The organism is Aeromicrobium sp. (genome assembly GCF_047606445.1).
Classification (GTDB): domain Bacteria; phylum Actinomycetota; class Actinomycetes; order Propionibacteriales; family Nocardioidaceae; genus Aeromicrobium.
This window is the reverse complement of record NZ_JASGEK010000006.1, coordinates 1-56,467: the sequence shown is the minus strand read 5'-3', so window position 1 is coordinate 56,467 and position 56,467 is coordinate 1. Positions and strand designations below refer to the sequence as shown.

General features: G+C 70.3%; 54 protein-coding genes (1 of these 54 cut by a window edge). 39 read left to right on the top strand and 15 right to left on the bottom strand.

Annotation, left to right across the window (positions count from 1 at the left end; genetic code table 11):
* The 6 genes from QM621_RS01755 to QM621_RS01730 all read left to right on the top strand — a co-directional run.
* Positions 1 to 139: the 3' end of a signal peptidase II gene (locus QM621_RS01755; RefSeq protein WP_414988631.1), read on the top strand. It extends 458 nt beyond the left edge of the window; 139 of the gene's 597 nt are visible here — the last part of the coding sequence; the start codon falls outside the window, past its left edge; it ends in the stop codon at positions 137 to 139.
* Positions 132 to 1,058, top strand: coding sequence for an RluA family pseudouridine synthase (locus tag QM621_RS01750; protein WP_414988630.1), 927 nt, complete (start codon positions 132 to 134; stop codon positions 1,056 to 1,058). Before QM621_RS01755 ends, QM621_RS01750 begins: the two co-directional genes overlap by 8 nt.
* Before the next feature lie 69 nt (positions 1,059 to 1,127).
* Positions 1,128 to 2,351, top strand: coding sequence for a pyridoxal phosphate-dependent aminotransferase (locus QM621_RS01745; protein ID WP_414988629.1), 1,224 nt, complete (start codon positions 1,128 to 1,130; stop codon positions 2,349 to 2,351).
* 306 nt (positions 2,352 to 2,657) lie between these two features.
* A complete protein-coding gene (locus QM621_RS01740; RefSeq protein ID WP_414988628.1) occupies positions 2,658 to 5,450 on the top strand; it encodes a hypothetical protein in 2,793 nt (930 codons plus the stop codon).
* 72 nt (positions 5,451 to 5,522) lie between these two features.
* Complete coding sequence (dnaE, locus tag QM621_RS01735) at positions 5,523 to 9,071, top strand: DNA polymerase III subunit alpha (RefSeq protein ID WP_414988627.1); 3,549 nt, start codon at positions 5,523 to 5,525, stop codon at positions 9,069 to 9,071.
* A complete protein-coding gene (locus tag QM621_RS01730; RefSeq protein ID WP_414988626.1) occupies positions 9,068 to 9,574 on the top strand; it encodes a hypothetical protein in 507 nt (168 codons plus the stop codon). Before dnaE ends, QM621_RS01730 begins: the two co-directional genes overlap by 4 nt.
* On the opposite strand, the gene ybaK is transcribed toward QM621_RS01730, so the two are convergent.
* Positions 9,564 to 10,046 (bottom strand): Cys-tRNA(Pro) deacylase, encoded by a 483-nt coding sequence (ybaK, locus tag QM621_RS01725; protein WP_414988625.1) that lies wholly within the window; start codon positions 10,044 to 10,046, stop codon positions 9,564 to 9,566. The genes QM621_RS01730 and ybaK overlap by 11 nt on opposite strands.
* Complete coding sequence (locus QM621_RS01720; RefSeq protein ID WP_414988624.1) at positions 10,030 to 11,232, bottom strand: benzoate/H(+) symporter BenE family transporter; 1,203 nt, start codon at positions 11,230 to 11,232, stop codon at positions 10,030 to 10,032. The genes ybaK and QM621_RS01720 overlap by 17 nt, the downstream gene beginning before the upstream one ends.
* 40 nt (positions 11,233 to 11,272) lie before the next feature.
* On the opposite strand from QM621_RS01720, the gene hisD reads away from it, so the two are divergent.
* From hisD to QM621_RS01695, 5 genes are read left to right on the top strand one after another with little or no spacing between them, the layout of a single operon-like run.
* Positions 11,273 to 12,586: a histidinol dehydrogenase gene (gene hisD, locus QM621_RS01715; protein ID WP_414988623.1), complete on the top strand. Its 1,314-nt coding sequence runs from the start codon at positions 11,273 to 11,275 to the stop codon at positions 12,584 to 12,586.
* A complete protein-coding gene (locus QM621_RS01710) occupies positions 12,583 to 13,668 on the top strand; it encodes a histidinol-phosphate transaminase (RefSeq protein WP_414988622.1) in 1,086 nt (361 codons plus the stop codon). The genes hisD and QM621_RS01710 overlap by 4 nt, the downstream gene beginning before the upstream one ends.
* Entirely contained in the window at positions 13,665 to 14,264 is a 600-nt protein-coding gene (hisB, locus tag QM621_RS01705) for an imidazoleglycerol-phosphate dehydratase HisB (protein ID WP_414988621.1), read from the top strand. The genes QM621_RS01710 and hisB overlap by 4 nt, the downstream gene beginning before the upstream one ends.
* Positions 14,261 to 14,896 carry an imidazole glycerol phosphate synthase subunit HisH gene (hisH, locus tag QM621_RS01700; RefSeq protein WP_414988620.1) on the top strand — a complete coding sequence of 212 codons (636 nt, stop codon included), beginning with the start codon at positions 14,261 to 14,263 and terminating at the stop codon, positions 14,894 to 14,896. The genes hisB and hisH overlap by 4 nt, the downstream gene beginning before the upstream one ends.
* Positions 14,897 to 14,913: 17 nt before the next feature.
* Positions 14,914 to 15,429, top strand: coding sequence for a GNAT family N-acetyltransferase (locus QM621_RS01695; protein WP_414988619.1), 516 nt, complete (start codon positions 14,914 to 14,916; stop codon positions 15,427 to 15,429).
* A 253-nt stretch (positions 15,430 to 15,682) separates the two neighbouring features.
* On the opposite strand, the gene QM621_RS01690 is transcribed toward QM621_RS01695, so the two are convergent.
* Complete coding sequence (locus tag QM621_RS01690) at positions 15,683 to 16,648, bottom strand: alpha/beta hydrolase (RefSeq protein WP_414988618.1); 966 nt, start codon at positions 16,646 to 16,648, stop codon at positions 15,683 to 15,685.
* A 60-nt stretch (positions 16,649 to 16,708) separates the two neighbouring features.
* On the opposite strand from QM621_RS01690, the gene priA reads away from it, so the two are divergent.
* From priA to galE, 17 genes are all read left to right on the top strand, one after another.
* Positions 16,709 to 17,452, top strand: a complete 744-nt coding sequence (priA, locus tag QM621_RS01685) for a bifunctional 1-(5-phosphoribosyl)-5-((5-phosphoribosylamino)methylideneamino)imidazole-4-carboxamide isomerase/phosphoribosylanthranilate isomerase PriA (RefSeq protein ID WP_414988617.1) — start codon at positions 16,709 to 16,711, stop codon at positions 17,450 to 17,452.
* On the top strand, positions 17,449 to 18,318 hold the full coding sequence (locus QM621_RS01680) for a DMT family transporter (protein ID WP_414988616.1): 870 nt from the start codon (positions 17,449 to 17,451) through the stop codon (positions 18,316 to 18,318). The genes priA and QM621_RS01680 overlap by 4 nt, the downstream gene beginning before the upstream one ends.
* A gap of 124 nt (positions 18,319 to 18,442) precedes the next feature.
* A complete protein-coding gene (locus tag QM621_RS01675) occupies positions 18,443 to 21,703 on the top strand; it encodes a hypothetical protein (protein WP_414988615.1) in 3,261 nt (1,086 codons plus the stop codon).
* A gap of 46 nt (positions 21,704 to 21,749) precedes the next feature.
* Positions 21,750 to 22,511, top strand: a complete 762-nt coding sequence (gene hisF / locus QM621_RS01670; RefSeq protein ID WP_414988614.1) for an imidazole glycerol phosphate synthase subunit HisF — start codon at positions 21,750 to 21,752, stop codon at positions 22,509 to 22,511.
* Positions 22,508 to 24,316 (top strand): ABC transporter ATP-binding protein, encoded by a 1,809-nt coding sequence (locus QM621_RS01665; RefSeq protein ID WP_414988613.1) that lies wholly within the window; start codon positions 22,508 to 22,510, stop codon positions 24,314 to 24,316. The genes hisF and QM621_RS01665 overlap by 4 nt, the downstream gene beginning before the upstream one ends.
* Positions 24,309 to 26,099 carry an ABC transporter ATP-binding protein gene (locus tag QM621_RS01660; RefSeq protein ID WP_414988612.1) on the top strand — a complete coding sequence of 597 codons (1,791 nt, stop codon included), beginning with the start codon at positions 24,309 to 24,311 and terminating at the stop codon, positions 26,097 to 26,099. The genes QM621_RS01665 and QM621_RS01660 overlap by 8 nt, the downstream gene beginning before the upstream one ends.
* 48 nt (positions 26,100 to 26,147) lie before the next feature.
* On the top strand, positions 26,148 to 26,738 hold the full coding sequence (locus tag QM621_RS01655; RefSeq protein WP_414988611.1) for a hypothetical protein: 591 nt from the start codon (positions 26,148 to 26,150) through the stop codon (positions 26,736 to 26,738).
* Positions 26,739 to 26,833: 95 nt separating this feature from the next.
* Positions 26,834 to 27,196 (top strand): phosphoribosyl-AMP cyclohydrolase, encoded by a 363-nt coding sequence (gene hisI / locus QM621_RS01650; protein WP_414988610.1) that lies wholly within the window; start codon positions 26,834 to 26,836, stop codon positions 27,194 to 27,196.
* The gene (locus tag QM621_RS01645) at positions 27,193 to 27,789 is read left to right on the top strand and encodes a Trp biosynthesis-associated membrane protein (protein WP_414988609.1); all 597 of its coding nucleotides are present in this window, start codon (positions 27,193 to 27,195) and stop codon (positions 27,787 to 27,789) included. Before hisI ends, QM621_RS01645 begins: the two co-directional genes overlap by 4 nt.
* Positions 27,790 to 27,837: 48 nt before the next feature.
* Complete coding sequence (locus tag QM621_RS01640; RefSeq protein WP_414988608.1) at positions 27,838 to 28,026, top strand: HGxxPAAW family protein; 189 nt, start codon at positions 27,838 to 27,840, stop codon at positions 28,024 to 28,026.
* A 7-nt stretch (positions 28,027 to 28,033) separates the two neighbouring features.
* Complete coding sequence (locus QM621_RS01635; RefSeq protein WP_414988607.1) at positions 28,034 to 28,486, top strand: DUF2752 domain-containing protein; 453 nt, start codon at positions 28,034 to 28,036, stop codon at positions 28,484 to 28,486.
* A 285-nt stretch (positions 28,487 to 28,771) separates the two neighbouring features.
* A complete protein-coding gene (gene trpC, locus QM621_RS01630; protein WP_414988606.1) occupies positions 28,772 to 29,578 on the top strand; it encodes an indole-3-glycerol phosphate synthase TrpC in 807 nt (268 codons plus the stop codon).
* Between the two features lie 7 nt (positions 29,579 to 29,585).
* On the top strand, positions 29,586 to 30,803 hold the full coding sequence (gene trpB, locus QM621_RS01625) for a tryptophan synthase subunit beta (RefSeq protein WP_414988605.1): 1,218 nt from the start codon (positions 29,586 to 29,588) through the stop codon (positions 30,801 to 30,803).
* Positions 30,800 to 31,597, top strand: a complete 798-nt coding sequence (gene trpA, locus QM621_RS01620) for a tryptophan synthase subunit alpha (RefSeq protein ID WP_414988604.1) — start codon at positions 30,800 to 30,802, stop codon at positions 31,595 to 31,597. The genes trpB and trpA overlap by 4 nt, the downstream gene beginning before the upstream one ends.
* A complete protein-coding gene (gene lgt, locus QM621_RS01615) occupies positions 31,594 to 32,574 on the top strand; it encodes a prolipoprotein diacylglyceryl transferase (protein ID WP_414988603.1) in 981 nt (326 codons plus the stop codon). Before trpA ends, lgt begins: the two co-directional genes overlap by 4 nt.
* Before the next feature lie 61 nt (positions 32,575 to 32,635).
* Positions 32,636 to 34,573: an ATP-dependent DNA helicase gene (locus QM621_RS01610; protein ID WP_414988602.1), complete on the top strand. Its 1,938-nt coding sequence runs from the start codon at positions 32,636 to 32,638 to the stop codon at positions 34,571 to 34,573.
* Between the two features lie 11 nt (positions 34,574 to 34,584).
* The gene (gene galE, locus QM621_RS01605; protein WP_414988601.1) at positions 34,585 to 35,547 is read left to right on the top strand and encodes a UDP-glucose 4-epimerase GalE; all 963 of its coding nucleotides are present in this window, start codon (positions 34,585 to 34,587) and stop codon (positions 35,545 to 35,547) included.
* A gap of 8 nt (positions 35,548 to 35,555) precedes the next feature.
* Here galE and lexA read toward each other — a convergent pair whose 3' ends face one another.
* Together lexA and QM621_RS01595 are read right to left on the bottom strand one after the other, a co-directional pair.
* Positions 35,556 to 36,293, bottom strand: a complete 738-nt coding sequence (gene lexA, locus QM621_RS01600; protein ID WP_414988600.1) for a transcriptional repressor LexA — start codon at positions 36,291 to 36,293, stop codon at positions 35,556 to 35,558.
* A 48-nt stretch (positions 36,294 to 36,341) separates the two neighbouring features.
* A complete protein-coding gene (locus tag QM621_RS01595) occupies positions 36,342 to 37,187 on the bottom strand; it encodes a YihY/virulence factor BrkB family protein (protein ID WP_414988599.1) in 846 nt (281 codons plus the stop codon).
* Between the two features lie 186 nt (positions 37,188 to 37,373).
* Between QM621_RS01595 and QM621_RS01590 the strand changes: the two genes are divergently transcribed.
* The 3 genes from QM621_RS01590 to QM621_RS01580 all read left to right on the top strand — a co-directional run bounded on the left by QM621_RS01590 (position 37,374) and on the right by QM621_RS01580 (position 41,331).
* Positions 37,374 to 37,724 carry a LysM peptidoglycan-binding domain-containing protein gene (locus QM621_RS01590; protein ID WP_414988598.1) on the top strand — a complete coding sequence of 117 codons (351 nt, stop codon included), beginning with the start codon at positions 37,374 to 37,376 and terminating at the stop codon, positions 37,722 to 37,724.
* Between the two features lie 236 nt (positions 37,725 to 37,960).
* A complete protein-coding gene (nrdR, locus tag QM621_RS01585; RefSeq protein WP_414988597.1) occupies positions 37,961 to 38,437 on the top strand; it encodes a transcriptional regulator NrdR in 477 nt (158 codons plus the stop codon).
* Positions 38,438 to 38,484: 47 nt separating this feature from the next.
* Entirely contained in the window at positions 38,485 to 41,331 is a 2,847-nt protein-coding gene (locus tag QM621_RS01580; protein ID WP_414988596.1) for a vitamin B12-dependent ribonucleotide reductase, read from the top strand.
* A 59-nt stretch (positions 41,332 to 41,390) separates the two neighbouring features.
* Here the strand turns inward: QM621_RS01580 and QM621_RS01575 are convergent, their stop codons facing one another.
* Complete coding sequence (locus QM621_RS01575; protein WP_414988595.1) at positions 41,391 to 42,119, bottom strand: hypothetical protein; 729 nt, start codon at positions 42,117 to 42,119, stop codon at positions 41,391 to 41,393.
* A gap of 241 nt (positions 42,120 to 42,360) precedes the next feature.
* Here QM621_RS01575 and QM621_RS01570 point away from each other — a divergent pair, with 241 nt between their 5' ends.
* The gene (locus QM621_RS01570) at positions 42,361 to 42,756 is read left to right on the top strand and encodes a tautomerase family protein (protein ID WP_414988594.1); all 396 of its coding nucleotides are present in this window, start codon (positions 42,361 to 42,363) and stop codon (positions 42,754 to 42,756) included.
* A 69-nt stretch (positions 42,757 to 42,825) separates the two neighbouring features.
* Here QM621_RS01570 and QM621_RS01565 read toward each other — a convergent pair whose 3' ends face one another.
* From QM621_RS01565 to QM621_RS01540, 6 genes are all read right to left on the bottom strand, one after another.
* On the bottom strand, positions 42,826 to 43,098 hold the full coding sequence (locus tag QM621_RS01565; protein WP_414988593.1) for a Txe/YoeB family addiction module toxin: 273 nt from the start codon (positions 43,096 to 43,098) through the stop codon (positions 42,826 to 42,828).
* Entirely contained in the window at positions 43,091 to 43,345 is a 255-nt protein-coding gene (locus QM621_RS01560; protein WP_414988592.1) for a type II toxin-antitoxin system Phd/YefM family antitoxin, read from the bottom strand. The genes QM621_RS01565 and QM621_RS01560 overlap by 8 nt, the downstream gene beginning before the upstream one ends.
* 40 nt (positions 43,346 to 43,385) lie before the next feature.
* Positions 43,386 to 44,189, bottom strand: coding sequence for an alpha/beta fold hydrolase (locus QM621_RS01555; protein WP_414988591.1), 804 nt, complete (start codon positions 44,187 to 44,189; stop codon positions 43,386 to 43,388).
* Positions 44,190 to 44,425: 236 nt separating this feature from the next.
* A complete protein-coding gene (locus QM621_RS01550) occupies positions 44,426 to 44,833 on the bottom strand; it encodes an RDD family protein (RefSeq protein WP_414988590.1) in 408 nt (135 codons plus the stop codon).
* Positions 44,830 to 45,459 carry a PIN domain-containing protein gene (locus QM621_RS01545; RefSeq protein ID WP_414988589.1) on the bottom strand — a complete coding sequence of 210 codons (630 nt, stop codon included), beginning with the start codon at positions 45,457 to 45,459 and terminating at the stop codon, positions 44,830 to 44,832. The genes QM621_RS01550 and QM621_RS01545 overlap by 4 nt, the downstream gene beginning before the upstream one ends.
* A gap of 29 nt (positions 45,460 to 45,488) precedes the next feature.
* The gene (locus QM621_RS01540) at positions 45,489 to 46,103 is read right to left on the bottom strand and encodes a TetR/AcrR family transcriptional regulator (protein WP_414988588.1); all 615 of its coding nucleotides are present in this window, start codon (positions 46,101 to 46,103) and stop codon (positions 45,489 to 45,491) included.
* A 44-nt stretch (positions 46,104 to 46,147) separates the two neighbouring features.
* On the opposite strand from QM621_RS01540, the gene QM621_RS01535 reads away from it, so the two are divergent.
* The 7 genes from QM621_RS01535 to QM621_RS01505 all read left to right on the top strand — a co-directional run bounded on the left by QM621_RS01535 (position 46,148) and on the right by QM621_RS01505 (position 53,061).
* Positions 46,148 to 47,365, top strand: a complete 1,218-nt coding sequence (locus QM621_RS01535; RefSeq protein WP_414988587.1) for an oxygenase MpaB family protein — start codon at positions 46,148 to 46,150, stop codon at positions 47,363 to 47,365.
* Positions 47,366 to 47,378: 13 nt separating this feature from the next.
* Positions 47,379 to 48,026: an MBL fold metallo-hydrolase gene (locus QM621_RS01530; RefSeq protein ID WP_414988586.1), complete on the top strand. Its 648-nt coding sequence runs from the start codon at positions 47,379 to 47,381 to the stop codon at positions 48,024 to 48,026.
* 23 nt (positions 48,027 to 48,049) lie between these two features.
* Positions 48,050 to 48,991, top strand: coding sequence for a DMT family transporter (locus QM621_RS01525; protein ID WP_414988585.1), 942 nt, complete (start codon positions 48,050 to 48,052; stop codon positions 48,989 to 48,991).
* A 29-nt stretch (positions 48,992 to 49,020) separates the two neighbouring features.
* Entirely contained in the window at positions 49,021 to 50,514 is a 1,494-nt protein-coding gene (locus tag QM621_RS01520) for a UDP-N-acetylglucosamine 1-carboxyvinyltransferase (RefSeq protein ID WP_414988649.1), read from the top strand.
* A 26-nt stretch (positions 50,515 to 50,540) separates the two neighbouring features.
* On the top strand, positions 50,541 to 51,275 hold the full coding sequence (locus QM621_RS01515; protein ID WP_414988584.1) for a glycerophosphodiester phosphodiesterase family protein: 735 nt from the start codon (positions 50,541 to 50,543) through the stop codon (positions 51,273 to 51,275).
* Positions 51,272 to 52,585, top strand: a complete 1,314-nt coding sequence (locus QM621_RS01510) for an MFS transporter (protein ID WP_414988583.1) — start codon at positions 51,272 to 51,274, stop codon at positions 52,583 to 52,585. Before QM621_RS01515 ends, QM621_RS01510 begins: the two co-directional genes overlap by 4 nt.
* Positions 52,586 to 52,671: 86 nt before the next feature.
* Positions 52,672 to 53,061 (top strand): RNA polymerase-binding protein RbpA, encoded by a 390-nt coding sequence (locus QM621_RS01505; protein WP_414988582.1) that lies wholly within the window; start codon positions 52,672 to 52,674, stop codon positions 53,059 to 53,061.
* Here QM621_RS01505 and QM621_RS01500 read toward each other — a convergent pair.
* The 3 genes from QM621_RS01500 to QM621_RS01490 are packed head-to-tail and all read right to left on the bottom strand — an operon-like array spanning position 53,058 to position 56,368.
* Complete coding sequence (locus QM621_RS01500; protein WP_414988581.1) at positions 53,058 to 53,795, bottom strand: polyprenol monophosphomannose synthase; 738 nt, start codon at positions 53,793 to 53,795, stop codon at positions 53,058 to 53,060. The genes QM621_RS01505 and QM621_RS01500 overlap by 4 nt on opposite strands.
* On the bottom strand, positions 53,792 to 55,282 hold the full coding sequence (gene lnt / locus QM621_RS01495) for an apolipoprotein N-acyltransferase (RefSeq protein ID WP_414988580.1): 1,491 nt from the start codon (positions 55,280 to 55,282) through the stop codon (positions 53,792 to 53,794). Before lnt ends, QM621_RS01500 begins: the two co-directional genes overlap by 4 nt.
* Before the next feature lie 3 nt (positions 55,283 to 55,285).
* Complete coding sequence (locus QM621_RS01490; protein WP_414988579.1) at positions 55,286 to 56,368, bottom strand: M24 family metallopeptidase; 1,083 nt, start codon at positions 56,366 to 56,368, stop codon at positions 55,286 to 55,288.
* Between the last annotated feature and the right edge of the window lie 99 nt (positions 56,369 to 56,467).

Sequence of the window (56,467 nt, the reverse complement as noted above, 5' to 3'; positions counted from 1 at the left end):
CGTGGTCGACTTCATCGACTACAACGGCTGGTTCGTCGGCAATGTCGCCGACGTCTATCTGACGGTCGCGGCGGGGCTGATCCTCTGGCGGTCCTGGCAGAACGTCGGACTCGACGGGAAGCGGGCGGGCGATGAGTGAGCAGCGCGTCATCACCGTGCCGGAGGGGCTGGAGGGCGAGCGCGTCGACGTCGCGCTGAGCCGCCTGCTGGGCCTGTCCCGCTCGCGGGCGGCCGAGCTGGTCGCCGAGGGGCACGTGCTGCTCGACGGCTCCGCGCCGGTCAAGTCCGAGCGGGTGATGGCCGGGGCGATGCTGGAGGCGGTGATCCCGAGCGTCGCGCCGGTGCGGGTCGAGTCGATCCCGGTCGACGACCTGACGATCGTCTTCGAGGACGACGACCTCGTGGTCGTCGACAAGCCGGTCGGCGTGGCCGCGCACCCGGGCGTCGGTTGGACCGGGCCGACGGTGCTCGGGGCGCTCGCCGCGCGCGGCATCCGCATCTCGACCTCCGGCGCCCCCGAGCGCCAGGGCATCGTGCACCGGCTCGACGTCGGCACGAGCGGCCTGATGGCGGTCGCGAAGTCCGAGCACGCCTACACGGTGGTCAAGCAGTACTTCCGCGACCGCGTGGTCGACAAGACCTACCACGCGCTCGTGCAGGGCCACCCCGACCCGCACACGGGCACGGTCGACGCGCCCATCGCCCGGCACCCCAAGCACGACTTCAAGTTCACCGTGCGCTCCGACGGCCGCCCGAGCGTCACGCACTACGACACGCTGGAGGCCCACCGGTACGCCTCGCTGCTGACGATCAAGCTGGAGACCGGGCGCACCCATCAGATCCGCGTCCACATGAGCGCGCTCAAGCACCCGTGCGTCGGCGACCCGCTCTACGGCGGCGACCCGACGCTGGCGCGCAAGGTCGGCCTCGACCGGCAGTGGCTGCACGCCGTCGGGCTGGCCTTCGACCACCCGCGCACCGGCGAGCTGGTCGAGTTCGCCTCGGAGTACCCCGCCGACCTGCAGCACGCGCTCGACACGATCCGCTCGCTCGACTGAGGCCGCTGATGCGCGATTGGCCTGGTCAGCGTGGTCGAGCGACCCCGGCGGGCCTGACACAATGGGCGCATGAGTGTGGTGCGCCAGTCCGAGAAGCTCCGTGACGTCCTCTACGACATCCGGGGGCCGGTCAGCGCCCGCGCCGCGCAGTTGGAGGCCGAGGGACACCGCATCCTCAAGCTCAACATCGGCAACCCCCAGCCCTTCGGCTTCGACGCGCCTGCGGAGATCCTGCAGGACGTCATCGCGGGCCTCGCGGGCTCGGCGGGCTACTCCGACTCCAAGGGCATCCTGCCGGCCCGCCGGGCGGTGGTGCACCACTACCAGCTGATCGAGGGCTTCCCCCACCTCGACATCGACCACGTCTGGATCGGCAACGGCGTCTCCGAGCTCATCCAGATCGCCCTCCAGGCGCTGCTCGACAACGGCGACGAGGTGCTCGTCCCGATGCCGGACTACCCGCTGTGGACTGCCGTCACCAACCTGGCGGGCGGGCGTCCGGTGCATTACCGCTGCGACGAGGCGAACGACTGGAACCCGGATCTGGAGGACCTGGAGTCCAAGATCACCGACCGCACCAAGGCGATCGTCGTGATCAACCCCAACAACCCGACCGGCGCGGTCTACTCCAAGGAGACGCTGGAGAAGATCGTCGAGCTGGCGCGGCGCCACAGCCTGATCCTCATGGCCGACGAGATCTACGACAAGATCCTCTACGGCGAGGCCAAGCACCACGCGCTCGCGGCGCTCGCGCCCGACGTCCTCACGCTCACCTTCAACGGCCTGTCCAAGGCGTACCGTGTCTGCGGCTACCGGGCGGGATGGCTGGCGGTCACCGGGCCCTTGGAGCGCGCCGGCGATTACTTGGAGGGCATCACCCTGCTCGCCTCGATGCGCCTGTGCCCGAACGTCCCGGCGCAGAACGCGATCCAGGTGGCGCTCGGCGGCTATCAGTCGGTCCGCGAGCTGATCCTGCCCGGCGGACGGCTCCTGGAGCAGCGCGACACCGCCGTGTCCGAGTTGCGCAAGATCCCCGGCGTGTCGGTCGTCGAGCCGCAGGGCGCGCTGTACGCCTTCCCGCGGCTCGACCCCGAGGTCTACCCGATCAAGGATGACCAGCAGTTCGCCCTCGACCTGTTGGAGTCCGAGCGCATCCTCATCACCCAGGGCACCGGATTCAACTGGCCCGACCCCGACCATCTGCGCATCGTCACGCTGCCGTGGTCGCGCGACCTGGCCGAGGCGATCAGCCGCATGGGTCACTTCCTGTCCACCTACGAGCAACAGGTGTGAGCCGCCCGATACGAACCCGCCGACACGCCGGGGGTGACCGGAAGGGTGACCAAACCGGTAGTGTGAGCTAGAAGGCAACGACGTGAACCGGACCCGACAGGACTGATTGTGAGTGATCCCCGCGACGGTAACGGGAGCATCTTTTCTTCCCGCGTGACCCCGACGCCGTCCCAGGACGGCCCCGCCGATGACGGCCGGGACCCTCTAACGTCGACGTGGTGGCCCTTCGGCGGCGGCCGCCGTGCGAAGGATTCGACCGATGAGGCCGCGAAACCCGACTCGGATGCCGGCCAACCAGCCAGCTCGGTGCCGCATTCGGTCCCCGAGTTGCTACGTCTGGTCGACGAGGCCGAACGTGAGCGCGATGAGCTGCGAGCGCGTCTGGCGGATATGTCCGAGGCGTTGTCGGTCAGCGACACGGAGCTTGACAAGGCACGTCGCCGAGTTCACGAGCTTGAGATGGAGGCCCAGCGGGTCGGGGGCGGTGACGACGAGAACTCGCGCCGTTGGTCGCCGGTGGGTGAGTTGGAGCGGGTGCGTCAGGAGCTCGCCGACGAGCAGAGCGCGAGCGCCGAGTTGCGGGTGCAACTCGAGCAGGCCGCCGCGGAGTTGGAGAGGCGTCGCCAGGAATTGGCCGACCGTGAGTTGCTCTTGGCCGAGCGCGACGCGGAGTTGGCAGGGCGGGGAACGGACGCCGGGCTGTTGGACGGGTCGTTAGGACTGGGTCTCGGCGCGCCGTCGCAGTCGCAACTCGACGACTTGCGTGCCATGGTGGGCGAGCGTGACGCCACGATCACGTCGTTGCGTGAGGCGCTTCGCACTGCCGAACACGAGTTGCCGTCGCCTGTCGGTCCGTCCTTCCATGAGATCGACCGCCTGCGCGGCACCGTCGCTGAGCGCGAGGTGGCGTTGGCCGAGGCACGCGAGACCATTGATCGACTGCGCACGGAGATCGAGGACTTGCGCTCGCAGTTGCAGGATCGTGCTACCACCGACCAGGTCGAGGAGTTGCGCCGTGCGCTCGCCGAGCGGGAGGCTCAGGCGGTCGAGATGGTGCCGGACCCTGCTGCCGAGGAGGAGGCCAACCGTCTGAGGGCCGAGTTGGCCGAGCGGGAGGCTGCTGCCGCGCGTGAGACCGACCGTCTGAGAGGCGAGTTGGCCGAGCGGGAGGCTGCGGTCGGGGCGTTGACCGCGCACGCCGACGAACTGCGTGAGGCGGTTCTCGCCGGTGAGGCCGATGTCGCTGTGTCGCGGGAGGAGGCTGAGCGGCTGCGTGCCGAGTTGGAGGATCTGCGGGCGGCTACGGAGGAGTTGCGTGCTGAGTCGGCGCAGTTCCAGGCGCTCGTCGAGCGGCATGGCGCCGGCTGGGAGCGGTTGCGTTCCGCGGTCGAGGCAGGTGGCGAGAGCCCGCTGGGAACGGACGACGTCGAGGCGTTGGTGGACCTCATGCAGGAGAAGCTGCGTGATTTTGACGAGTTGCGTGGTGTCGCTGAGCGCTATGGGGCCGAGTTGGAGGATCTGCGGGCGAGCGCCGACACACAGGAGCGTGAGCTCGCAGCGGCGGTTTCGCGGCTGGCTGCCCATGAGGCCGCCGCAGAAGAGAGCGCCGACCGCCTCGCTGAGAGCGAGCAGGCGCTCCGGGCACGCGAGCGCGAGCTGGTCGAGCGCTCAACCGAGTTGGACGCCCTGCGCTCGACCGTCGAGCGCACCGATGCGGAGTTGCAGAAGGTTCGTGCGGAGTTGGCCGAGCGGGAGTCGCTGGCTCAGGAGGAGTCCCGTCGTCTGGCGGAGCGGGAGCGGGAGCTCGCCGAGCGCGTCGCCGAGCTGGAGGACCTTCGCCGCTCCGACGAGCGCACCCGGGCGGAGTTGCAGAAGGTTCGTGCGGAGTTGGCCGAGCGGGAGTCGCAGGCTCAGGAGGAGTCCCGTCGTCTGGCGGAGCGGGAGCGGGAGCTCGCCGAGCGCGTCATCGAGCTGGAGGACACCCAGAAGGCTGTCGAACGGTTGCATGCCGAGGTTGAATACGCTCGCCAAAAGCTCGCCGAGCGTGACGACGACGTCATCGAGCGTGACGGCGTCATCCGTCGGCTACGGGCGGAGGTCGAACAGGAGCGTCACGACGGAGACCGTCAGGCCGTCGAGGTCAGCCGGGTCCGCCGTGAGTTGGAGGCGACACGGACCGAGCTGGCCGAGCGCGAGGCTGAGGCGCACGAACGTCAGGCCTCGGTACGGCTGCTACGCGCGGAGATCGACGAGGAGCGTCAGGCCTCCGAGCAGCGTCTCGCCGAACTCGACCAGCTGCGCCGCGCGTTGATCGACAGCGAGTCGCAGGCAGCCGATCACGCGGGTCAGCTCAGCGCCCGTGAGTCGGCGCTCCGCACTGCTCGGGCGGAGCTTGACGACGTTCGGCATCTGGCTGATCAGCGTCAGGCGCAACTCGACCAGGCACGGCGTGAATTGGAGATGGTGCGGACCGAGTTGGCCGAACGAGAGTCGGAGTCGGCCGAGAACCGAGCGTCGGTGCGGACGTTGCGCGGCGAACTCGACCAAGAGCGTCGTGAGCTGGGTGATCGGGTTGCGGAGGTCGAGCGTCTGCGTCGTGCGCTGGTCGACAGCCAGGCGCAACTGACCGCCAGCGAGGACGAGTTGATCGAGCGTGATTCGATCATCCGAACGCTGGAGGCGGAGCGCGACGAGAGTCGTGAGACCGTGGATCAGCGGGTGTCCGAGATCGGTCAGATGCGGACCGAGCTGGAGTCGTTGCGGCGCGAATTCACTGACCAGCAGAGCCGCCTCGCCGACCGCGAGAACGCCCTGCGGCAGGTGCGCGAGGAGTTGGAGACGGCCAAGCGCAACACCCATCCGAACTCGGTCGAGCTGGAGCGACTGCGCGGCGAGCTCGCCGCCCGCGAGATCGACGTGGACCGGCTGACCGGCGAGTTGAAGCACCAGCGGGAGATCGTCGAGGCCGCGATGGAGGGCGTGTCCAAGCGCGACCTCGAGCTGGAGCGGCTGCGCACGGAGCTGTTGGAGACGCAGGAGCGGTACGCCGACGAGGTCGCCGCCATCGTCACCTCGCTCAAGGAGGGGCGCGGCATCTGAGGACGACGTGTCCGAGGGCTCGTCTACTCTGGTCCTTCCCGTCACGATCTGCCTGAGGAGGCGTCTGCCGCGATGTCGAGCGACTCGAGCTTCGTGCATCTGCACGTTCACACCGAGTACTCCATGCTCGACGGGGCCTCCCTGCTCGACGGGCTGTTCACGCGCGTCGGCGAACTGGGCATGACCTCCGTCGCGATGACCGACCACGGCAACCTGCACGGCGCCTACGACTTCTGGTCCAAGGCCCGCGAGCACGGGGTCAAGCCGATCATCGGCATGGAGGCCTACCTCACACCGGGCACCCACCGCGGCGAGCGCAAGCGGGTCCGCTGGGGCAAGGGCGATATCGCCGAGGAGGGCGGCAACGACGTCGCCGGCGGCGGTGCGTACACCCACATGACGATGCTCGCCGAGACCACCGAGGGCATGCACAACCTCTTCCGGCTGTCCTCGCTGTCGAGCCTGGAGGGGTACTACTACAAGCCGCGCGCCGACCGCGAGCTGCTGAACCGCTACGGCAAGGGGCTCATCGCGACCACCGGCTGCCCCTCCGGCGAGATCCAGACCCGGTTGCGCCTCGGCCAGTACGAGGAGGCGCGGCAGGCGGCCGGCGAGTTCCAGGACGTCTTCGGCAGGGAGAACTTCTTCCTGGAGCTGATGGACCACGGCATCGGCATCGAGAAGGTGGTCCGCGACGACCTGCTGCGACTCGGCCGCGAGCTGGGCATCCCGCCGATCGCCACCAACGACTCCCACTACAACCTGCCCGAGGACGCCGAGGCGCACGACGCGCTCATCTGCGTGGCCTCGGGCAAGAAGATCAACGACGAGAAGCGGCTGCGCTTCGACGGCGGCGGCTACTACATCAAGTCCGCCGCCGAGATGCGCGATCTGTGGGAGGACCGCTTCGGGATGAAGGAGGCGTGCGACAACACGCTGCTCATCGCCGAGCGCTGCGAGGTCGAGTTCACCGAGTCCACCGGCGGCTACATGGCGCGCGCCGACGTGCCCGCGGGGGAGACCGAGGAGTCCTGGTTCGTCAAGGAGGTCTGGCGGGGGATCGAGTCGCGCTATCCGGGCGAGAGGCTGACCCAGGAGGTCCGCGACCGCGTCGACATGGAGCTCGACGTCATCAAGACCAAGGGCTACTGCGGTTACTACCTCGTGGTCGCCGACTTCATCGGCTGGGCCAAGGACAACGGCATCCGCGTCGGCCCCGGCCGCGGCTCCGGCGCGGGATCGATCGCCGCCTACGCCTTGCGCATCACCGACCTGTGCCCGCTCACCCACGGCCTGATCTTCGAGCGCTTCCTCAACCCCGAGCGCCCGTCCATGCCCGACTTCGACATCGACTTCGACGAACGTCGTCGCGCCGAGGTCATCCGGTACGTCAGCGACAAGTACGGCTCGGACCGGGTCGCGATGATCGCCACCTTCGGCCGGCTGAAGGCCAAGGCCGCCATCAAGGACGCCGGGCGCGTGCTCGACTACCCCTTCGCGATGGGCGAGAAGATCACCAAGGCGCTGCCGCCCGACGTCATGGGCAAGGGCGTCCCGCTGGGCGAGCTGTTCAACGAGGATCACGACCGCTACGGCGACGGCAAGGAGTTCCGCGAGCTCTACGAGTCCGACGCCGAGGTCCGCACGATCTACGACACCGCGCGCGGCCTGGAGGGCCAGATCCGCAACTGGGGCGTGCACGCGGCGGGCGTCATCATGAGCAGCGAGCCGCTGGTCGACATCGTCCCGATCATGAGGCGCGAGCAGGACGGCGCGATCATCACCCAGTTCGACTACCCGATGTGCGAGGCGCTCGGCCTGGTCAAAATGGACTTCCTCGGTCTGCGCAACCTCACCGTCCTCGACGACGCGGTCGCCAACATCAAGTCCAACCGGGGCGTCGACCTGGTGCTGGAGGATCTGACCTTCGACGACCCGGAGGCCTACGCGCTGCTGGGCCGCGGCGACACGCTCGGCGTGTTCCAGCTCGACGGCACGGCCATGCGCTCGCTGCTGCGGCTCATGCAGCCGGACAACTTCGAGGACATCTCGGCCGTCATCGCCCTGTACCGGCCCGGCCCGATGGGCGCCAACAGCCACACCAACTACGCGCTGCGCAAGACCGGCAAGCAGAAGATCGACTACATCGACGACGAGCTGACCGAGGCGTTGAAGCCGATCCTCGGCGGCACCTACGGCCTGATCATCTATCAGGAGCAGGTGATGAGCATCGCGCAGGAGCTGGCCGGGTTCACGCTCGGACAAGCCGACAACCTGCGCCGCGCGATGGGCAAGAAGAAGCGCGAGGTGCTGGAGAAGGAGTTCGTCGGCTTCGAGGCCGGCATGATGGAGCGCGGCTTCACCAAGCCCGCCATCAAGAAGCTCTGGGACATCCTCGTCCCCTTCGCCGACTACGCCTTCAACAAGGCCCACTCGGCCGCCTACGGCGTCATCAGCTATTGGACGGCCTACCTCAAGGCGCACTATCCGGCCGAGTACATGGCGGCGCTGCTGACCAGCGTGCGCGGCGACAAGGACAAGTCGGCGGTCTACCTGTCGGAGTGCCGCCGCCTCGGCATCCAGGTGCTGCCGCCCGACGTCAACGACTCCATCGGCACCTTCGCCTCGGTCGGCGACGACATCCGCTTCGGGTTGTCGGCGGTGCGCAACGTCGGCGACAGCGTCGTCCCCGGCATCATCTCGGCCCGCGAGGAGAAGGGCCGCTACGAGGACTTCGCCGACTTCCTCGACAAGGTGCCGATCACGGTCTGCAACAAGCGGGTGCTCGACTCGCTCATCAAGGCCGGCGCGTTCGACTCGATGGGGCACCGGCGCCGGGCGCTCGTGACGATCGCCGAGGAGGCGGTCGACCAGCACATCGACCTCAAGCGCAACGCGGCGATCGGCCAGGACTCGCTCTTCGACGGTCTCGACGACGACGGGGGGTCGGGCATCTCGGTCACGGTCCCGGACCTGCCCGAGTGGGACAAGACGCAGCTGCTGGCCTTCGAGCGCGACATGCTCGGCCTGTACGTGTCGGACCATCCGCTGCTCGGCCTGGAGCACGTGCTGCAGGCCAGCCGGGACTGCTCGGTCGGCGAGCTGGCCGCCGACGGCGAGCGCGAGGACGGCTCGGTGGTGAAGCTGTGCGGCCTCATCACCAGTGTGCAGCGCCGCCTGTCGAAGAAGGGCGACACCTGGGCCTCGATCACCCTGGAGGACTTGGAGGGCTCGGTCGAGGTCATGGTCTTCCCGGGCGCCTACGCGCTGGCCGCCGAGCTGCTGAGGGAGGACACGGTGGTGGCGGTCAAGGCGCGGGTGCGCCGCAAGGACGAGGGCATCGACCTGATGGCCACGGAAGTCACCCAGCCGGCCGTCTCGACGGTCGCGCGAGGGGGGCCGGTGGCCGTCACCATGCCGGTGGCACGCTGTACCCCGGAGATGATCACACGATTCAAGCAGGTCCTCGCCGCCCATCCCGGGGGCAACGAGGTGCATCTGCGGCTGGTGAGTTCGGGAGGGACCCGCGTCATGCGTCTTGATCAGAAGTTCCGAGTCACCCAGTCGTCGGCGCTCATCGCCGACCTCAAGGAGCTCCTCGGCCCGAGCTGCGTCGCATGAGGGCGGCCTGGGGACGGACGGCGGCGGTCGTGCTCGCGCCGGTCGTGGCCGGCGTCGTCGGCGCCTTCGCCTGGTCGCGGCTCGCCGAGCCGCCGGTGTGGACGGTCGCGGACGGACAGCTCGAGATGGGGGAGGCGGCCATGGCCGCAGAGTTCGGCGTGGCCGTCGACTTCGCGCTCGTGGGCGCGGTCGGCGGTCTGCTGCTCGGCCTCCTGCTCGCCGCCACCGCCCGGCGCGCCGCGTGGCCGCTCGTGCCGATGGCGTTGGCCGGCGGCGCGGCCGCCGCCCTGGTCGCCTGGCAGTTGGGCGTCGTCTGGGGTCCGGGCGACCCGTCGGAGGCGGCTGGGCTCGCCGTGGGCGACACGGTTCCCGACCGGTTGGCCGTGGGTGCTCCGGCGGCTTTCTTCGCGTGGCCCATCGCGACCGTGGCGGGGTTGCTGCCGGGCGTCATGGTGAATCCCCGCGCTCGGGAGCAGGCGCGTGAGGCGGCGCTCAGCGCGTGATCGGAGCCAGCGTCGCCTCAGTGACGGCGATCAGGTCGGCGGGCGACAACTCGACGTCGAGCCCGCGGCGACCGCCGGATACCAGCACGGTGTCCCAGAGTTCGGCCGTCTCGTCGACGACGGTCCGGTGGGTCGTGCGCTGGCCGATCGGCGAGATGCCGCCGACGACATAACCGGTGGCCCGCTCGGCGCGGGCCGGGTCGGCCATGGTCGCGCGTTTGCCGCCGACGGCCGCCGCGAGCGCTTTGAGGTCGAGCGAGCAGCTGACCGGCACGATCCCGACCACCAGCTCGCCGCCGACGTCGACCAGCAGCGTCTTGAACACCCGGTCGGCCTCGACGCCGAGCGCCTGCGCGGCCTCCCGCCCGAAGGAGGTGGCGCGGGGGTCGTGCTCGTAGGCGCGGACGGCGAACTCGACGCCCGCCCGTGCGAGCGTCTGAGTGGCCCGGGTCGACTCAGTCCGCTTCGCCACGGGTCTCTCCTCGCGTCGGTGATTCCAACAGAAGTCGTGTCGCCAGCCCGGCGACGAGCGCCCAGAAGGCCGCGCCCACCCCGGCCAGTCGCAGGCCGGAGGCGGCCACGACGAAGGCGACGACGGCGCTGGTGCGGTGGTCGGCGTCGCTGAGGGCGGCGAGGATCGCGGCGGCGAAGGTGGCGAGCAGGGCGAGTCCGGCGACGGTCTCGACGATGCCGGCGGGGGCCGCCTCGCTGAGCGTCACGAGCGCGCCGGAGGTCAGCGCGAGCAAGAGGTAGCCGCCGCCTGCCGTGACGGCCGCGATCCAGCGTCGGTCACGGGGTCCGGCCTCGTCGCCGGCGGCGAGCGCCGCCGACAGCGCGGCGAGGTTGATCGCATGGCCGCCGAACAGACCCGCCGCCGAGGTGCCCGCGCCGGTGGTCAGCATGGACGCCCGCCACGGGACGTCATAGCCGAAACCGCGCATGATCGCCACGCCGGGGATGTTCTGCGAGGCCAGCGTGACGATGGCGAGCGGGATCGCGATGCCGACGACCGCCGCGACGCTCAGCGTCGGTGAGGTGAAGGTCAGCTGCGGCACGAGCGAGGCGCGGTCGACGGTCGTGTCGGAGGTGGCGATCGAGACGCCGATGGAGACGAGCGCGGCGACGAGGGCCAGCGGCACCGCCCAGCGGGGGATCCAGCGGGTCGCCAGCAGCCACACGACGATCACCGGCAGCACCGACCACGGCGCGACGGCGACCGCCTCGACCGGCGCGAGGCAGAGTTCCAGCAGGATCCCGGCGAGCATGCCCTGCGCGATGGGCGCGGGGATGGCGCGCGCGGCCCGGCCGAGCCAACCGAGCGCCCCGGTCAGCGCCAGCAGCACGCCGATCAGGACGAACGCGCCGACGGCCGCGGGCCAGCCGCCGCCGACCGTCCCCGTGCTGACCAGTAGTGCCGCGCCCGGCGTCGACCACGCGAGGGTCACCGGCATGCGAGTCCACAGGGCGAGGCCGATCATAAGGAGCCCGAAGACGACCGTCAGCGCGAACAGCCCGCTCGCCGCCTGCTCCGGGGAGGCGCCGACCGCCCGCAGCCCCGACAGGACCACGGCGAAGGAGCTGGTGAACCCGACGAGCGCCGTGACGACTCCCGCCACGACCGGCCGCTGGAGCGATCGGTCGTCGGCGGGCTCGGGCATGGGCGTCATCGTAGGGGAGAGCGGCTCTAGACTGGCCCGCGTGATGCGACGAGTCGACGTACGGGACATGGTGGCCGAGGACGGCCTGAGCGAGGACGCCTACCGCGGGGCGGTCCCGCGCGCCGAGGTCGACGTCGAGCACGCCCTGGCCGCGGTGCGGCCGATCTGCGAGGACGTCCGCGAGCGTGGAGCCGAGGCGGTGTTGGAGTACGGCGAGAAGTTCGACGGCGTCCGCCCGGCCGGCCTGCGCGTGCCCGCGGAGGTCGTCGCCGCCGCGCGGGAGGCCCTCGACCCGGCTGTCGCCGAGGCGTTGGAGGCGTCCATCGCCCGCCTGCGCCAGACCTGCGAGGCCGAGCTGGAAGAGAGCGTCACCACGACCGTCGCCGACGGCGCCGTGGTCGAGCGCCGCATCGTGCCGATGCGGCGGGTGGGTCTGTATGTGCCCGGCGGCCTCGCGCCGCTGGTCAGCACCGTCGTCATGAACACGGTCCCGGCGCAGGTCGCCGGGGTGCCCGGCATCGCGCTGGCCAGCCCGCCGCAGGTCGACCACGACGGCTGGCCGCACCCGACGATCCTGGCCGCCTGCGCCATGCTCGGCGTCGACGAGGTCTACGCCGCCGGCGGCGCGCAGGCCCTCGCCATGCTCGCCTATGGCGCGGGGGAGTGCCGTCCGGTCGACCTCGTCACCGGTCCCGGCAACATCTTCGTGGCCGCTGCGAAGCGGTACCTGCAGGGCACGGTCGCGATCGACGCCGAGGCCGGGCCCACCGAGATCGCGATCATCGCCGACGCCACTGCCGACGCCGAGCTCGTGGCCGCCGACCTCGTCAGCCAGGCCGAGCACGACCCGCTGGCCGCGTCGGTGCTCATCACTGACAGCGAGGAGCTGGCCGCCCAGGTCGACACCGCCCTCGCCGCCCAGGTCCCGGCCGCCCGGCACAACGAGCGCATCACCACCGCGCTCACTGGAACGCAGTCGGCCACCGTGCTCGTGCGCGACGTCGACCAGGCCGTCGACGTCGCCAACGCCTACGCCGCCGAGCACCTGGAGATCCACACCGCCGACGCCTCGTCGGTGGCCGCGCGGATCGTCAACGCGGGCGCGGTCTTCGTCGGCTCGTTCACGCCGGTCTCGCTCGGCGACTACGCCGCCGGGTCGAACCATGTGCTGCCCACGGCCGGTTGCGCCTGCCACTCCTCGGGCCTGTCGGTGCGCGCCTTCTGCAAGAACATGCAGGTCATCACCTACTCGGAGGCGGCGCTGCGCGAGATCGGCCCGCGTGTCGTCACGCTCGCCGAGGCCGAGGACCTGCCCTCGCACGGTCGCGCCGTCTCGATCAGGTTGGAGCGATGACGGCCCCCGCCTGGCTGCCGGTGCGCGAGGAGTTGCGCGACGAGGAGCCCTACGGCGCCCCGCAGCTCGACGTGCCGGTGCAGCTGAACACCAACGAGAACCCGTACGGCCCGAGTGAGGCGGCCGCCGACGACATCGCCGCGTCGGTGCGCGCCGCCGCGTTCGGCCTCAACCGTTATCCCGACCGTGAGGCGACCGCCCTGCGGACCGCGCTCGCCGCCTACCTGTCGCGGGAGGTCGACGGCCTCGACGCCTCGCACGTGTGGGCGGCCAACGGGTCGAACGAGGTCATGCAGCAGATCTTGCAGGCCTTCGGCGGCCCCGGACGCACCGCGCTCAGCTTCGCGCCGACCTACTCGATGTACCCCGAGTACGCCCGCAACACCCACACCCGCTGGGTGGCCGGGCAGCGCCGCGAGGACTTCGGCATCGACACCGACGCGGCGGTCGCGCTGATCGAGGCCGAGCGGCCGGACGTCATATTCCTCACCTCGCCGAACAACCCCACCGGCACCGCCCTCGACCCCGCACACACCCGCGCGATCCTCTACGTGGCGCCCGGCATGGTCGTCGTCGACGAGGCCTACGCGGAGTTCCGCCGCGCGGGCACCCCGTCGGCGCTGGAGCTGCTGTCGGAGTTCCCGAGGCTCATCGTCACCCGCACGATGAGCAAGGCGTTCGCGCTGGCCGGAGGCCGTCTCGGCTACCTCGCCGCCGACCCCGCCGTGGTCGACGCGCTGCGGGTCGTGCGATTGCCTTACCACCTGTCGTCGGTGACGCAGGCCGCCGCCGAGGCCGCGCTGCGCCACGCCGACGAGTTGCTCGGCCAGGTCGACGCGCTGCGGGTCGAGCGCGACCGCACCGCCGAACGGCTGGCCGCCGCGGGCCACACCGTCGCCGCCTCCGACGCCAACTTCATCCTGTTCGGCGTCTTCGAGGACCGCCACGCGATCTGGCAGGGCCTGGTCGACCGGGGCGTCCTGATCCGTGAGACCGGGCCCCTAGGATGGCTGCGCGTCTCCATCGGCACACCCGACGAGATGGACGCCTTCCACCACGCCCTCCAGGAGGTCACCTCATGAGCCGCACCGCCCGCATCGAGCGGAAGACCTCGGAGTCGCACGTGCTGGTCGAGGTCGACCTCGACGGGACCGGCAAGCACGACATCGCCACCGGCGTCGGCTTCTACGACCATATGCTCACCGCGCTGGCGCGGCACTCGCTCATGGACCTGACGGTCAAGACCGCGGGCGACCTGCACATCGACGCCCACCACACCGTCGAGGACACCGCCATCTGCATCGGTGAGGCGATCCGCGAGGCGCTGGGCGACAAGTCCGGCATCACCCGCTACGGCACCGCGACGGTCCCGCTCGACGAGGCCATCGCCACCTGCACCGTCGACGTGTCCGGACGCCCGTACTTCGTGCACACCGGCGAGCCCGAGCGGCAGATCACCGTCGTCATCGGCGGCCAATACTCCGGCTCGCTCACCTCGCACGTCTTCGAGTCCATCGCGCACCACGCCGGTCTGACGATGCACATGACGTTGACCGCCGGCCGCGACCCGCACCACATCGCCGAGTGCCAGTTCAAGGCGCTCGCCCGGGCGCTGCGGACCGCCGTCGCGCTCGACCCCCGCGAGACGGGCGTGCCCTCCACCAAGGGGGCGTTGTGACGGCGCCGTCCGTCGTCGTCCTCGACTACGGATCGGGCAATGTCCGCTCGGCGGTGCGCGCCGTCGAGCGCGCGGGCGCCGAGGTCACGCTGAGCGCCGACCCTGCTGTCGCCTACGAGGCCGACGGACTGTTGGTGCCCGGCGTCGGCGCGTATGAGGCGTGCATGCGCGGGCTGGCCGAGGTCGACGGCGAGCGGTTGATCGAGCGTCGGCTGATCGCCGGCCGTCCGGTGCTCGGCATCTGCGTGGGTATGCAGATCCTCTTCGCCGAGGGCATCGAGCACGGCGTGACCACGCAGGGCTGCGGCGAGTGGCCGGGCACGGTCGAGCGACTCCAGGCGCCCATCGTCCCGCACATGGGCTGGAACACCGTCGAGTCGCCCGAGGGCAGTGTCATGTTCGCCGGGATCGAGGGCGAGCGGTTCTACTTCGTCCACTCCTACGGGGTGCGGTCGTGGGAGCTCGACGGCGACACTCCGCTCAAGAAGCCGCAGGTCACCTGGACCGGCTACGAGGGCGACCGCTTCGTGTCGGCCGTCGAGCACGGCCCGCTGTGGGCGACGCAGTTCCACCCCGAGAAGTCCGCCGACGCCGGCCGCCGCCTGCTGGAGAACTGGCTCGCCACGCTATGACCGGCGGACGGGTACGCATGCGGGCGGCGACGCCGGACGACGTGCCTGTCCTGCGTCAATGGGATCGCGAGCCGCATGTCATCGCCTGTTCCAGCGACCGACCCGGCCTGGAGGTTGCCTTCGACGGCATCGACTGGCCCGAGGAGATCGCGTCGATGTCGCCGGTGTCCTTCTGGGAGATCGCCGAGGTCGACGGGCGGCCCATCGGCGTGGTCCAGGTGTGCGACCCGCACCGTGAGCCGACGCACTACTGGGGCGACGTCGAGCCCGACCTGCGCGCCATCGACATCTGGATCGGCCCGCCCGACGCGCTGGGTCGCGGCTACGGGAGCCAGATGATGACGCTGACCCTCGACCGGATCTTCGCCGACCCGGCCGTGACGGCGGTCGTGATCGACCCGCTGAACTCCAACACCGCCGCCCACCGCTTCTACCAGCGGCTCGGCTTCGAGGTCGAGGGACGCCGCGTGTTCGACGGCGACGACTGCCTCGTCCACCGCCTCACCCGCGAGCGCTGGCAGGCGGCGCGCTGAGGAGTAGCTGTTCCGTCGATCCCTGAGGTGCGGCCCTTCGAGGCTCGTTCCTCGCACCTCAGGGACCGGGTGCCCCGCGCCCGCGGTAGGTCTGGAAAGGCTGGTCGCGGTGACCCGAAGGTCGCGGCAGGTTTCGCTCCCTGAGGTGCGGAGGGCGCCCCGCGCCCGGAGCCTCGAAGGGAGACAGGCCTGTGCTCACGTCCCCTCCCTTCGAGGCTCGTCGTTCCTCGCACCTCAGGGAGCGAAGGCCCGGTCACACCTCGAAGCGCTGCTTCAAGAAACTCACGATCTCCGTCAACCCTGCCGTCGCGGCGGGGACCGCGCCGGGCAGGGACATGAAGCCGTGGATGGCGTCGGGGTGCTCGCGCAGTTCGACCGGGACGCCGGTTGCGCGCAGCGCCTCGGCGTAGTGGGTGCCGTGGTCGCGGATCGGGTCGTGACCGGCGGTCAGGATCAGCGCGGGCGGCAGGTCGGCGTGAGAGGCGGCCTTCAACGGCGAGTGCCGCCAGTCCTGGTCGCCGTAGCCGTCGGCCAGGTAGAGATGGATGAAGGTGCTCATCAGTTCCGCGTTCAACAGCGGGGCGTCGGCGTTCTCGGCCTCCGACGGCCATTTCTCGTAGGCGTCGACCGCCGGATAGACCAACACTTGCGCGGCGACGGGCAGATCGCCAGCGTCCCGGGCCTGGAGCGCGGCGACGGCGGCCAGATTGCCGCCCGCGCTGTCGCCCATGACCGCGATCCGCTCCGGGTCGCCGCCGAACTCGGCCGCGTGCTCGTGGACCCAGCGCAGCACCGCCCAGGCGTCGTCGGGCGCCGCGGGGAAGGGATGCTCCGGGGCGAGCCGGTAGGTGGGGGAGACCACGACCGCTCCGACCCGCGCCGCGACCCGGCTGGTCGCCCACCGCGACTGCTCCGGCGAGCCGATGCACCAGCCGCCGCCGTGGTAGTTCACGACGACCGGCGCGAGACCGTCGAGGCCCGGCGGGATGTGCACGCGCAGTCGCGACGTCACGCCGCCGAGGTCGACGGTGATATCGCGGACCGACACGCCCGGCTCGTCCCGTCCGGTGACCACCGACCCGACGCGGCTCGTCAGGAGCCTCGCCCGCTTGTCGCGCAGCGCGATCATCTCGTCGCCGGTGGCGACGGGCCGTGCGATGACTTTCAGCGCCCGGGCGAAGATCCGCGTCCGCAGGGGCAGGGGAGCCGTGGTCGACATGGCCGCGAGCCTAGGCGACGTCGGGGTCCCGGCGAGGCGCGTTGGCGATAGCATCGCCGCGTGACTGACTACCTGCAACTGCTGCCCGCCGTCGACATCAAGGGCGGCCAGGCCGTCCAACTCGTGCAGGGCGTCGACGGGTCCGAGAAGACCTTCGGCGATCCCGTCGAGGCGGCGCTGCGCTGGCAGGACGCCGGCGCCGAGTGGCTGCATCTGGTCGACCTCGACGCCGCCTTCGGCAACGGACGCAACCGCGACCTGCAGGCCGAGATCGTCGGCCGTCTCGACATCGACGTCGAGATCTCCGGCGGCATCCGCGACGACGCCTCGCTGGAGGCCGCGATGGCGACCGGCTGCCGCCGCGTCAACATCGGCACCGCCGCGATGGAGAAGCCCGAGTGGTGCGCCCAGGCCATCGCGACCTGGGGCGACCGCGTCGCCGTCGCGCTCGACGTGCGCGGCACGACCCTCGCCGCGCGGGGCTGGACGAAGGAGGGCGGCGACCTCTACGAGACGCTCACCCGCCTCGACGCCGAGGGTTGCGCGCGCTATGTCGTCACCGACGTCAACAAGGACGGCATGCTGCAAGGTCCGAACCTCGATCTGCTGCGCGACGTCTGCGCGCGCACCGACCGTCCGGTCGTCGCCTCCGGCGGCGTCACCACGCTCGACGACATCGCCGCGCTCATGACCCTGGTCGAGGCGGGTGTCGAGGGGGCCATCGCGGGCACCGCGCTCTACACCGGCCAGTTCACGTTAGAGGAGGCGCTGGCGCTCACGAAGGGACCGACGAGCGCCTCATGACCCGTCGCGGCTGGCTGCTGTTCGCGGCCATGAGCGTCATCTGGGGCGTGCCCTATCTGATGATCAAGGTCGCCGTCGACGGCGGGATCTCAGTGCCGATGGTGGTCTTCGCGCGGACCGCGCTCGGCGCGCTGGTGCTGCTGCCGCTGGCGTTGCGCCACGGGCCGCCAGTCTGGCTGCGTGACCACTGGAAACCGCTGGTGGCGTTCAGCGCCTTCGAGATCCTGGGGCCGTGGGCGCTGTTGGCCCGCGCTGAGCAAGACCTGTCGAGTTCGATGACCGGCCTGTTGATCGCGGCAGTGCCGATCATCGGCGTGGTCGTCTCCCGGCTGATCGGTGACGACGAACGGCTCAGCCCGACCCGCTGGCTGGGCCTCGGCGTCGGTCTCGTCGGGGTGACGGTGCTCGCCCTGCCGGGCCTGGGCGGCGATTCCCCGCGCGCGATCGTCGAGGTGCTGGTGGTGGCGGTCTGCTACGCCATCGCCCCGCTCATCATGGCGCGCAAGCTGAACGACGTCCCGGCCTTGCCGATGACGGCGGTCTGCCTCAGCCTCGCGGCGGCGGTCTACGCGATCCCGGCGGCGCTCACCTGGCCGGACGAGGTTCCTAGCCTCGAGGTCACCGCCTCGCTGATCGGCCTCGGCCTGCTCTGCACGGCGCTCGCCTTCCTGTTCTTCTTCGCGCTGATCCGCGAGGTCGGCACCTCCCGCGCCATGGTCTTCACCTACGTCAACCCCGCCGTCGCCGTGGTCGCCGGCGTCCTACTCCTCGGCGAGACGCTCACCGCCTCGATGGCGGCCGCCTTCGGGCTGATCCTGTGCGGCTGTGTGCTCGCGACGAGTGGCCGTCGGTTGTCGGAGGCGTAAGTCGTGTGTCCCCGTTTTCGGGGACAGCGAAGAAGGGTCTTCTCGCCGTAGGATCCTCAGCATGGTCGGCTCTCAAGCTCTGTCTTCCTCTCGTCGCGGCACGTGGGCCCCGTGGGTGGCCGTCGTGCTGTCACTCGTCCTTCTTGTCACCGGTGTCATGTTCACCGTCGTGGCCTGGTCCACGCCCAGCGTCGAGACGGCGGATCAGACGGCGGCGCGTTCCGGAGAGTTGACGGTTCCGAGTGTCGACGCTCCGCCGGAGGTCCGATCACTGCCGTTACGCAGCGACGCCGATCCCATCGGTGAGGCGTTCCCACACGGCATTGACGATGGGGACGAGGCGGCCGATCTCCTGGTGGATCTTGCGACGCCGCTGGGTCTTGGCGACGACATCCTGTCGCTGGCGGGTCAGACATTCTCGCCGGGAGACTCCGCGGTGTTGGACGACGAGACATATCGTCCCGTCCATCCGTATATGTATCCCAGTATCGACCCGGTAGTGGAGAGCCGACTCGACCTGGAGTCCGCTGAGAAGGATCCGGAGGCGGTGCTCGACTTGACCGCCGCGTTGATCTTGCTCGCGGCGTTTCCTCCCGACGAGGAACAGCAGATGAGCTTTGACACAGGCGCGATGGTGGCGTACAGCATTCTGCGCCACGTCCAGACGGTGTCGGAGACGTGCGAGGCGCAACTTCAACTCGCCCACGTGATGAGTCTCGGCACGCCGAGCGACGAACATCTGTCGACCGAGGTGGAGAAGGCACGGTCCCTGTGCCCGAACGACCCGACGCCGTTGTGGATTAGCGCGCAGTCGAGGATTTCGCGCAGTGCCTTGGATGACGGCGCAGCCCACGACGACGATCCACGGGAGCTGTTAGTCGGCGCTGCCGAGGACTTCGAGGCTCTACGGACGGACTTCGAGGACTTGGCGATCGGCTACGCGGGGTGGGCCGATCTTCTGCTGGATCGTGCTGAGGAGTCAGAACGACGAGGCCTGCGACCCTTCCAGGTGAGGGCCTGGCGGCAAGAGAGCGTCTTGCTCTACGAGGAGGCGCGCTCGCGGTCCGCTGACCCGGGTCTTTTGATCGGACACGCGCGGGCCTTGATCGAACTCGACGAGATCACGCGGGCTGAGGTCGTTCTCGCGCAGACGCCGGAGAAGGTCCGCGACACGATGGGGTTCGTGGCCGTCGAGGTCCTGTTGCGGGAGCACTCCGGGGACGCGGCGGCGGTCAGCGAGTTGTTACGGGAGGCCGTTGTCGGGTTCCCCGTCGGGTTGGAGGCGACCCCGGATGAGTATCCGTTCCGTTTCCGCGGCGCCGCGCGGCTGACGACCTGGCCGACGAGGGTCACTGACGCGACCACTGAGTTCTACGGTGGCGGGATGGTCGAGGACGTCTCCTTCATACCCGCGTATCGAGGCCAGTGGGAGACGGACGGGGTCTGCTTGAACAACAGCGCGTTGATCGCTGCGGTGATGACCGGCGAGGACACCGTGAGCGACGAGGTCTGGGAGACGCTGACGCCACCGCCGAGGTTGACGGGCAACTCACCTGGGTGCCTTTCGCTTGGCGTCGACAGTGAGCAGGCGTATTACGAGAGCGTTCAGGACATGCACCGGTGGGCGGGCGACCTGGATCGGGCCCAGGAGCTGGTCGCCGAATGGCGTGAGAAGTATCCCGAGGACTTCGGCTCCCATCAACGAGCGGGCGAGGTCGCCTACTTACAGGGGGAGTACGAGACGGCTCAGGAGCACTTTGAAGAGGCGGCGCGGCGGTGGGAGGATTTCCAAGAGGTGCGAGAACGCCCATATTCCTCGGTGAAGACCGGGGTCGACTACAGCAACGACGCGGTCCTTCCAGGAACGACGATCGCCTTGCAGATCGCGGAAGCCCTCTCCGCACAGGGTGAGACGGACGAGGCTGACGATGTGCTCCAGGAGGCGCGGTCGGCGCTCGACGAGTCGTATGAGGCCGAGGAGTTCGAGATGGGCGAGTCGTACGAGGCCTCGGTGTTCTATCTGGAATCGCAGCGGGGTTACCTCGCGCTCGTCCAGGGCGACGACGGTGAGGCTGTCGAGCGCCTTCAGGAGGCGGTCGACATGGCCGCCGCGTTCGAGGAGCAACGGGCGGACTACACCCGGACGCGTGAGGGAGACGATCCGGAGGTCGTCCTGCTACGCGGGGCGCAAGAGAACAACCTCGCCCTCGCGCTCGCGCGCTCCGGTGACCATGAGGAGTCGACTCGCGTCGCGGAGGCGGCGCTCAGCCGGGACCCGGCGAACCCCGTCTTCTTAGACACGCTGGCCTTCGCGCATCATCTTGCGGGAGACACGACGGAGGCGGCCCAGGCGTATCAGCGAGTCCTCGACGAGGACGCGACCTCGTACGTCTCGGCCAACAACCTCGCCGTGCTGGTCGCGCAGGAGGGCGACCACGCGACGGCTCAAGAACTCCTGCGTTCGGCGGTCGCCGCCAACCCGGACTACGCGACAGGCTGGCACAACCTCGGTGTCGTGACCGCCCGACTCGACGGGTCGCGGGTGGCCGGGATCGAGAGCGCGCTGGCGGTGGCCGGACGACTCGACCGGAGTCAGCGTGGCGAGCCCCTCGACCTCGTCGTCGACGACACCGTCTACGAGTCGGGGCTCGACATCTCCAAACCGCTGGACCCCGGATGGAACTACGCGCAGACGGCCTCGGAGCCGCGCCACCAGTTCACCCTCACGATGGCCGTCCTGATCGCCCTGCAACTGCTGTGGGCGCTGCGCATCGACCGGGTCGTCGAGATCACCGCCTCCCGGTTCGGCGCGAGGACGCTGGGCGTCGAGGACAGACTGCCCTCGTGGTTGTGGGGGCGGCTTCCGGCTTTCGTCGGGCTGGCCGTGTCCGCCGGGGTCCTCGCGGCCCCGACGCTGTTCTGGGCGGACAGTTGGCTCGAGCGGGCGCTGCTGTTCGGCGTCGTCGGCGGGCTGGTCCTGATGCCCTGGGGCGTGCGACGGCTCGCCTTCCGCGACGCTCTGCCGGTGCAGTTCGGCTGGCCTCCGGCGATGCTCGTCAGCATGGCGGCGGCCCCACTCGGCGTGACCGTGGCGCCGTACCCCGGGGTCGACGACGACGACGTCGCGACCGCTCACCGCAGGCGGACTCTGTGGGCCGCCGCAGGGTCTGTGGCTGTGGTGACCGCCGTGTTCGTCGCGCTGGCGTTCTTCTCGGCGGTGCCGCTGGCGAGGTGGGCGGCGATGGCGGGGTTGGCTCTCCTGGGGTCGATGTTGCTGCCGTTCCGTCCCTTCGACGGGGCGCACGTGCGCGCTCGCAGCGCTTCGGCCCTCATTGCCGCGGTGCTGCTCCTCGGCACGATCTCCTTCGAACTGCGATGGGTCTGACCGGCGAGGTCGAGGACGGAGAGGCGGTGCCGATACCCTCGGGGACGTGAGTCTCGCCGTGCGTGTCATCCCGTGTCTGGACGTCGACGGCGGGCGCGTCGTCAAGGGCGTCAACTTCGTCGACCTGCGCGACGCGGGCGACCCGGTCGAGATGGCGCGGGTCTACGACGCCGAGGGAGCCGACGAGCTGACCTTCCTCGACATCACCGCCTCCAGCGGCGACCGCGCCACCACCTACGACATGGTCGGCCAGGCCGCCGAGCAGGTGTTCATCCCGCTCACCGTCGGCGGGGGCGTGCGGACCACCGACGACGTTGACCGGCTCTTGCGCGCCGGAGCCGACAAGGTCGGCATCAACACCGCCGCCATCGCTCGGCCCGAGGTGATCGCCGAGATCGCCGGACGTTTCGGCAACCAAGTGCTCGTGCTGAGCGTCGACGCGCGCCGTGCCGCCGATCAGCCCAGCGGCTTCGAGGTCACCACCCATGGCGGCCGCCGCAGCGCCGGGATCGACGCCGTCGCATGGGTGCGACAGGCCACCGAGCTCGGCGCGGGCGAGATCCTGCTCAACTCGATGGACGCCGACGGCACCCAGGCCGGATTCGACCTGGAAATGATTCGGGCGGTCCGTGGCGTTACACAGGTGCCACTGATCGCCAGTGGCGGCGCCGGGAAGCTGGAGCACTTCCCCCCTGCGGTGGAGGCCGGCGCCGACGCCGTGCTGGCCGCGAGTGTGTTCCACTTCGGCAGCCTGACCATCGGAGCGGTGAAAGACACCTTGCGCGCTGCCGGCCACACCGTCCGTTGACGGGCCTGGACTCCCTCGGCCAGACCGACACCTCCCGCCTCACCCGGCGGGGGGTCGTCGTGATGGGCCGGGGCATCGCCCGCGAGAAGCCGATGTTCGCCCTCGCCGTGCTCTTCTCGGTGCTCTTCGGGGCCACCACGGTCGCCGACGCCTGGGTGCTCGGCTGGGCCACCGACCACGTCATCCGGCCGTCCTTCGCCGACGGGGAGTTGCTGGTCGGCGCGTCGGTCGTCGGCGTGCTGCTGTTCCTGTCAGCGGCCCTGCTGCGCATGGTGAGCGTCGTCGGACGGCGGCTCATCGGCGGCATCGTCTTCTACCGGCTCGTGCGCGGCGACCGTCGCGCGGTCACCCGCCGCTACCTCGAACTGCCGATGCGCTGGCATCAGTCGCACCCCACCGGCCAACTCCTGTCGAACGCGAACGCCGACGTCGAGGCGACCTGGAGCGTCTTCCAGCCGTTGCCGATGGCTATCGGCGTCATCGCCATGCTCGTCGTGGCGATCGTGTCGATGTTCCTGGCCGACCCGGTGCTGGCGATGATCGGCCTGGTGGTCTTCCCGGCGCTCTTCGCGATCAACGTCGTCTACCAGCGCTGGCAGGGCCCGCTGATGACGCGGGTGCAGAGCCTGCGCGGCGACGTCTCGGCGGTCGCGCACGAGTCCTTCGACGGCGCGCTCGTGGTCAAGTCGCTGGGCCGCGAGGCCGACGAGACCCGACGTTTCGAGGCCGCCACGAACGAGTTGCGCGACGCCAGCGTCGCGGCCGGCCGCATCCGGGCGGTGTTCGACCCGGTCATGGAGTCGCTGCCGAGCGTCGGCGTGCTGCTGGTGCTGCTCATCGGGATCGGGCGCGTCGAGTCCGGCGCCATCGCGCCGGGCGATCTCGTGCAGGTGGCCTATCTGTTCACCGTCGTCGCGATGCCGGTGCGGGCGATCGGCTGGGTGCTCGGCGAGCTGCCGCGCGCGGTCGTCGGCTGGGACCGGGTGCGCGGCGTGCTCGACGAGCAGGACCGCATGGACTACGGGAGCGTGCGGGCGCCGGGCGAGGGTCCGGTGAGCGTCGACCTGGAGGGCGTCGAGTTCGCCCACACGCCCGGCGAGCCGGTGCTGCGCGGGGTCGATCTGAGCGTCGTTCCGGGCGGCGTCACGGCGGTGGTCGGCGCGACCGGCAGCGGCAAGAGCACGCTCGTCTCGCTCGTCACCCGTCTGGTCGACCCCGACGCCGGACAGGTCCGCGTCGGCGGCGTCGACCTGCCCCGCCTGTCGCACGCCGCGCTGGCCGAGGCGGTCGCGGTCGCCCCGCAGACGACCTTCCTCTTCGACGACACCGTCCGGCACAACATCACCCTCGGCGCCGACCTCGACGACGAGACGGTGTGGGAGGTGTTGCGGGTCGTGCAGGCTGAGCAGTTCGTGGCGGCGCTGCCCGACGGACTCGACACCCGGCTGGGCGAGCGCGGCACGTCGCTGTCGGGCGGGCAACGTCAGCGGATCGCCCTGGGCCGCGCGCTGATCCGCCGTCCCCGGCTGCTCGTCCTCGACGACGCCACCAGCGCCCTCGACCCCGACGTCGAGCGCCGCATCCTCGACGCGCTGGAGGACTGGACCCGTGCCAACGGCGGCCTGACCGTGCTGGTCGTCGCCTACCGCAAGGCCACCATCGCGCTCGCCGACCACGTCGTCCACCTGGCCGGCGGACGTGTCGTCGACCAGGGCACGCACGAGGAGTTGCGCGAGCGCTCCCAGGCCTACCGCGACCTGGTCGACGCCTACGACGAGGCCCGCGAGGAGTTGGACCATGAGTGAGGAACGCGAAGGCAGCCTGCGGGTCATCGCGCGCGGCCTGTCGCTCAGCCCGGCGATCATCCAGGGCTGGGGACTGACGGTCGTGCTGATCCTGTGCGGCACGGCGGGCTCGTCGCTGGTGCCGGTCGTGGTGCAGCGGGCCATCGACTCCGGCCTCGCCGACGGCGACGGCGTGGACGCCTCCTCCATCGTGACGGCGGTCGTCGTGGCGGCTCTGCTGCTGATCGTCAGCGGCGTCGCCTCGTACTACGCCAAACTGCGGCTGTTCCGCAGCAGTGAGACGGGCCTCGCGCAACTGCGGGTCACCGCCTTCCGGCACGTCCACGACCTGTCGATGCTGACGCAGAACACCCAGCGGCGCGGCTCGCTCGTCTCGCGGGTCACCTCCGACATCGACCAGATCTCCCAGTTCGTGCAGTTCACCGGCATGATCCTGGTGCTCAGCGTCGGCCAGATGATCGTCGCCACGGTCGTGATGGGCTTCCTGTCGTGGCAGTTGACGCTGGTGGTGCTGGCGACCTTCGTGCCGCTGGCGCTGGCCTTGAAGGGCTTCGCCGAGCGCATGTCCCGGGCCTACGACCGGGTCCGCGCCGCCGTCGGCGACCTGCTGTCGACCATCGCCGAGCCGGTCGTGGGGGCGTCGGTCGTCAAGACGTACGCCATCGAGGAGCAGACGCAGGACCGCATCGACACGGCCGTCGGCGCCGCCTACGACACGCAGGTACGGGCGCAGACCATCGTCGCGTTCACCTTCGCCTCGGCCATCCTCGTCGGCGGCGTCGCGAACGCGGCGGTGCTGGTCGTCGGGGTGTGGCTGGGCGTCGCCGGGACGCTGTCGCTGGGCACCGCCATCGCCTTCATCTTCCTCATCACGCTGTTCGTCGGCCCCGCGCAGATGGCCACCCAGGTCATCACCGACGCGCAGAACGCGGTCGCGTCGTGGCGTCGGGTGATCGAGCTGCTGGAGACGCCCGCCGACGTCGTCGACCCGGGCACAGGCGGCGAGCCGCTGCCGACCGGCGACCTCGGGGCCCGGTTCTCAGGGGTCGCGTTCGCCTACGGCGACGGGCCGAAGGTGCTGCACGACCTCGACGTCGAGATCGTGCCCCGGCAGCGGGTCGCGGTCGTGGGGGAGACCGGCTCGGGCAAGTCGACCTTCGCCAAGCTGCTCACCCGGCTGATGGACCCCAGCGACGGCGTCGTCGCGCTGGGCCACGGAACGGAGTGGACGCCGCTCGACCGGGTCCGGTTCGACGACCTGCGCCGCCGCGTGGTGATGGTGCCGCAGGAGGGCTTCCTCTTCGACGCGACCCTGCGCGAGAACCTGCTCTACGGCAAGCCGGGCGCGAGCGACGCCGAGCTGGTCGCCGCGTTCGACGACCTCGCGCTGACCGACTGGTTCGAGACGCTGCCGCGCGGCCTCGACACCGCCGCCGGCCAGCGCGGCGAGTCGCTGTCGGCAGGGGAGCGGCAGCTGGTCTCGCTGGTCCGCGCGGCGCTGGCCGATCCCGACCTGCTGGTGCTCGACGAGGCGACCAGCGCGGTCGACCCGCGGACCGAGCTGCGCGCCACCCGCGCCCTCGACCGTCTGCTCGACGGCCGCACCAGCGTCACCATCGCCCACCGGCTGTCCACGGCGGAGAACGCCGACCGTGTGCTCGTCTTCGACGCCGGCCGCCTCGTCGAGGACGGCTCCCACGCCGACCTGGTCGACGCCGGCGGCGTCTACACCCGCCTCCACACCAGCTGGGTCGCCCAAGCCACCCTCGGCGTCCGCCCCTAAGGTCAAGAGCGCGTGAGAGGTGTCGGCGGTCGATGGCAGGCTGGGAAGATGCACAAGTCATCGACGCTGACGGCCTGGGTCGATGAGTCGATGCATGACTTCTCCCCGTCCTTAGGCGCCGGCTTCTACGTCCTCGCGGCCACGGTCGTGGCGAGAGAGCATCACGGCTTGGTGCGCGAACGCATGCTCGGTCTGGTGAAGGGCAGGGCATCCCGGTTGCACTGGCGCGATGAGTCGTCATCTCGGCGGGCGGTGATCGCGGAGACGATCGCTGGCCTGCCGGTCGAGCATGTGGTGGCAATCGGAAGCCCTTTGAACCTTCATCGCCAGGAGCGTGCCCGTCGGCTGTGTTTGGAATGGGCCTTGAGCCACTTGGACGGCCAGGGGGTGGCAGAGGTGTTCGTGGAGACCCGGCAGGAACAACTGGATCGTCGAGACATCAAGCTGCTTGACGCGGCGAGGAGCAAACGGTGGGTGTCGTCCGCCTTGAGGATGGACTTCCTATCGCCTCAAAGCGAGCCGTTGCTGTGGGCGGCCGACGCGGTAGCGGGAGCGGTGGGAGCCGCGCTCACAGGTCGCGATCCTGTTCCGAGGAACGCTTTGGGAGCATCTGTCACTGAGATATGCCGAGACCTATGACGACTCTCGCCGGAGAAGACGTCAGCCCCGGGCGCTGATTCCATCAGCACATCCGGGGCTTTCTTCCTCACACCGGAGCCCGGGGAGGCATTCTCATGCTAACACGCCACAATGACAGCGTGACTTCTCTCGACCCCGCCCTCGCCGACCGTCTCAAGCGTGACGACAACGGCCTCGTCGCCGCCGTCGTGCAGGACGCCGACAGCCACGCCGTGCTCATGGTCGGCTGGATGGACGACGAGGCGCTGCACCGCACGCTCACCACCGGGGCGGCGACCTTCTGGAGCCGCAGCCGGGGCGAGTACTGGGTCAAAGGGGAGACCTCCGGGAACACGCTCGCGGTGCGCGAGGTCCGACTCGACTGCGACGGCGACACGCTGCTGGTGAAGGCCGCGCCCGCCGGGCCGACCTGCCACACCGGCGCGACCACCTGCTTCGACGCCGACCGGCTCCTGTGAGCGCCGCCGTGTCCGCCCGACGCTGGTACGCCCCGACCGTCCTGGCGCTGCTGGTGCTAGGCGGCGCGATCTTCGCGCTCGGACGACGGACGTGGGTCACCACCCGGCTCGGCGACGGGAAGGGGGCCGGGGCGCTCATCGAGACCACCGGCGCCGACATCGCGCCGCTCGTGCCCGCGCTCGGCGTCGTGATCGCCGCCGCCGCGCTCGCCGTGCTGGCCTCGAGCGGGTGGTTCCGGCGGCTGGTCGGCGCGCTGATCGTCGTCGTGGCGGTCGGCGGGGCCGTCGCGACCCGCGCCGACCCCTCCGGCGTCGTCGACGCGGCAGTCGAGGAGAGCGTGGCCTTCGGCCAGGACGTCTCCGTCGCCGAGACCACCCATCACGCCTCCTGGCAGGCGGCGGCCCTCTTCGTCCTCGCGGCGCTGCTCGGCGCGCTCATCGTGCGGTACGGGCCGTCCTGGCCGACGATGAGCAGCCGCTACGACGCCCCGTCGGCCCGCCCAGAGCCGACCGAGGCCGACGTCTGGGCCGCGATGGACCGGGGCCTCGACCCGACCGACCGCGACGACGACGACCTGATCGGCGACCGGTAGGCTGGGCACCGTCCGACCGACCGAGAACGCTTCAGGAGCACCACCCCCATGCACGGATCGTCGCCCGCCTCGTGGACTGCCGTCTTGCTCGCCCTCGTGGGCTTCGCCGTCGGAGGCGTCGGCCTGATCCCCGAGCCGAACTGGCTGATCTTCACCATCGGTTGCGTCCTCGCGCTGATCGCCGCTCCGGTCGGTTGGGTCATGGGTCGCGTCGGCCTCGGTGCGAAGGACCACTGAGCTTCCGATGTCCGTGGTGACGCCGCCCGTTCCTCCGGGAGCCGCGTCGCGACCGCCGCGCACTCGCGGCCAGTTGCTGCGCACCCCGATCCTCTGGGGGGTCGCGGGTGCCTCGGCGGTCACCGCTCTGCGTTTTCGCGATCCGCATGAGAGCGGATCGTGGGGCTATTGCCCTTTTCTGTTGATCACCGGCCAACCGTGTCCGGGCTGCGGCGGTCTGCGCGCGGTCAACAACCTCACTCATGGCGACGTGCTCGGCGCGATCAGCAGCAACGCCTTCGCCGTGGCCTTCGTCGCGGTGATGGGCACCGCGTGGTTCGTCTGGGCGGTACGACGCTGGCGCGGCGAGGACGTTCCGTGGATCAGGCTCTCACCCCTGTGGACCGTGCTGATCCTCGTGTCGGTCGCGATCTTCTCTGTCCTGCGCTGGTCCCCGTGGGGCGTGTGGCTGCGGCCCTGACCCCACCGGTTCGCCGGGTCGGTGCAGATCAGCACCTCGAGTAGCGGACTCGGCGACCTGGCGTTCGCTGATGAAGTCCAACGCCACCGCGACAGCTCCGGGGATACCGGCGGCGGGCGGCATCGGCAGGTCGGAGGAGTCGGAGTCGGACGGGGAATACGGGTTGCCCATGTCCTGAGCCTCAACGAGCCCCCACCCACAGGCACCCATGGACGCCGGTCGAAAGCGCCGGTCTAGGCTGGCCTGAGTCCCAGCGGTCTGCGCTGAAGCCACCTAGGAGGTGTCATGTCCGTTCTCGACGAGATTCTCGCCGGGGTGGCCGACGACCTCGCCGAGCGTCAGGAGGCGACCAGCCTCGACGACCTCAAGGCGCTGGCGGCCCGCCAGCCCGAGGCCCTCGACCCGATGCCCGCGTTCCGCGCCGAAGGCGTCTCGGTCATCGCCGAGGTGAAGCGGTCGAGCCCCAGCAAGGGCGCGCTCGCCACGATCAAGGACCCGACTGCTCTGGCGAGCGATTACGCGGCCGGCGGCGCGGCGGCCATCAGCGTGCTCACCGAACGACGGCGCTTCGGCGGCACCCTCGACGACCTGCGCGCCGTGCGCGGCGCGGTCGACGTGCCGATCCTGCGCAAGGACTTCATCACCACCTCCTATCAGCTCTGGGAGGCCCGTGCGGCCGGCGCCGACATGGCGCTGCTCATCGTGGCCGCGCTGGAGCAGAACGCCCTCGTCAGCCTCATCGAGCGCGCCGGGTCGATCGGCCTGACCGCCCTGGTCGAGGTGCACGACGAGGCCGAGCTCGAGCGCGCCGTCGACGCGGGCGCGGAGCTGATCGGCGTCAACGCCCGCAACCTCAAGACCCTCGACGTCGACCGTGGCACCTTCGCCCGGTTGGCGCCGCGCATCCCGTCGCATGTCGTCTCGGTCGCCGAGTCGGGCGTGCGCGGCCCGCACGACGTCATCGAGTACGGCCGTCACGGGGCCAATGTGGTCCTCGTCGGCGAGACCCTCGTGCGCGACGCGGACCCCCGCGCCTCGGTGACCGACCTCGTCGCCGCGGGCGCGCATCCAGCCCTTCAACACCGGGGATGACACACCTATGAGCACCGACCTGGGCAGAGCCCTGCCCGACGGACCCGGCCACTTCGGACGTTTCGGCGGCCGCTTCATGCCCGAGGCGCTGATCGCACCGCTCGACGAGATCACCCGCGAGTGGGAGGCCGCGCAGACCGACCCCGCCTTCACCGGCGAGCTCGACCGCATGCTGCGCGAGTACGCCAACGTGCCGAGCCCGCTGTACGAGGCGCACCGGTTCAGCGAGGCCGTCGGCGCGCGCATCCTGCTCAAACGCGAGGACCTCAACCACACCGGCGCCCACAAGATCCGCAATGTCATCGGGCAGGCGCTATTGGCCAAGCGCATCGGCAAGCCGCGCTGCATCGCAGAGACCGGCGCCGGCCAGCACGGCGTCGCCTCGGCCACCGCCTGCGCCTACCTCGACCTGGAGTGCGTCGTCTACATGGGCGAGGTCGACACCGAGCGCCAGGCGCTCAACGTCGCGCGCATGAGGATGCTCGGCGCGGAGGTCGTCCCGGTCACCACCGGCAGCCGCACCCTCAAAGACGCCATCAACGAGGCGCTGCGCGACTGGGTCACCACGGTCGACACCACGCACTACCTGTTCGGCACCGCCGCCGGGCCGCACCCGTTCCCGTCGATGGTGCGCGAGCTGACCCGCGGCATCGGCGACGAGGCGCGCGCCCAGTGCCTGGAGCTGACCGGTTCGCTGCCGGACGCCGTCGTCGCGTGCGTCGGCGGCGGCTCCAACGCCATCGGCCTGTTCACCGCCTTCGTGCCCGACGAGCAGGTCGCCATCCACGGCATCGAGGCCGGGGGTGACGGCGTCGAGACGGGCCGGCACGCCGCCACCATCACCGGCGGCCAGGTCGGCGTGCTGCACGGCGCCCGCTCCTTCCTGCTGCAAGACGACGACGGCCAGACCATCGAGTCGCACTCGATCAGCGCCGGACTCGACTATCCGGGCGTCGGCCCCGAGCACGCCCACCTCGCCGACAGCGGCCGCGCCCACTACCGTCCGGCCACCGACGCGCAGGCGATGGCCGCCTTCGACCTGCTCTGCAAGACCGAAGGCATCATCCCGGCCATCGAGTCCTCGCACGCGCTCGCCGGAGCGGTCGAGCTGGCCCAGGAGCTCGGCCCCGACGCCACCATCTTGGTCAACCTCTCCGGCCGCGGCGACAAAGACGTGGCCACCGCCGCCGCGTACTTCGGCTTGCTCGACGGGAGCCCGGCATGAGCCAGATCGACGAGCTGTTCGCACGCGCCCGGGCCGAGGACCGGGCCGCGCTGGTCGGCTACCTGCCCGCCGGATTCCCCAGCGTCGAGGCGTCGATCCGCGCCATCGCCACGATGGTCGAGAACGGCGTCGACCTCGTCGAGGTGGGCCTGCCCTATAGCGACCCGGTCATGGACGGACCGACCATCCAGGCCGCCGCCGAGGCCGCGTTGGCCGCCGGAACGCGCGTCGACGACGTCTTCGAGGTCGTCCGCGCCACCGCCGACCTCGGCGTGCCGACGGTCGTCATGACCTATTGGAATCCCGTCGAGCGACGCGGCGTCGACACCTTCGCCGCCGACCTGGCCGCCGCCGGGGGAGCGGGCCTCATCACCCCCGACCTCATCCCCGACGAGGGAGTCGAGTGGGACCGCGCCTCGCGCGCCCACGGCCTCGACCGGATCTACCTCGTCGCCCCCTCCTCGACCGACGAGCGGCTCGCGCTCACCGCCGAGGCCGCCAGCGGCTTCGTCTACGCCACGGCCGTCATGGGCGTGACCGGCCAGCGCGAGCAGACCTCCAGCCTCGCGCCCGAGCTCGTGGCCAGGTTGCGGAAGGTCACCGACCAGCCGGTCGGCGTCGGCCTCGGCGTGAGCAATCAGGAGCAGGCCCGTGAGGTGGCGGCCTTCGCCGACGCGGTGATCGTCGGCTCGGCGTTGGTGCGCTGTCTGCTCGACGCGCCCGACGAACAGACCGGACTCGACGCCCTCGCGGCGCTGTCGCGCGACCTCCGCGCGGGAATGGAGCGAGCATGATCCCCCTGACGACGTCGATCCCCAGCCCCGGCACCGGGGTCTGGGAGATCGGCCCCTTCCCGCTGCGCGCCTACGCGCTCGGCATCATCGTCGGCGCACTGCTGGCGATCTGGATCGGCGAACGCCGCTTCCAGGCGCGCGGCGGCCGCGAGGGTGTCATCTCCGACATCGCCATCTGGGCGATCCCCTTCGGCATCGTCGGCGCCCGGCTGTACCACGTCGTCACCGACTACCAGCTGTACTTCGGCGCGGACGGCAGCGGCGCCGTCGAGGCGTTGAAGATCTGGAACGGCGGTCTCGGCATCTGGGGCGCCATCGCCGGCGGAGCGCTCGGCGCCTGGATCGCGGCCCGCAGGGCGGGCGTGTCGATCATGGCCGTCGGCGACGCCCTCGCCCCCGGCCTGCTGGTCGCGCAGGCGGTCGGCCGGATCGGCAACTACTTCAACCAGGAGTTGTTCGGCAAGCCGACCGAGCTGCCGTGGGCCTTGGAGATCGACGTCCTCCACCGCCCCAGCGGTTTCTTCGAGTACGCCACCTTCCACCCCACCTTCCTCTACGAGATGCTGTGGAACCTGGCCGCCGCCGCACTGCTCGTCGCCCTCGACCGCCGCTACAAGTTCGTCGGCGGTCGCGCCTTCTGGCTCTACGCCATGCTCTACACGGCGGGCCGGTTCTGGATCGAGCAGCTGCGCATCGACCCGGTCAACATGATCGGCCCGTGGCGGCTCAACGTCTGGACCTCGCTGCTGGTCTTCGCGGCGGCCGCCTACCTGTTCTGGCGGGCGGGCCGCACGGGCGCCGACGAGCCGGTCGAGGTCGACGAGCCGGACGAGTCCGAGGTCGACGAGCAGCCCGACGACGAGACGGACGAGTCCCCGGACGCCGAGCAGCCCGCCGAGAGCTCTGAGGACGTCGAGGAGGACGAGGAGACATCCGACGACGGCGACGAGGAAGAGCGAGCGGACCTCGTGAAGTGACGCGTGGCCGCCTGTGGATAAGGCGGTCCGCAGGTCGCCTGGCAGCACTAGGGTGACGCCCATGTCCGACGACACCACGAGCACGGTCCACGAGGTGCTGCACGCCGCCGTCACCTCCTTCGGCGGCGTCGAGCGGCCTGGTCAGGTCCGCATGGCCGAGGCGGTCGCCGAGGCGATGTCCGGTGGTCGGCACCTGTTGGTGCAGGCCGGCACGGGAACCGGCAAGTCGCTCGGCTATCTCGTGCCGAGCTTGCTGCACGGGGAGCGGGTGGTCATCGCGACGGCCACGCTCGGCTTGCAGCACCAGCTGGTCCAACGTGACATCCCGGCCCTGTTGGAGGGGGCGAGGGAGGCGCTCGACTCCACGCCGAGCCACGCGGTCCTGAAAGGCCGGTCCAACTACGCCTGTCTGCACCGGGTGCGCATGGGTGTCCCCGACGACCAAGGCACGCTCGTCGACCTGCCCGAGGGCACGCTCGGCGCCGAGGTGGTGGCGCTGCGCGACTGGGCCGAGGAGCAGGCGTCCGACAGCGGCCCGGGCGACCGGGAGTCCGCGCCCTCGCACACCGACCGCGCGTGGCGTCAGGTCAGCGTCGGGTCGCGCGAGTGTCTGGGCGCCTCGCGCTGCGGCTTCGCGACGGAATGCTTCGCCGAACGGGCCAAGGCGGCCGCGCACGGCGTGCAGATCGTCGTCACCAACCACTCGCTGCTCGCCATCGACGCGATGGAGGACGTCGCCGCGCTCCCCGAGCACGACGTCGTGGTCGTCGACGAGGCGCACGAGCTGGCCGCCCGGGTCACCCAGGCCGCGACGGTCGAACTCGACGCGGTCGTCATCGAGCGGGCCGCTAAACGCGCCGGCTCCCATGTCAAAGACGGTCGCAGCGCCGACGATCTCGCCGACTCCTCCGACGCGCTGGCCGACATCCTCACCCGTACCCCGCCGGGACGGATCGACCAACCGACCGACGAACTGCTCGACGTGCTCGGCCTCGTCCGCGACTCCGCCCGCGCCTGCCTGTCCGACTTCGAGCCGGAGAAGCAGGGCGCCGAGCCCGACGCGGGACGTCAGCAGGCGCGCAGCATGGTCGAGGAGGTGCGGAGCGTCGCCGAGCAGATGGCGGCGACCAGCCAGTACGACGTGCTGTGGGCCTCCGAGGGGCGCTCTGGCCCCCGTCTGCACCGCGCGCCGATCGACGTCGCGGGCAAGCTCGCCGCCACCCTCTTCGCCGAGCGCACCGTGGTGCTGACCAGCGCCACCCTCAATCTAGGAGGCCGCTTCGACGCCGTCGCCCGGTCGGTCGGGCTCGATCCGGCCGGCGACGACTGGACCGGCCTCGACGTCGGATCGCCCTTCGACTACGGCAGGCAGGGCATGCTCTACGTGGCCCGGCATCTGCCGCCGCCGGGCCGCGACGGAGCCGGCGACCGAGTCTTCGACGAGCTGGCGCAGCTCGTGGAGGCGGCCGGCGGACGCACCCTCGGCCTGTTCTCCAGCCGACGCGCCGCCGAGGCCGCGGCCGAGGCGGTGCGCGAGCGCCTGCCCGACCACACGATCTGGTGTCAGGGCGACGCGCAGTTGAGCGACCTCACCGAGCGTTTCGTGGCCGACGAGCGGTCCAGCCTGTTCGGCACGCTCAGCCTCTGGCAGGGGCTCGACGTGCCCGGTCCCACCTGCCAACTGGTCGTCATCGACCGCATCCCCTTCCCGCGCCCGGACGACCCGCTGATGAGCGCCCGGCAGAAACTCGTCCAGGAGCGCGGCGGCAACGGCTTCATGAGCGTCGCGGCCACCCACGCCGCCCTGCTCCTGGCCCAGGGCGCGGGGCGGCTCATCCGGCGCGCCGACGACCGGGGCGTGGTGGCCGTGCTCGACTCGCGGCTGGCCACCGCACGCTACGGCGGCTTCCTCGCCTCGTCGATGCCGCCCATGTGGCGCACGGTCGAGACGCCGAAAGTGCTCGCGGCGCTGCGTCGCCTCGACCAGGCGGCGGTCTAGACTCAGGCCCCGTGAGCATCGTGATCACCGGCGGCGCCGGCTACATCGGGTCCCATATCGTCCGTGCGTTCGGCCAGGCCGGTCTGGAGTGCGTCGTCGTCGACGACCTCTCCAGCGGCCACCGCGAGTTCGTCCCCGCCGAGGCGCCGTTCGTGGAGGCCTCCATCCTCGACACGGCGCGCCTGGAGCAGACGATGGCCGAGCACGACGTGCAGGCCGTCGTCCACCTGGCCGGCTTCAAGTACGCGGGCGTCTCGGTCGAGCGGCCCATGCACACCTACGAGCAGAACGTGCAGGGCACGGCGAGCCTGCTGACCGCGATGGAGCGCAGCGGCGTCGACGCCATCGTCTTCTCCTCCAGCGCCGCCACCTACGGCACCCCCGACGTCGACCTCGTCACGGAGGACACGCCTACGGTGCCGGAGTCGCCCTACGGCGAGAGCAAGCTCATCGGCGAGTGGCTGATGCGCGACGCCGAGCGCGCGTGGGGAACGCGGCACACCTCGCTGCGCTACTTCAACGTCGTCGGCTCGGCGACGCCCGAGCTCTACGACACCAGCCCGCACAACCTCTTCCCGCTGGTCGTCAAGGCGCTGCGCGAAGGGCGTGTTCCGCGGATCAACGGCGACGACTACCCGACGCCCGACGGCACCTGCGTGCGTGACTACATCCACGTCGCCGACCTCGCCGAGGCGCACCTCGTGGCCGCGCGAGCGCTGCTGGAGGGCCGCGACCTCGAACGTGTGTACAACCTCGGCTGCGGCGACGGCGTCTCGGTGCGGCAGATCATGGACGCCGCCGCCGAGGTCTCCGGGATCGACTTCACCCCGGAGATCGGCCCCCGGCGACCGGGCGACCCGGCGCGCATCGTCGCCTCCGGCGAGCGCGCCGCCCGCGACCTCGACTGGCAGGTCCGCTACTCGGTGCCGGAGATGTTCGAGAGCGCCTGGAAGGCCGGGCCGCAGGACGCCTGAGCACGGTCTCAGACCTTGCGGAGCACTGCGGTGACCTTGCCCAGGATCGTGGCGTGCGTCCCGTCGATGGGGGAGTAGTCGTCGTTGGCGGGCATCAGCCAGGTCTGCCCGTTCGACCGCCGCAGGGTCTTGACGGTGGCCTCGCCCTCGATCATGGCCGCCACGATCTCGCCGTTCTCGGCGACCGGCTGCTGCCGGATGACCACGAAGTCGCCGTCGCAGATGGCGGCGTCGATCATCGATTCGCCGCGCACCTGGAGCAGGAACAGCGTGCCGTCGCCGACGATGGAGGCGGGCAGCGGGAAGACCTCCTCGACGCGCTCCTCGGCGAGAATCGGGCCGCCGGCCGCGATCTGGCCGACCATGGGCACATAGGCGGCCTGCGGCATGACGTCGCCGGAGCCGGTCTCGTCGACGGCCGTCTCGTCCGCGGAGCCCACGGCGGGACGGGCGCCCTGGCCGCTGGGCAGGAAGATCTCCATGGCGCGCGGGCGGAAGGGGTCGCGGCGGATGAAGCCCATCTTCTCGAGCTGCTTGAGCTGGTAGGAGACCGACGAGGTGCTGTGCAGGCCGACCGCCGCGCCGACCTCGCGCATGCTGGGCGGGTAGCCGCGGCTGGCGACCTCGTCGCGCAGGAACTCCAGCACGCGGCGCTGGCGGACGGTCAGCCCGTCGGCGTCGGGCGGGCCGTCGGGCAGCTCTGAGACCGAGGAGGTGGGGGCGTCGATGGCGTCGTCAGTGCTCATGGGACCACCCTAGGACAGGGCGGCGCTCCTTCCAAACAATTGTTCGACTCACGGTGTGTCGGGGTCGGTCGGCCGGTCGCCGAGCCGCACCGCCTCGTAGGCCGCGCCGAAGAGCAGCGCGAAGAGCCCGGCCCACAGCCACAGCTGCAGCACGACGACCCCGGCGAGCGCGCCGTAGGTCTGGCCGTAGTTGCCGAACCGGCTGACGTAGAACGAGAAGCCGACCGAGATCAGCAGCCAGGCGACGCCCGCGCCGCCGATGCCGGGGGAGAGGAGTCGTGGCACGACATGCCCGGCCGCAGGGTCGGTGGACCAGTGGACCACGAGGCCGAAGCCGATGGCGATCGACAGCGCCAGCAGTGCGAAGCGGCCGAGGTCGAGGACGAAGCGCAGCCAGAGGGGGTCGATCCACCGGTCGATGACGACGGGCAGCACGGCCATGACGCTGATCGCGATGAGGAGGAAGAGCACCGCGCCGACGGTCAGCGCGAGGGCGATGGCGCGCTGCCGCACGAAACCGAGCGTGCGGGGGTTGCCGAGCATCGCGTTGACGGCGGTCATCAGATGGTCCATGCCGCCGCTGGCGCTGTAGAGGGCGAGCGTCACCGAGGCGGCGAAGCCGATGCTCAGGCTGCTGTGCGAGGTCGCCGCCAGCGTCTCCATCTGGCCGGTGACGACCGAGGCCGCGTCCTCGGGCAGGTATCTCGCCAGGCTCTCGGACTGTCGGGCGAGCGTCGCGGGGTCGATGAGGAGTCCGTAGACGAGGATTCCGGCGATCATCGACGGGAAGAGCGCGAGGAAGACGTAGAACGCCACCCCGGCCGCGAGCAGCGAGGCGTTGCGCTCGGAGGCGAGCTTCCAGGTGGTCCGCAGACGTGCCTTCAGGGCGTGCATGGACCGAGCCTAGCGGTCCTTCGCGCCGGGCGGGCGGACAATTTTGGATCATTTGTTCGATCCGGGCTTTCTTTTGTCGGCGGAGGGACGTATGGTCGTTCATGTGTTCGATCGAACGTTCGTTCGCCTCCTGCGGGGTGTGCGGCTGATCGGTCGGGCACGTCCACTTTTCCCTCGGGAGGCACCATGAGCATCGCCTATGAGCACCACGCCGGTCAGCGGCGTGTCCGATCCGCCCCTGTGCGCCTGACGCGGCGCGGGCGCGTGGCCGTGGTGGTCGTCGCGCTGCTGGTCGTCGGTGTCTGCATGATCGCCTTCGGCCCCGGCTCGGCGGCGACCGACGAGTCCGGCGAGCCGGTCGGCACGACCGTCATCACCGTGCAGCCGGGGCAGACCCTCTGGTCGATCGCGGGCGAGGCCCGTCCCGACGGCGACGTCCGCGACACGGTCGCCGACATCATCAAGCTCAACTCGCTGGTCAAGGGCGAGCCGTTGCGCATGGGCGAGCGGCTCGCGATCCCGCGTTACGCGGACTGAGCGCGGTCATGGGTCGGTCGAACGCCTGCGATCACGGGCATGGACACGCCGAGGGCGACCCGCGCTTGCGCCAGGTCGCGTCCACCCCGTACGGTGGGCACTACATCTGGGAGTCACACCCTTGTAGTTCTCCACATCTAGTTACACAGATGATGGCGAGTTACCCGCACCGCAACGTGGCTCATCCACAGGTCGTCCCCAGCGGGACAGACCGAGACTCATCGGGAGGAGGCGTCATGCACTGCCCTTTTTGCCGCCACGGCGACACGCGGGTCCTCGACAGCAGGGTCTGCGACGACGGCGCCTCGATCCGTCGGCGACGGGTCTGCTCATCATGCGAGAAGCGCTTCACCACCATCGAGCAGATGCAGTTGGTCGTCGTCAAGCGCTCCGGCGCCCGCGAGCCCTTCGCCCGCGACAAGGCCATCGCCGGCGTCCGCAAAGCCTGTAAGGGCCGCCCCGTCTCCGACGGCGACCTCGCCCGGCTCGGCCAGCAGGTCGAGGACTCGCTGCGGGCGGCCGGGCACGCCGAGATCCGGGCTCACGACGTCGGGCTCGCGGTCCTCGAGCCGCTCAAACGGCTCGACCGAGTCGCCTACCTGCGCTTCGCCAGCGTCTACAAGGCCTTCGACTCCGCCGACGACTTCGTCGCCGAGATCGCCAGCCTGACGGCCGAGGGCACGAGCGTCGGACTCACCTCCGCCACTTCATGACTTCCCCGCGACAGCCGCACATCCACCCTGACATTGAGGAGCACTCCATGACGGACACGGTCAGCGGACCCCTGGGTTCGCACCGCACGCACGATCAGCGATCTGGCCTGACGATCGAGCGCGTCCACACGACCGAGGGCGTGCATCCCTATGACGAGGTCGCCTGGGAGCGCCGCGACGTCGTGCAGACCAACTGGAAGACCGGCGAGAGCGTCTTCGAGCAGCGGGGCGTCGAGTTCCCCGACTTCTGGAGCGTCAACGCCTCCACCATCGTCACCACCAAGTACTTCCGCGGCGCGGTCGGCTCCGACCAGCGCGAGTCGAGCCTGCGCCAGCTGCTCGACCGGGTGGTGCTGACCTACGTCAAGGCGGGCAAGGAGCACGGCTACTTCGCCACCGACGCCGACGCCGAGGTCTTCGAGCACGAGCTGACCTACATGCTCCTGCACCAGATCTTCAGCTTCAACAGCCCGGTCTGGTTCAACGTCGGCACCTCCAGCCCGCAGCAGGTCAGCGCCTGCTTCATCTTGTCGGTCGACGACTCGATGGACTCGATCCTCAACTGGTACCGCGAGGAGGGCCTGATCTTCAAGGGCGGCTCCGGCGCCGGCCTCAACCTCTCGCGCATCCGCTCCTCCAAGGAGCTGCTGCGCTCCTCCGGCGGCACCGCCTCGGGCCCGGTCTCCTTCATGCGCGGCGCCGACGCCTCGGCCGGCACCATCAAGTCCGGCGGCGCCACGCGTCGCGCGGCCAAGATGGTCGTGCTCGACGTCGACCACCCCGACATCGTCGAGTTCGTCGAGACGAAGGAGCGCGAGGAGGAGAAGATCCGCGTGCTGCGCGACGCGGGCTTCGACATGGACCTCGGCGGGTCCGACATCACCAGCGTCCAGTACCAGAACGCCAATAACTCGGTCCGTGTCAACGACGAGTTCATGCGCGCCGTCGAGGACCAGACCTCCTTCGGTCTGCGCGCCCGCACCACGGGCGAGGTCATCGAGGAGATCGACGCCGTCGAGCTGTGGGACAAGATGGCCAGGGCCGCCTGGGCCTGCGCCGACCCGGGCATCCAGTACGACTCGACCATCAACGACTGGCACACCACGCCGGAGACCGGCCGCATCACCGCGTCCAACCCGTGCAGCGAGTACATGCACCTCGACAACTCCAGCTGCAACCTGGCCAGCCTCAACCTGCTGAAGTTCCTGGGCGAGGACGGCTACTTCGCGGTCGAGCGGTTCGTCAAGAGCGTCGAGCTGATCATCACCGCGATGGACATCAGCATCTGCTTCGCCGACTTCCCGACCGACCCGATCGGCGAGACGACACGGGCCTACCGTCAGCTCGGCATCGGCTACGCCAACCTCGGCGCGCTGCTGATGGCCTCCGGCCTGGCCTACGACTCCGACGGCGGCCGCGCCCTGGCGGCGTCGATCACCTCGCTGATGACCGGCGTGTCCTACCGTCGCAGCGCCGAACTCGCCGGCGTCGTCGGCGCCTACGACGGATACGCGCAGAACGCGGCCCCGCACACGCGGGTCATGCGCAAGCACCTGGCGGCCAACGACGACATCCGCACGCTGCACGCCATGGACATCATGGTCCACCGCGAGGCCACCCGCCAGTGGGCCGAGAACCTCAAGATCGGCGAGCGGAACGGCTGGCGCAACGCCCAGGCCTCGGTGCTGGCGCCCACCGGCACCATCGGCTTCATGATGGACTGCGACACCACCGGCATCGAGCCGGACTTCTCGCTGGTCAAGTTCAAGAAGCTGGTCGGCGGCGGCTCGATGCAGGTCGTCAACCAGACGGTCCCGGCAGCCCTCTCGCGTCTGGGCTACAGCGGCGAGACCGTCGAGGCGATCGTCGAGTACATCGCCGAGCACGGCCACGTGGTCGACGCGCCGGGCCTCAAGCCCGAGCACTACGAGGTCTTCGACTGCGCGGTGGGGGAGCGGGCCATCAAGCCGATGGGCCACGTCCGCATGATGGCCGCCTGCCAGCCCTTCCTGTCCGGCGCGATCTCCAAGACGGTCAACATGCCGGAGACCTCCACGGTCGAGGAGATCGCCGACGTCTACTTCCAGGGCTGGAAGCTCGGCTTGAAGGCGCTGGCGGTCTACCGCGACAACTGCAAGGTCGGCCAGCCGCTCAGCGACGCCAAGGCCAAGAAGAACGACGAGCCGGCCGCCGAGGCCGCGCCCGAGGTCAAGACGGTCGTGGTCGAGAAGCCGATCCGCCGCCGCCTGCCCAAGTCGCGCGCCGCGATCACCACGAGCTTCAGCGTCGGCGGGGCCGAGGGTTACATGACCTCCGGCGCGCACGACGACGGCGCGCTCGGGGAGATCTTCCTCAAGCTCGGCAAGCAGGGCTCGACGCTGGCCGGCGTCATGGACGCCTTCAGCATCGCGGTCTCGATCGGCCTGCAGTACGGCGTCCCGCTGGAGACCTTCGTCTCGAAGTTCACCAACCTCAAGTTCGAGCCGGCCGGTCTGACCGACGACTCCGACGTGCGTATGGCGCAGTCGATCATGGACTACGTCTTCCGCCGTCTGGCGTTGGACTACCTCGACTTCGACACCCGCTCGGCGCTGGGCATCTTCAGCGCCGCCGAGCGCCAGCGCTACCTCGACACCGGCTCGCACCAGCCGATCAGCGACGGCACCACCGCCGCGGAGCTGATCGGGACGCCGCCGACCGACAAGGGCGTCGCGGCGCCGCCCGCGGAGATCGCGGCGGCTCCGGCGCAGGCGCACACCTCGGCGGAGCTGCTGGAGGTCATCACCGGCTCGGAGGTCGACTCCCCGCTGTGCATGACCTGCGGCACCAAGATGCGTCCGGCCGGCTCCTGCCACGTGTGCGAGGGCTGCGGCTCGACCAGCGGCTGCAGCTGACCGCTGACGCGACGAAGGTGCCCCGGAACGGCGTTCCGGGGCGCCTTCGCCTGTCGGTCTCAGGCGGCGAGCACGTGCACGCGGTGTTCGACCAGCGCCTCGGCGAGCGCCTTCAGCACGCGCAAGTCGAAGCCCATGCCGAGGTGGGCGGCGTCGACGCGGACGTTGCGGGCGTCCGGTCCCTCGTCCTCGTCGCGGACCCGGCAGTCCCAGCCGGACAGCACGCCGTCCTTGGGGCTGTAGATGGCCGTGGTCGGCATGGGGAGGGGCTGCGCGTGCCGCTCGGCGCCCTCCGGGGTGAGGTCGTCGGCGGCCGACGGGTTGAGCAGTCGGTACCAGCGCACGATCCACTCCGTGCCCGCACGGCCCCGGATCGGCGTGCCCATCGTGACGACGTCGCGGACCAGCTCGGGCCGACGGCGTGCGGCCTCGCGGGCGAACACGCCGCCGAGGCTCCAGCCGACGAGCGTGATGGGGGCCTCGGCGGCGAGCTCCTCGATGAGCGCCTCCAGCTTCTTCTCGCCCTCGGGGCTGATGCCGAGGTTCCACCCGAGATTCCAGCCGGAGGTGCGGTAGCCCAGCGACTCGAGGAACCGGCGCATGGGGATCGTCGTGTGGTCGGTGGCGGTGAGGCCGGGCAGGACGAGCACGGTGTGGCCGTCGCCCCGGGGACTCTGACGCGCGAGTTCTCCGACGCCGATGGCGAGGCGGGCGAAGGTGAGGGGGAGTCCGGCGATCTCACAGGCCAGACCCACCGGCCCCGGACGCAGGGACGGGATCAGTTTCATAAAACCTCCACGGAGACGGCCAGCCCGCTGAGTCTAAACCGGGGCGGCCCTCTCCGTGGCGGTTTCTTGGACATCTGTCCAAAAAAGTTGGACCGCCCGGAGGAGGATGTGGCGTTCTTCCGCGGGCGGCGAGAGCAGCTTAGCCTGTCCTTAGTTTAATGTCCAGGCGGGGGGTCGTGTCGGACTGACAAGAGGCGGTTCTCGTGTGAGGCTGGTCGACGAGCAGGCGTAGGCTTGCGCCATGCCCCATGCGCTGATCGAAGTCCGACGCGAACGGTCCGTCGAGGAGGAGGTCGCGCTGATCGACGCGGTGCACGGCGCGTTGGTCGCGGCCTTCCGGATCCCGGCGAAGGACAAGCACGTGCGGCTGGTCGTGCATGCGCCGCACCGTATGGCCGCGCCGCCGGATCTGGATCAGCCGGACCTGCTCACGATGGTCTCCGTCGACTGCTTCGCCGGACGCTCGCCCGACGCCAAGCGCCGCCTGTACGCCGAGGTCGTCGAACGCCTCGAGCCGTTGGGCGTCCCACGCGACCACGTCTCCATCGTCGTCCGCGGCCTGCCCGCCGAGAACTGGGGCATCCGTGGCGGCCAGGCCGCCTGCGACGTCGACCTGGGCTTCCAGGTGGAGGTCTAGGTGGCCATACGCAGTACTTGACATAATGTGCATTATCGGGAATGTTGAAATGCGTGTGGAAGCTGCGGCTCACCGTCCGTAGTGGTAGCGGCAGGCGGCGATGAGTACCTCGGGGTCCGTCACCCGGTAGACCAGGCGGTGCTCTTCGGTGATCCGCCGGGACCAGTAACCCGCGAAGTCGTGCTTCAGCGGCTCCGGCTTGCCGACGCCCTCGTTGCCGTTGCGGACGATGTCGCGGATCAGCGTGTTGATCCGTTTGAGCGCTTTGCGGTCTTGTGACTGCCACCAGAGGTAGTCCTCCCAGGCGTTCTGGTCCCAGACGAGCCGCGTGCGCTCACTCATCGCTCAGCGCGTGTTCCTCACCCTGGCCCTGCTCCAGGCGCTCCATGGCGTCCAGGAGTCGGCGCGCGTTGGCGGGCGACCGCATCAGATAAGCGGTCTCGCGCAAGGACTCGAAATCATCGAGAGAGACGATGACCACCGGGTCGTGGCCGGCGCGGGTGATGACGATCTCCTCGCGGTCGTTGACCACTGAGTCGAGCACTTCGGCGTAGCGCGCCCGTGACTCGGTGTAGCTCATGGTCTTCATCAGTCCTCCTGTACGGACAACTGTACAGGTTGACGCAGGCTTAGGAACTCGAGCCCGCTGCGCCGAGGAAGACCTTCAGGGCCGAGACGAAGGCCTCGGGCTGTTCGGAGTGGACCCAGTGGCCGGCGTCTTTGATGGTGACGAGGCGGGTGCGGGGGAACAGGGCGCGCATGACCGGCTCGTCCTCCTCCTCGACGTAGTCCGACTTCTCCCCCGCGATCCACAGGACGGGATGGTCGAAGACGGCGTCGATCTCGGGGAAGTCGCCGATGACGTCGAGGTCGCGGCGCAGCACGTCGAGGTTGGCCTGCCAGGCGTAGCCGCCGTCGTCGGTGGCGCGCAGGTTCTGCAGGAGGAACTGGCGCACGGTGTCGCTGGGGATCGGGCCGCGCAGGGCCTCGTCGGCGTCGGAACGGCGTTCCAGCGTGGCGAGGTCGAGGGCGGCCAGGCTGCCGAGCAGGTGCGCGAACTCCCCCGCCCGCTCGCTGACGTTCGGCGAGATGTCGACGATCACCAGACGGTCGAGCAGATCCGGATGGCGCAGCGCCAGCGTCATCGCGACCTTGCCGCCCATCGAGTGCCCGACGAGATGCACCGGCCCCTCGGCGGCGAAGCCGACGCGCAGATGGTCGGCGATCGTGTCGGCGAAGACGACGTAGTCGACGCGGTCGGTCCAGGCCGACTTGCCGTGGTCGGGCAGATCGACCAGCAGCGAGCAGAACTCCGGCTGCAGTGCTTTCGCTGCCTGCGTGAAGTTCTTGCCCTGCCCCATCAGCCCGTGCAGGAACACGACGCGCGCGCCGCTCTCCCCCACCTGCGTGGTGTGGATCGTCGGTGTGCTCACGGCGTGAGCCTAGTGGGCCGACGAGGCGTGCGGGATGGAGGCAGGGAGGCGTGCTGGGTTACTCGACTACCTCCCAGGACCACTCGACGCCCGCGGCAGCCCCGGGATTGCCGATCGTGACCACCACCTCAGCGACAGGATCGCCTGCCATTGAACGGAGGCTGCAGAGCATTTGCTCGCCCACGATCGTCCTGATGCGATCTGGACACTCCGCCTCGACGGGCTCGCCGAGTTGTTCAACGGCGTCGCGGGTCGCGTGTGGCCAGTATGGCCGTCACGGTCCAGCCGATCACGCTCGTGAGCGACTCGATGATGTGCCGCAGTGCGAGATATCCGAACGCCCGACTCCAACCAGGGGCTATGGCCGTGTCCGAGTCAAGAAGGCGATAGCCCGCTACGCGGTGTCCGACCGTGCCCCCACCGCGGGCGAGGAGCGCCCATTGGATGACAGCCAGTCCGATGCCGAGCGCGACGGCGAGAGCTAGCAGGACAAAGAACGCAGTGGTGTGGGAATTCTCGGTGTTGCCGACGGCCACGATGGAAAGCCCGATCGCGGCGAACGCGGGCAGAGCTGAGACACAGGTCAGCGAGACATCGACGATATAACCAGAAATGCGGCGCCCGACCGTCGCATGGAGGGTCACAGAAGTTCCTTTCCCTGGCTGGGCGACAGCTCGTCGTAGATCGACGCGACGGTGACGTCCGTGCCGTAGGTGAGCAGCTTCATGTCCGAGGCGCGGCCGGTGAGCACAGCCGACGGGGCGAGTTGGACGGCGACGGCCGCGACCATGGCGTCGATGGTCATGTCGCGGTGGTCGAGGCCGGCCCGCTTGACACGGGCGTTGAGGTTCGCCGACAGGGCCATGGCGTGGGCGTCGACCTGGACCACAGGGATCTTGCCCAGCACGGTCCAGATCTCCGAGTCGCCCTTGCCGCCCATCACCTGGGCGAGCACGACCGTCGGCACGACGACCCGGTGGTCACCCGCCCGCGCGGCCAGCAGCCGTTCGGCCATGCCGCGGCGACGTTGGACGATGGCCCACAGCGCCTCGGCGTCGAGCACCAGCACCCGCGGCGAGGCGGTGTGGCGCCACACCTCGGCGTGATTCGCGATCGTCGTCTCCTCGACCGGACCCGTCGCGGCGGCGAGTTCCACGATCACCTCGGCGAGGCCGTCGCGCTCCAACTGGCGGCGCAACTCCCACGGCGAGTGGGCGGACACCTGGCCGCCACGGAGGGCGACCTCTGCTGCGCGGCGCTCGTCGGGCATAGCCGCGAGACTACCAACGTCGGCCGCGGTCAGTCGGCAGGCGCGAGGTGGGCGAGGGTGAGCCGGGTCAGTTCCTCCACGAACTCGCCTCGTCCGACGTCGGGCTCCTCCAACACGTACTGGACGCTCAAGAACTCCACCATGCGCACCAGCAGCCACGCCGAGGTCGCGGGGCGCACCCGCCGCGTCGGCCGCGCGACGGTCAGATAGGCGGTGACCAACTCTCCGACTCGCCGCTCCATCGCCTCGATATGCGGGGCGACGCGAGCCCGGGGCAGTTCGCGGGCCATCAGCCGGACGTACTCGCGGTGCTCGCCGAGCAGGTCGAGCAGGCTCTCGTAGGAGGCTCGGATCAACTCCTCGGGTGGCAGGTCGAGCCGGTCGGTCACCACGGCGGCCAACTCCTCGGCGATCTCGGCCGAGTACCGCTCGACCACGGCCTGCAGCACCGCCTCCTTGTTCGGAAAGTACTGATAGAGCGATCCGGGGCTGATCCCGGCGGCCTCGGCCACCCGGTTGGTGGTGGCCCGCTCATACCCCTGCTCGATCAGCACCCGTCGTCCGGCCGCGACGATGCGCTCGACCATGGCCCGCGAGCGCTGCTGCTGGGGGGTCTTGCGCAGGCCGGGCGGCGAATGGTCCATATCGCGAATTGTATGCGAGTAAAAGCTCGTGTCAGTCTGAGGCCATGACCACCGACACCGTCGTCACCGCTCCCCCGACCCGATTCCGCGCCGCCGAGCAGCGCGGCGCGCGCATCGGGCGGCTCGTCCGTTTGGCCGGAGGCGTGAAGGAGGTCGACGAGGACCTGATGGCGACCATCGGCGAGCGCTTCTGGGCGGTCGACGAAGTGGGAGCCGCCGTCGCGCGCGCGATGCGCGCCGGTGACGACCGGGTGCGCATGGACCAGATCCATCGCGCGCTCGCCGAGGGGATCGACGCCGTGCCGGACGCCCCGTCGGCGCTCCGGGACTTCTTCGCGCACGTCGAGGCCACCCCGGAATGGGTCGACATGGACCTCGTCAACCAGGGAGCCCAGGTGTTCCGTCGCTTCGGCCGCAACGCCAGCGACGTCCTGCTGCAACTGTCGCTCATCGGCGGCTACCGTTTCGGCGGGCCGACCGACCTGCTCGTGGCCACCGGGGGTCTCACCGGCGACATGACGCGCCGGCGCCTCGCCGAGACCCAGCAGTGGACCATCGCCGTCACCCGTCACGACGCGTTGCGGCCGGGCGGCCTCGGCTGGCGGCTGACCGTGCACGTCCGGCTCATGCACGCGCTCGTCAACCATCGTTTCGACCACCATCCCGACTGGGACCGCGAACGGTGGGGACGGCCGATCAACCAGAGCGACCAGGCCGCGACCATCGGCCTGTTCGCCTCGGTCGTGCTGCTGGCGGTCCGGGCGCTCGGCGTGCGGGTGACCCGTGAGGACTCCCGCGCCGTCATGCACCTGTGGAAGTACGTCGGCTGGCTGATGGGCGTCGACGACGACTGGCTGACCGACTCCGAGCGCGAGCAGCACCGGTTGAACTACCACATCCTGCGGGCCCAGGACGATGTGACGGAGGCGGGCGCGCTGCTGTCGCAGTCGATCGTCGAGGCGCAGTCCGAGTTGTCCTTCGGGCGGTTCGCCGCCTTCCACCGCTGGTACGCGCCGCGACGGCTGTTGAGCATGCTGACCGCCTTCATCGGCCGCTCCGGCATGCGCGACCTCGGCCTGCCCGCCCGCGTCCCGTGGGCGACGGTCCTGCTGATCCCGGCGAACCTCTGGCGCTACCAGGTGCTCGGGCGCACCGCGTGGGGGCGAGGGCGGATCGACCGGTGGTCGGCCGCGCACGTCGAGGAGGTCACCCGCCGCTACTTCGGCGCCGACGCCCCGGACGTCGGACGGTTGAACGCTTGACGAGAATGGATCAGTGCGCATCACCCGTTTCGGACACGCCGCCGTCCTCGTCGAGGCGGTCGGCCGTCGCGTCCTGATCGACCCCGGCGCGTTCAGCGATGCCTCCGTCTTCGGGCTGACCGGGCTCGACGCGATCATCGTCACCCATCAGCACGCCGACCACCTCGACGTCACCCGGGCGCCGGAACTCGTCGCGGCCAACCCGGACGCCGTGCTGTTGGCCGACCCGATGACGGCCGAGCAGTTGGGCGGGCCGTGGCGCGCCCACTGCGACGGCGAGACGACCCGGCTCGGCGGACTCACCCTGACGGGCGTCGGCGTTCAGCACGCGGAGATCCTGCCGACGATCCCCCGCGTCGCCAATGTCGGCGTGCTGCTCACGGCCGAGGGCGAGCCGACCTTGTTCCACCCCGGCGACAGCTACGAGTCGGCACCCGAGGGGGTCGACGTGCTCGCGCTCCCGCTCAGCGCCCCCTGGACGAAGGCCAGCGAGACGGTCGCCTTCGCCCAGCACGTCGCGCCCCGCACAGCCTTCCCGATCCACGATATGACGATCTCCGACCTCGCCTACGACATCTACTGGGGTCATCTCGCCAACCACGGCGGCGTCCCCGATCTGCGCCGCCTCGGCCAGACGGAGGCCACGGAGGTCGCCCGCTGATGTCGGCGGTGTGGACACGGCCGATGGCGGCCGTGCCGTTCATGATGCTGGGCGGGGCGCTCGTCGCGGTCCAGTCGCGGATCAACGGCGCGCTCGCCGAACAGGTGGGCGAGGGGCTGCGGGCGAGCGCGCTCACCGCCGTCGTCAGCTTCGGCAGCGGACTGGCGATCATCACGGCCGTCGTGGTCGCGCTGCCCGCCGGACGCCGCTCGATGCGCCGCATATTCGACGCGCGCTCGGTCAAACGGCTGCGGTGGTACGAGATGCTCGGAGGCCTGTGCGGGGCGTTCTTCGTGGCGAGCCAGGGCCTCGCCGTCGGGACCATCGGCGTCGGGCTGTTCATCGTCGCCTTCACCGCCGGCCAGTCGCTCGGCTCGCTGGCCGTCGACCACTGGGGCCTTGGTCCAGGCGGGCGGCGACCTGCCTCCGTGGGCCGGGCGGTCGCGGCGAGTTTCGCCATCGCGGCGGTGCTCGTCAAGGCCGTCGACCAGATCGACGCCGGGGCGACCTGGCTGACCGCCGGGCTGGCGGCGCTCGCGCTGGTCGCGGGGGTGACACAGGCCGTCCAGCAGGCGGTCAACGGTCGGGTGTCGGCGGTCGCGGGGCCGCTCGGCACCACCTGGAACAACTTCGCAGTCGGCACGGCGGCGCTGCTGGTCCTGCTCGCGGCGTCGTTCCTCACAGGCGGACGGATCGACGGCCTGCCGACGGAGCCCTGGTACTACGCGGGCGGCCTCGTCGGCATCGGGTTCATCGTCGTCGCGGCGGTCGCGGTCCATCGGCACGGCGTGCTGGTGCTGGGCCTGTGCATGATCGCGGGCCAGGTCGTCGCCGCCGAGCTGCTGGACCTGTTCGACCCGACGCAGAAGGTCGGCCTGCTGGGCGTGGTCGGGGGCGTGGTCGCGGTCGCCGGTGTCGTGCTCGCGTTTGCTTTATCTCATATGCGAGATACGCTGAACGGGTGACTGACGATTACTTGATCCGTATCGGCTCGATGATCCGCGACGCCCGCGTGCGCGCCGATCAGACCCAGGCGCAGCTCGCCGAGTCCCTCGGCACCAGCCAGAGCGCGGTCAACCGGATCGAGAAGGGGCAGCAGAACCTGACCCTCGAGATGCTCGCCCGCATCGGCGGCGCGCTCGACTCCGGCCTGGTCAACGTCGGCTCGTCCGGCCCCAGCCACCTGCGCGTCGAGGGGGGGCGCCAGCTGACGGGCTCCATCGACGTCAAGTCGAGCAAGAACGCCGGGGTCGCGCTGCTGTGCGCATGCCTGCTCAACGAGGGCACCACGGTGCTGCGCAAGGTCGCGCGCATCGAGGAGGTCAACCGCCTGTTGGAGGTGCTGGGCTCGATCGGCGTGCGCACCCGCTGGCTCAACGACGACAACGACCTCGAGCTGGTGGTCCCCGCGACGCTCAAACTCGACGCGATGGACGCCGCCGCCGCGCGCCGCACCCGCAGCATCATCATGTTCCTCGGTCCGCTGATGCACCGCGAGTCGTCCTTCGAGCTGCCGTACGCCGGCGGCTGCGACCTCGGCACCCGCACGGTCGAGCCGCATATGACCGCGCTCAAGCACTTCGGCCTCAAGGTCGTCGCCACCGAGGGCAGCTATCACGCCACGGCAGAGCCGACGCCCCCTTCGCGGGCGATCGTGCTGACCGAGCGCGGCGACACGGTCACCGAGAACGCGCTGCTGGCCGCCGCGCGCGTCGACGGCGTCACGGTCATCCGCAACGCCAGCCCGAACTACATGGTCCAGGACCTCTGCTTCTTCCTCGAGAAGCTGGGTGTGACCATCGAGGGCATCGGCACCACCACGCTGACCGTCACCGGCAAGCCGCACATCAAGTGCGACGTCGACTACGCGCCGAGCGAGGACCCCATCGAGGCGATGAGCCTCATCGCGGCGGCCATCGTCACGCAGTCGAGCATCACGGTGCGGCGGGTGCCGATCGAGTTCATGGAGATCGAGCTCGCGGTCTTGGAGGACATGGGCTTCGCCTACGACGAGAGCCCGGAGTACCTGGCGGAGAACGGCCACACCCGCCTGGTCGACATCACCACGCACCCGTCGCCTCTCAAGGCGCCCATCGACAAGATCCACCCCCTCCCCTTCCCCGGCCTCAACATCGACAACCTGCCCTTCTTCTCGGTCATCGCAGCCACCGCGACGGGGCAGACGACGCTGCACGACTGGGTCTACGAGAACCGGGCGATCTACCTGACCGAGTTGAACAAGCTCGGCGCGAAGGTCACGCTGCTCGACCCGCACCGCGTGCTGGTGGAGGGTCCCACGCACTGGAGCGGCACCGAGATCGTCTGCCCGCCCGCGCTGCGCCCCGCCGTCGTCATCCTGCTCGCCATGCTGGCCGCCAAGGGCACGTCGGTGCTGCGCAACGTCTACGTGATCAACCGCGGCTACGAGGACCTCGCCGAGCGCCTCAACGCCCTCGGCGCGAGCATCGAGACGTTCCGCGACATCTGAGCCCCGGTCTCCGATAGCCTCGCGGTGTGACGCTGGCCATTGCCCACCGCGGGGGAGCCCTGACGGGCGACAACGTGGGCATCGAGAACTCCTTGGAGGCGTTCGCGCACGCGGCCTCCCTCGGCTATCGGCGTCTGGAGACCGACGTCCACTGCTCGCGCGACGGCGTCGCCTTCGCCTGCCACGACGCCGACCTGAGCCGGCTCGTCGGCACGCCCGCGAAGGTCGCCGACCTGACCGCCGCCGAGATCGACGGGCTGCGGCTCGGCGGCCGCGCCCGCCTCCCCCGCCTCGACGAGCTGCTCGACTCCCACCCCGACGCGTGGTTCAGCATCGACGTGAAGGCCGACGACGCGGTGGAGGAGACCTGCCGGGTGGTCGAGGCGGTGAACGCCGTCGAACGGGTCTGTCTCGGCAGTTTCGAGCACCGACGCGTCCGACGGATCCGTCGCCGTCTCCCCCGGGTCGCGACCTCCGCCTCGCGCGTCGAGGTCGTGCGGGCGCTGGTGACACCGCGCTGGCTGCGCCGCCCCGCCTACCGATGGCTGAGCGTGCCCGCGTCGCACAACGGACTCCCGATCGTCACCCGACGTTTCATCGACGCCGCCCGTCACGCGGGCACGGGTGTGCTGGTCTGGACCATCGACGATCCGGCGGAGATGACCCGGCTGCTCGACCTCGGCGTCGACGGGATCTTCACCGATCGCACCGACCTGCTGCGCGACGTCCTGATCGCGCGAGGGGAATGGGAGACGCCATGAGCCACACCGCCGACGTCACGGGCGCCGCCGCGACCCGCAGGCGCATGATGGCGTGGAGCCTATGGGACTGGGGCTCGGCCGCGTTCAACGCGGTCATCGTCACCTTCGTCTTCTCGGTCTACCTCGTCGACGGCGTCGGCGACGACCTCGACGGCCCGATCTCGGCGAGCAGTTGGCTCGCCTGGGCGACCGCCGCCGGCGCCTTCGTGATCGCGGCGCTCGCCCCCGTCACCGGACGGCAGGCCGACGCGGGCGGCCGCCGCAAACGCTCCCTCGCTTCGCTGACCGGCGCGGTGGTGCTGGTCACCGCGCTCATGTTCTTCGTCAAGGACGACGCCTCCTACCTGTGGCTCGGCCTGCTGCTGTTGGTGCTCGGCGACATCCTCTTCGAACTCGCGCAGGTGCCCTACTTCGCGATGCTGCGCCAGGTGTCCACCCCCGCCAACGTCGGACGGGTCTCGGCCTTCGGCTGGGCGCTCGGCTACCTCGGCGGCATCGTCTTGCTGCTCGTCTGCTTCTTCGGCCTCATCACCGGCGACGGCGGCCTGCTCGGCCTCAGCACCGACGAGGGGCTCAACATCCGGCTCGTCGCGGTGCTGGCGGCGCTCTGGTTCGCGGTGTTCGCGGCGCCGGTGTTCCTGCTCGTGCCCGAGCTGCCCGCCGACGCGAGTCCCGCGCCCAAGACCGGCCTCCTCGACGCCTACCGCGGCGTGTTCGCCGACCTGAAGCGCATGTGGTCCGAGGACCGCGTCGTGGTCAAGTTCCTCCTCGCCAGCGCGATCTTCCGCGACGGGCTCGCGGGAGTGTTCGCCTTCGGCGCGATCCTCGCCGTCACCACCTACGACTTCGCCGACGACAGCGTCATCGTCTTCGGCATCGTGGCGAACGTCTTCGCGGCTGCCGGGGCGCTGATCGCCGGACGTTTCGACGACCGCTACGGCCCGCGGATCGTCATCGTCGTCTCGCTCGGCTGCATGCTCGGCGCGGGCGCGGTGCTGTTGTTCGTCAGCGGCTCGGGCATGTTCTGGATCTTCGGACTGATCCTGTGCCTGTTCGTCGGACCCGCCCAGTCGGCCGCGCGCACCTACCTCGTCCGGCTGACCCGCCCCGGCATGGAAGGCCAGAACTTCGGCTTCTACGCGATGACCGGCCGCGCGGCGTCCTTCCTGTCGCCGTTGCTGTTCGGCCTGTTCGTCTTCCTCGGCGGCTCCGACCGGTGGGGCATTCTCGGCATCATGATCGTGCTGGCCGCCGGCCTGTTCCTCCTGTTGCGCGTCCCGGCGCAGATCGCCGACCGGGCGGCGGAATAGGCGCCGTCGAAGACGGGCAGCGCTCAGGGGAATCTCACGCGCATGCCGTACGTTGAGCCTGAAGACGACAGGAGAGGAGGGCCGACATGGCTGAGAGAGCTTTGCGTGGAGCCCGACTGGGGGGCCAGAGCTTCGAGGACGAGCGGGGCGTCGAGATGGCGCCGCGGCAGGAGGTCGAGTACGTCCTGCCGAACGGCAGCACCTTCACGGTGACGATGGCCGAGGAGGCCGAGGTCCCGTTGGAATGGGAAGACCCCAAGACCGGCGTCATGGGCCGTCTGGTCGACGGCGCCGAGCCGGAGGCCAAGGCCGAGAAGCCCGTCCGCACCCATTGGGACATGCTCTTGGAGCGTCGTTCGACCGAGGAGCTCGAGGAGATCCTGACCGAGCGTCTGGAGATGCTGCGCGCCGGTGAGATCGGCCCGCCGCACCTGCACCGCCGCAACCGTCGCCGCGCGGCCGCCAAGACCAGCTAACCCTTCCGAGACAGCGCCTCACGCAGCCGCGTGAGGCGCTGTGCCATGCCCCAGCCGGTCACCTTCCAGAGGGCCTCGCGGACGATCGCGCCGCTCATCTTGGAACGTCCCGCAGCCCGCTCGACGAAGGTGATCGGCACCTCGGCCACGCTCATGCCCGCGCCGAGCACCCGGCGCGTCATGTCGATCTGGAAGCAGTAGCCCTGCGAGGAGACGTCGGCCAGCGGCAGACGTTCGAGGGTGGTGCGGCGGAAGGCGCGAAAGCCCGCCGTGGCGTCGTTGACCGAGATGAGCAGCGCGCGCTGGGCGTACCAGGTGCCGGCCCGTGAGATCCATCGTCGGTACCAGGGCCAGTTCTCCACCGCTCCCCCGGGCACCCAGCGCGAGCCGATGACGAGGTCGGCCTCGGGCGACTTCTCCAGCAGATGCGGGAGGTCTTGCGGACGGTGCGAGCCGTCGGCGTCCATCTCCACGATCACCTCGTAGTCGCGGTCCAGCGCCCAGGCGAACCCGGCGCGATAGGCGACGCCGAGACCCTGTTTGCCGGGTCGGCGCAGCACGTGGACGCGGTCGTCGCCGGCGGCGATCTTCTCGGCGATCTCGCCGGTGCCGTCGGGCGAGTTGTCGTCGACGACCAGCACGTCGGCCTGTGGCACGTGCACGGCGAGCGAGTCGAGCAGGCGCGGCAGCGACTCGGCCTCCTGATAGGTCGGCACGACGATGACGACGTTCATTCCATCCCCTCCCCGTGACGACGGGCGAAGCCCGCGCACCAGGCGAGCAGTCCGGCCGCCACCACCAGCCAACCGAGCGGTCTCCCGACTCGGGCCGCCGGGGTTCTCCCTTCCGCCAGCGGCACTTCGACCCCTATCGTCGCAGGTCGTCGCATCGGCGCGCGCTCGACCACCTGTCCGTCGGCGTCGATGGCCCCGGAGATGCCGTTCGTGGAGGGCACCAGCACCCAGCGTCCGGTCTCGACGGCGCGCAGCCGGGAGATCTCCCATTGCTGTTCCGGCTGTGCGGTGCCGGTGAACGCGGCGTTGCTGGTCTGGACGACGAGCACCTCGGCGTCGTCGCCGATCGCGTCGGCGGCCACGCTGTCGTAGGCGATGTCGTAACAGATCGTGTCGCCGATCCGGACGCCGCCGATGGTGAGCCCGCCGGGCTCGTCGCCGGGCAGCATGTCGCGCGGGATGTCGCGGTCGACGCGCGGCACGAAGGAGCCGGCGACGTCGCGGAAGGGCACGTACTCGCCGTACGGGACGGGCTTGCGTTTGACGTAGGACTCCCCCGGCCCGTCCTCGGTCCACACGACGCCGGCGTTGTAGACGGTGCCGAGCTCGGGTCCTGGGAGCATGCCGCCGACGAGGATCGGCGCGCCGAGGTCGGCGACCAGCTCGTCGAGGCGTTCGCTCTCGCTCGGCGTGCGCGTCGGGTCGGTGTCGGAGGAGTTCTCCGGCCACAGCACCACGTCGGGCACGGGGCTGTCGCCGCCGGCGATCCGGTCGACGAGGCGTTGGGTCTCGGCCGCGTGGAGTTTGAAGATCTCGCCGCGGGGCCAGGAGAGGAACTCACCGGGCACGTCGCCCTGGATCACCGCGAAGCGGGCGGTGTCGTGTTGACCGGCCACGCCGGTGGGCAGGACCGCGCCGAGCAGCACCGCCGCCACGATGGCGGAGGCCGCGAGGAGCCGGTGGCGCGCGCTCGCGTCGGCGACGACCAGCAGCGCCGTCGCGAGGCAGGCCATGAGGAAGGAGGTCGCGGGCATGCCGATCAGCCGCACCCACGACTCCAGCGGCGTGTCGAGCGAGGTGTGGACGAGGCGGCCCCATGGGAAACCGGTGAAGGGGAAGGCGCCGCGCCACTGCTCCCCCAGCACCCAGACCGCCGGCAGGGCGAGCGGCCACGCGCGCAACCCGGCGGCCAGGCGCAGACCGAGCGCGATGACGCCGAGGAACACGCCCTCGGCGATCACCAGACCGACGTAGGCGCCCTCGCTGACGGCCCGCATCCACCAGATCAGCGGTCCGAAGAAGGCCACGCCCCAGGCGGCGCCGACGCCGAAGACCTCCCACCAGCGGAGGTCGGCGAGCTGGCGGAAGAGGGCGAACAGGACGACCAGGCTGAGGACCATCAGGTAGGGCACGTCGAGCGGATCGAAGGCGGCTGAGGCGATCAGGCCGGAGCTGGCGGCGAGCAGCGCCGCGGGAGCGAACCGCACTGGTCAGTCGAGCACGACGAGCTGGCGCTCGGTCGAGTTCAGCACCTCGAGGCCGTCGGCGGTGCAGATCGCGATGTCCTCGATGCGTGCGCCGTAACGGCCGGGCAGGTAGAAGCCGGGCTCGATGGAGAAGGCCATGCCCGGTTCGAGGACGAGGTCGTTGCCCTCGACGATGTAGGGCTCCTCGTGGGTCTCCACGCCGATGCCGTGGCCGGTGCGGTGGATGAAGAGGTCGCCGAGGCCCGCCTCGGCGAGGATCGTGCGGCCGACTCGGTCGACGGACTCGGCGGTGACGCCGGGGCGGGCGTGGGCGCGCTGGACGGCCTGGGCCACCAGCAGGACGGCGTAGGCGTCGAGGTAGCCGTCGGGCGCCTGTCCCCCGGCGAGGTAGTTGCGGGTGGAGTCCGAGCAGTAGCCGACGGGGGTGGTGCCGCCGATGTCGACCACGACCGGGTCGCCGACCTCGATGACGCGGTCGGAGATCTCATGGTGCGGGGAGGCTCCGTTGGGACCGCTGCCGACGATGACGAAGTCGACGTGCTCGTGGCCCTCGTCGAGGATGGCGCGGGCGATGTCGGCTCCGACCTCGCGTTCGGTGCGGCCGGGGCGCAGCCATTCGGCCATGCGGGCGTGCACGCGGTCGATGGCGGCGGACGCCTCGCGGAGCGCTTCGATCTCGGCGGCGTCCTTGCGGGCGCGCAGGTGGCTGAGCACGGGTCCGGCGAGCGTTTGCTCGGTGGCGGGCAGGGCGTCGCGCAGGGCGAGCACCCGGGAGGCCCACATCTGGTCGTCGACGGCGATCCGTCGGGGGCTGCCGAGGCGGCTGGCGAGCAGGGCGAAGGGGTCGTCGGTCTCGTTCCAGCCGACGATCTCGACGTCGACCCCCGCCGACTCGGCCGCGCTGACCTCCAGGTTCGGCGCGACGAGGAAGGGCGCGCCGTCGGCCGGGACGACCAGGCAGGTCAACCGCTCCAACGGCTTGGCCGCGTACCCGGTCAGATACCGCAGATCGGCCCCCGGCGTCACCAGAAGAGCGTCGATCTCTGACTCCTTGGCCAGGGCTTGCGCCCGCTCCCACCGCTGCATGGGTCGAGCCTAGTTGGCCGCTCCTGGTGGGTGGCTGAGGGTGGGGGTGGCGTGGGTGATGGTGAGGGGGGTGGGTGTTCCGGGGATGGTGATGGGGGT

Bases quoted from the DNA above. Each gene is read 5' to 3' on its own strand.
- QM621_RS01750 (WP_414988630.1), top strand. From the start codon at position 132: ATGAGTGAGCAGCGCGTCATCACCGTGCCGGAGGGGCTGGAGGGCGAG.
- QM621_RS01745 (WP_414988629.1), top strand. From the start codon at position 1,128: ATGAGTGTGGTGCGCCAGTCCGAGAAGCTCCGTGACGTCCTCTACGAC.
- dnaE (WP_414988627.1), top strand. From the start codon at position 5,523: ATGTCGAGCGACTCGAGCTTCGTGCATCTGCACGTTCACACCGAGTAC.
- QM621_RS01730 (WP_414988626.1), top strand. From the start codon at position 9,068: ATGAGGGCGGCCTGGGGACGGACGGCGGCGGTCGTGCTCGCGCCGGTC.
- QM621_RS01720 (WP_414988624.1), bottom strand. From the start codon at position 11,232: ATGCCCGAGCCCGCCGACGACCGATCGCTCCAGCGGCCGGTCGTGGCG.
- QM621_RS01710 (WP_414988622.1), top strand. From the start codon at position 12,583: ATGACGGCCCCCGCCTGGCTGCCGGTGCGCGAGGAGTTGCGCGACGAG.
- hisB (WP_414988621.1), top strand. From the start codon at position 13,665: ATGAGCCGCACCGCCCGCATCGAGCGGAAGACCTCGGAGTCGCACGTG.
- QM621_RS01695 (WP_414988619.1), top strand. From the start codon at position 14,914: ATGCGGGCGGCGACGCCGGACGACGTGCCTGTCCTGCGTCAATGGGAT.
- QM621_RS01690 (WP_414988618.1), bottom strand. From the start codon at position 16,648: ATGTCGACCACGGCTCCCCTGCCCCTGCGGACGCGGATCTTCGCCCGG.
- QM621_RS01680 (WP_414988616.1), top strand. From the start codon at position 17,449: ATGACCCGTCGCGGCTGGCTGCTGTTCGCGGCCATGAGCGTCATCTGG.
- QM621_RS01660 (WP_414988612.1), top strand. From the start codon at position 24,309: ATGAGTGAGGAACGCGAAGGCAGCCTGCGGGTCATCGCGCGCGGCCTG.
- QM621_RS01655 (WP_414988611.1), top strand. From the start codon at position 26,148: ATGCACAAGTCATCGACGCTGACGGCCTGGGTCGATGAGTCGATGCAT.
- hisI (WP_414988610.1), top strand. From the start codon at position 26,834: ATGCTAACACGCCACAATGACAGCGTGACTTCTCTCGACCCCGCCCTC.
- QM621_RS01640 (WP_414988608.1), top strand. From the start codon at position 27,838: ATGCACGGATCGTCGCCCGCCTCGTGGACTGCCGTCTTGCTCGCCCTC.
- QM621_RS01635 (WP_414988607.1), top strand. From the start codon at position 28,034: ATGTCCGTGGTGACGCCGCCCGTTCCTCCGGGAGCCGCGTCGCGACCG.
- trpC (WP_414988606.1), top strand. From the start codon at position 28,772: ATGTCCGTTCTCGACGAGATTCTCGCCGGGGTGGCCGACGACCTCGCC.
- trpB (WP_414988605.1), top strand. From the start codon at position 29,586: ATGAGCACCGACCTGGGCAGAGCCCTGCCCGACGGACCCGGCCACTTC.
- trpA (WP_414988604.1), top strand. From the start codon at position 30,800: ATGAGCCAGATCGACGAGCTGTTCGCACGCGCCCGGGCCGAGGACCGG.
- lgt (WP_414988603.1), top strand. From the start codon at position 31,594: ATGATCCCCCTGACGACGTCGATCCCCAGCCCCGGCACCGGGGTCTGG.
- QM621_RS01610 (WP_414988602.1), top strand. From the start codon at position 32,636: ATGTCCGACGACACCACGAGCACGGTCCACGAGGTGCTGCACGCCGCC.
- lexA (WP_414988600.1), bottom strand. From the start codon at position 36,293: ATGAGCACTGACGACGCCATCGACGCCCCCACCTCCTCGGTCTCAGAG.
- QM621_RS01595 (WP_414988599.1), bottom strand. From the start codon at position 37,187: ATGCACGCCCTGAAGGCACGTCTGCGGACCACCTGGAAGCTCGCCTCC.
- QM621_RS01590 (WP_414988598.1), top strand. From the start codon at position 37,374: ATGAGCATCGCCTATGAGCACCACGCCGGTCAGCGGCGTGTCCGATCC.
- nrdR (WP_414988597.1), top strand. From the start codon at position 37,961: ATGCACTGCCCTTTTTGCCGCCACGGCGACACGCGGGTCCTCGACAGC.
- QM621_RS01580 (WP_414988596.1), top strand. From the start codon at position 38,485: ATGACGGACACGGTCAGCGGACCCCTGGGTTCGCACCGCACGCACGAT.
- QM621_RS01575 (WP_414988595.1), bottom strand. From the start codon at position 42,119: ATGAAACTGATCCCGTCCCTGCGTCCGGGGCCGGTGGGTCTGGCCTGT.
- QM621_RS01570 (WP_414988594.1), top strand. From the start codon at position 42,361: ATGCCCCATGCGCTGATCGAAGTCCGACGCGAACGGTCCGTCGAGGAG.
- QM621_RS01565 (WP_414988593.1), bottom strand. From the start codon at position 43,098: ATGAGTGAGCGCACGCGGCTCGTCTGGGACCAGAACGCCTGGGAGGAC.
- QM621_RS01560 (WP_414988592.1), bottom strand. From the start codon at position 43,345: ATGAAGACCATGAGCTACACCGAGTCACGGGCGCGCTACGCCGAAGTG.
- QM621_RS01545 (WP_414988589.1), bottom strand. From the start codon at position 45,459: ATGCCCGACGAGCGCCGCGCAGCAGAGGTCGCCCTCCGTGGCGGCCAG.
- QM621_RS01540 (WP_414988588.1), bottom strand. From the start codon at position 46,103: ATGGACCATTCGCCGCCCGGCCTGCGCAAGACCCCCCAGCAGCAGCGC.
- QM621_RS01535 (WP_414988587.1), top strand. From the start codon at position 46,148: ATGACCACCGACACCGTCGTCACCGCTCCCCCGACCCGATTCCGCGCC.
- QM621_RS01525 (WP_414988585.1), top strand. From the start codon at position 48,050: ATGGCGGCCGTGCCGTTCATGATGCTGGGCGGGGCGCTCGTCGCGGTC.
- QM621_RS01520 (WP_414988649.1), top strand. From the start codon at position 49,021: ATGATCCGCGACGCCCGCGTGCGCGCCGATCAGACCCAGGCGCAGCTC.
- QM621_RS01510 (WP_414988583.1), top strand. From the start codon at position 51,272: ATGAGCCACACCGCCGACGTCACGGGCGCCGCCGCGACCCGCAGGCGC.
- QM621_RS01505 (WP_414988582.1), top strand. From the start codon at position 52,672: ATGGCTGAGAGAGCTTTGCGTGGAGCCCGACTGGGGGGCCAGAGCTTC.
- QM621_RS01500 (WP_414988581.1), bottom strand. From the start codon at position 53,795: ATGAACGTCGTCATCGTCGTGCCGACCTATCAGGAGGCCGAGTCGCTG.
- QM621_RS01490 (WP_414988579.1), bottom strand. From the start codon at position 56,368: ATGCAGCGGTGGGAGCGGGCGCAAGCCCTGGCCAAGGAGTCAGAGATC.